This is a genomic window from Kribbella orskensis, assembly GCF_004342085.1.
Taxonomy (GTDB): Bacteria; Actinomycetota; Actinomycetes; order Propionibacteriales; family Kribbellaceae; genus Kribbella; species Kribbella orskensis.
On the sequence record NZ_SLWM01000038.1, the window covers coordinates 1 to 43,934 of the forward strand.

Below are 43,934 nucleotides of genomic sequence, written 5' to 3' on the forward strand. Positions count from 1 at the left end.
TGGTCGCTGCTGATCGTGAAGGCCCTGACCCCTTCCCCGCCTACGCCACGCCGACAGTGACGAACGGCTCACCCACGCTCAACTCCGAAGAGCCGCTAAAACCGGCAGCCGTTCCGATTCGCGTCTGGCTGATTCCCCTGGCGCCGGCACGCCGCAAGATCGTGCCCGAGGCCCTCGATCGCCGCGTCGTCGACGCCTTCGCGTCGAGACCAGAAGGCCCGGCACCGCTGTTTCGCAAGACATCGTGTGCCGTGTCCTTTGTGCACGGTCTGCCGGACTACAACGGCCACTACGGGATCCGCGAACTGTGCGACATCTGCCCGATGGCCCAGCTCAAGCTCTGCGCCAACTCCCACCGGGCGCCGACGACGCGCGCGTTCCTAGATGCAGCCGCTGAACTGCCGGAGGCGGCAGACTTGAAGGTGCTCGACATCACCGGCCGCGCGGTTCAGGTTGATGGGCTGGCTTCGGAGCAGCCCCGGTACTTCCTGCAGCACGCGTTCGCGTTCCAGGTCCACGACGCCGGGCACCCGCACCACCTCAACCGGCACGGCCGCGCAGATATCGGATGGGAGGCGACGACCAATGGCTGACCCCACACCCCTGTGGACCGCGTCCGACTACGCCGTGGTCGACGTCGAAGGCAACGGCCAACAACCACCCGACCTCGTCGAAATCTCCATCGTCCCGATCCAGAACGGCACCATCGGCCAACCGAAGAATTGGCTCGTCCGCCCACCACGACCGATCACCGCGATGGCGCGACATTTCCACAGAATCACCGACGACGAAGTCGCCGACGCGCCAACCGCCGTACGCTCCCCCATTGCTTCAAGGGAGCCGGACGACGGCCTGTACCTACAAGATCCTCAAATCACCCTCTGATCTGCAGGAACGTCAGCGGATGCGCATGCCCGAGATTGCGCGCGAGATCACCAGTCGCTGGATTTCTGAGGTGCCTTCGAAGATGGTGTAGATCTGCTCCGTGCTCGCGGGGACCTCGGTTGCGTAGGCTGCGAATCCGCCCTTACCTGCGGATTCGTGTCTCGACGCTTGTCGCCAATTGCCGCCACTTGCCAGCGTCTCACGGAACAGTGACGGAACAGCGATCCAGCGACCCCAGGAGCCAAAGTGTCGCACCTTCACCGCCCGACTAGACGGTATGGAGTGGTGCACGGTCTGTGGGTTTGGGGGAGGTTGACGTTTCCTCGGGCGGTGAATTGTGAAGCCGGCCGGTTGGTGGGGCGCCGGTCGAGGAGAACGGAGAGTGCGGTTCACCGGGGTGGGGGTCGGGGTGGTTGTGGGCCGGGGCCTCGCGCGCACAGATTCGTGGGTCACCGAGCAGATTTCGGCTGCTCGGTCTATCCGACAACGTGTGGGAGGCCCCGGTGTTTACCGAGCGTACGAGTGTTGGGCTGGACGTGCATGCCCGGTCGGTCGCGGCGGCGGCGATTGATGGCGTGACCGGCGAGTTGGTGCAGGCCAGGTTGACCCCGGCCGATGAGCACATCCGGTCCTGGCTGCGGCAGTTGCCGGGTCCGGTCGCGGTAGTTTATGAGGCCGGGCCGACCGGGTTCGGTCTGTACCGGGCGTTGACGTCTGCCGGGGTCCGGTGCAAGGTAGTGGCGCCGTCGAAGCTGCAGCGCCCGTCGGGGATCGGGTGAAGACCGATGCCCGCGACGCGGTACATCTGGCCCGGTTGCTGCGTCTGGATGAGATCACCCCGGTTGCGGTGCCGACCATCGAGCGGGAGACCGCGCGGGATCTGGTGCGGGCCAGGGAAGGCTGCCGTGGTGACCTGGTGCGGGCCCGGCACCGGCTGTCGAAACTGCTGTTGCGGCACGGGATCGTCTACTCCGGCGGCGATGCCTGGACCGGCAAGCATGATGCCTGGCTGCGCCAGCAACGCTTCGACGTGGCGGCGACCCGGTTGACGTTCGACTCCTACTACGACTGTGCCCTGGCCACGACCGCGCGCCGCGACGCCCTCGATGCCGCGATCACGGCGATGGCGGCCGACTCGGAGTTCACCGCCGTGAGGCGGCGGCTGGGTTGTCTGCGTGGTGTCTCCACGTTGACCGGGTTCGCGCTCGCGGTCGAGATCGGCGACTGGACCCGGTTCACCGGCAACGAGCGTGTCAGATGGTCTGTGTATAGGAGTTGCGGATGAGACTGAGGTGACGGATGTGATTCCGTGGGTTGGGAAGAAGTACCGCAATGTCTGCACAGATGTCGGAGTCGACTGGCGGCGGGTGCTGCTTGAGAGCTCAGCGCAGGAGGGCGTGGAGGTGTTCGGTTCGGGCCCGCTGGATGGGGCTGGCGGCCGGTCGGTGGACGCGCTGGTGGATGGTCCGTGGCTGGATGCGCTGCTGGAGCGGGTCGACGAGCAGGGGCTTGGGTTGACTGGTGAGGGCGGGTTCTTGCCGGCGCTGGTGAAGGCTGTCTTGGAGCGGGGTCTGGCCGCCGAGCTGAGCGATCATCTGGGCTATGACAGGGGCGACCCGGCCGGTCGGGGCGCGCCGAACTCGCGCTAGGGCAGCACGCCGAAGACGCTGCAGACCGAGGTCGGTCCGGTGGGTTTGGACACGCCGCGGGACCGGGCGGGCAGCTTCAGCCGCGGCTGGTGCCGAAGGGGACTCGGCGGCTGCCGGTGGCCTGGACGAGATGATCATCAGCCTCTACGCCGGCGGGATGACGGTCCGCGACATCGAGCATCACCTGGCCCGCACGCTGGGGGTCGAGCTGTCCCACGACACGATCTCCAAGATCACCGACGCCGTGCTGGAGGAGGTGAAGGCCTGGCAGTCGCGGCCGCTGGATCCGGCTTGAGTTCCATCGGTGGTTGCGAACACTCCAGGAGGAGCTGTTCGGATGCCACGTTACGCACCCAACAAGATGCCGGCCTCGGCGAAGCGGCGGTATTTCGAGCTGATCAGGCAGGGCCATAAGGGAGCTGCGGCTGCGCGGATGGTCGGCGTGTCGACCAGCTGTGGATCGTTGTGGTTCCTTGACGCTGGTGGTGTGCTGATCCCTGATCCCAGTCCGATTTCGCCGCGCTTTCTCACCCAGGACGATCGGATCGCAATCGCCGATGGCCTGCATGCTGATCAGGACTTGAAGCTGATCGCCGGCGTGATCGGTAAGAGCTTTCAGACGGTCTATCGCGAGGTGAAGCGCAATGGCAAACCGGATGGCCGGTATCAGCCGTGGTGGGCTCACAACGAGGCGCTGCGGCGTCGTCAGCGCCCGAAACCCGGCAAGATCGCAGCGCGGGTCGAGCTAGCCGCGGTCGTGCGCACGAAGCTGACGGGGAAGTGGTCCCCGCAGCAGATCGCTCGCTATCTCGTCCGGTCTCACCCTGACGATCCGACCATGCAAGTCTGCGCCGAGACGATCTACCTGGCCCTGTTCGCTGGTGCCCTGGGCAAGAAGGAAGGCAGGCTGCGCACCGGTCGCTGCAGACGGAAGCGACACCGTCGCGGTGTCGCCGAACCGAACAAGATCAAGAACATGAGGCCGATCGCTCGACGACCAATGACGGTGTTGAACCGACAAGAGCCCGGCCACTGGGAGGGCGATCGTGCGACACGAAGCTGCACGAGTTTGAGTGGAACGCGACCCTCGAGTCCACAATTCTGCACGAGACCTGCTTCCGGAAGACCAGGCTCCGCGGGGTCAACTTCACCGGCGCCAGCCTCGACCACGTGGTGCTGATCAATGTCGACCTGCACGGCATCCAGCTCAGCGGCAGCAGCCTGCAGTTCGCCAACCTCACCCGTTCCAGGCTCGAGCACGCCGACCTGTCCGGCGCGAACCTCGCCCACGCCACCTTGGCCGGAACACACCTGTCCGGAGCAACTCTGACCGGAGCCGGGCTTCAATACGCGTACTTGACAGAAGCCGACCTGTTCCGCACCGACCTGACCGCGGCGAACCTCCAGGGCGCCGTGCTCACCAACGCCTGCCTGACCGAAGCGAACTTCGAGACCGCCGACTGACCGGCGCAGACCTCCGCGGCGCGAACCTCCAGGCAGCAAACCTGCGCAACGCGAACCTCACCGGCGCGCGCTGGTCTTCGACAACCCGCTGGCCACTCGCGATCGCACAAGACCTACGCACCGCTTCAACCCGGACCGCAACAACCGACGCCGACGGAGAGTGGACAGTCCACAACTGGGCCCACCCCTGACCCACTGCGGTAGACGAGCGTGACCAGCACGGGCCTTCAGTGGCCGCAGCGCTCAAGCACGGCGGGCACCACGTGTCAACGGGAACCCTGACCGGCACACCGGTCACCTCCCCCTCGACCTCCGCCACGCGAGTCCCGTCCACATCCGCCGGGTGCCCGATCTTGGTCTGCGCCACCGCCAGCGTCGGACCGACGACCTCCGGGCCTCAGTGACCGCATCCTGGCGCGTCTCCCACCGCAGCTGCACGACCATGTCACCACCGGCGATTGGTCCAAGTCGACTAAGTCTGCTGGCCACTCGGCGCGGTGTCCGTCCTGATGACGGTGGATCTCGTGGCCCGGTAGACTCTGCGGCCACTATCTGTCGATCCGCTCCCGGCGAGCCGGTCGGCTCCTTGCACCAACAACGGTGCCCCCCGCGGGAGAGCGCAGGCAGGGCCGAAGGTCCCGGATCGGCGGACGACTGGCCGGTCCGCCACAGGTCCAGGGTCAGGACCTTCGACTCTGGGTCACCCGACGCAACCTCGCGAGAGTCGGATCATGAGACCGCTGCATGCATCCCCTGCGGCTCCACTGGGAGTGCCCGGGAGCCGCCGGACCTCGGTGATGATCGAAGCGCTGGCCTATCTGGGCGGCGCAGTAGTCCTGGTCGGAGCGATGCTGATCGGGGCGCAGTACTGGCCCGACCTCGGCACTGGCACCCGGCTCATCATCGTGGCGACGACCGCACTGGTTCTGCTCGCTGCCGGTTTCGCGGTTCCGGCTGGCACCGGCGCCGTCCCCCGGCGCCTGAGGGCGATCCTGTGGCTGCTCTCGACTGCCGCCGGCGCGGCGTTCTGGGCCTTGCTGGGCGATCAATCCCTGCTCTGGGGGGCCGAGGACACTGCGTTGCTGACCGGTCTGGCTACCACCATGTACGCTGCCGCGCTCTGGGCCGTCTCGCAGACCGCGCTGCAGCAGGTTGCAACCTTCGCGGGCACTCTGATCACGGCGGGCACGGCCGGCGCTCAGCTGGCCGGCGATTCGTGGCCAGGCATCGCGATCTGGGTCACCTCACTGGCCTGGCTGGTGGCCGGCCGCGCCGGAGTGCTCGCATCGAAGCGTCTGACCCAGGCGGCTGCCGCTGCGGGTCTGGTCCTCGGGGCGGACATGACGATGCCGGCGGATGGCGGGATCGTCTTCGCGCTGGCCACGACGATCGCATTGATCTGCGCCGGCGTGATCTGGCGCGAGATCGTCGTGGTGCTGATCGGGGCGATCGGCCTGGTGCAGGTCCTGCCGATGGCGGTGACCACCTGGTTCTCCGGCCGAGCGGCCGCCCCGATGGCGCTGGTGCTCGGTGGCGGTCTGCTGGTCGTCGCGGCCGTCGTACTGGCTCGCCGTACCGCGGACAACCACGCCCGTCCCGTGATCGACCCCGAACGATACGACGCGGTGCTGTTCGACCTCGACGTCGTCACCGACACAACGCCGGTGCTGGTCGAGCGGTTGCGCGCGGCGCAGGTGGACTGCGCAGTGATCTCGGCACGTCGTGAATGCGCCGAAGTACTTCGTGTCGCCGGACTGGCGGACACGTTCCAGGTACGGGTCGACGGGGTGACCGCGGACGAGCTGGCCCTGCCGGGCAAGCCGGATCCGGCGATGCACCTGCTCGCTGCACGCCGGCTCGGTGTCCAGCCGCGGCGGACCGTCTTGGTCGAGAACACCCCGGCCGGCGTCGCGGCTGGATCCGCGGGTGCATTCGGCCTGGTCGTCGGAGTCGACCACAGCGGCCAGCCCGACGACTTGCTGTCGGCCGGTGCGGACGTGGTGATCCGCGATCTCGACGAGCTCGCCGTACCCACCGAACAGGTTTCAGTCCGATGACCTACCACCAGGGAGGAGCCATGCGCGCCAACAGCCCCGAGTCGCGCACCATGCCCGAGCAGCCGACTGCCGTACTGCGGGCGACGCGCCACCACGGGGAGCTGGGCGACTGGACCGGCAAGGCGTTCGACCAGGTCGCCGACTACCTGCACCGGCATGGTGTCGCGCCGTGTGGCTTCCCGTTCGCCCGGTATCACCTGCGGACGGACGGTAGCTTCGAGGTGGAGGCCGGGCTGCCGATCCCGACTCCGATCGCCGGTGACACCCACGTCCAGCCCTCCAGGTTGCCGGCTGGTCACGTCGTCGCGGTCTGGCACATCGGCCTCTACGACCAACTCGGCGACGCGTACGAGGCACTGGACGACTGGCTGAGGGCTCACTACGGGATCCGCACCGGCGATCCGTGGGAGGTCTACCACGGTCCTCAGCGCAACGACCCGCAGCCCTGGCGCACCGAGGTGATCCAGCCGTTCGCTCTGCGCCGGGCGACGTCGATGCCGATCGGCCGTAGGACGCCGGTCACCACCCACGAGGAGCTCGGATGAGTGTTCAGCTGACGGTCCCGCGGCCTGACCGACGTCGAGGCCGTTGACGGAAGGAGAAGGGCGATGAGCGACTTGCGGGTGGACGCGCTGCGACGCTACGCGGACCGGTTCGGTCACGACCTCGGTGCCGTCCGGGCGCGCCTGCTGGCCGGTGACAAGACGCCGGCCGGGCAGATCGCGACGGACAACGGCCTGCCGGCCGCCGCGGGCAGTGGGCCGGCCACGTTCTATGCCGACTTCACCGCGCCGCACGGGCGACGGCACATCCGCGTCTGCGGCGCGGCCGCGTGCACGGCAGCCAGCGGTGGTACCCAGGTGGCCGACGTCGAGGCCGCACTGCACGTATCCGTGGACAAGTGTCGCGACGACGGCGAGGTCTCGCTGCAGGAGGTGCGCTGTCTGGGCTATTGCTATGCCGGTCCTGCCGCACTGGACGGCGACAAGCCCTGCGCCGGGCAGGACATCGCTGCGCAACTCACGGGCACGCGGCAACCTCAGGATCCACCGATCACTGTCCAGGCCGACTGTCCCGAGCCTGTGGTGACGGCCGGGCTCCTCTCCACGGAGTCCAGCTGGGCGGTCTGGCCCGAGGTGATCAGCAGGTCCGAACCGACCGACGTATTGGCCGAAGTGGCCGCGGCGCGATTGCGTGGCCGAGGCGGCGCGGGGTTCCCGGCAGCGCGCAAGTGGACTGCTGCCAGGACGTATCCGCAACCACGAGTCGTGGTCGCGAACGGCGACGAAGGCGACCCGGGCTCGTACGTCGACCGGCTGCTGATGGAACGTGATCCCGACCGCGTACTCGAAGGCCTTGCACTGGCCTCCTTCGCGGTGGAGGCCGAGCAGGCCATCGTCTTCATCCGCGGCGAGTATCCGAGAGCTCGCGAACGAGTCGAGGCTGCGATCCGGAAGGCGTACGACGACGGCCACTTCGGCCCGAACGTGCACGGCAGCGGCCGCACGCTCGACGTACGCGTCGAGTCCGGCGCCGGGTCGTACGTCTCCGGCGAGGAGACCGCACTGCTGAACGCCATCGAGGGCCTGCGTGGGGTTGTCCGGCCACGTCCGCCGTACCCGGTCGAGCACGGCCTCGACGGCAGGCCGACCGTGGTCAACAACGTCGAGACCCTCGCCACGGTGCCGTGGATCGTCCGGCACGGTGGTGCGGCCTATGCCAGGTTCGGCACCGCCGACGAGAACGGAACGGTGGTCGCGTGTCTGTCCGAGCGCTTCGCCCGGCCCGGGGCCTATGAGGTCGAGATCGGTACGCCGGTACGTCACCTGGTCGAGGACCTCGGCGGTGGTCTCCGCGACCGCGCCATCCTGCGATCGGTCCAGGTCGGCGGACCGTTGGGCGGATTCCTGAGCCCTGGTGACCTCGATCTACCGCTCAGTGAGGCCGCCCTGTCGTCCAGAGGCGCGGCTCTCGGTCACGCCGGCATCGTCGCCTTCGACGATCGGCTCACCGGTGCCGACGTACTGCGTCACATCTGGCGGTTCGCGGCGACCGAGAGTTGCGGCGAATGTTCACCGTGCCGCGTCGGCACCAGCCGCGGGCTCCGGCTGGCAGAGCTGGACGCAACCACCGACGTCGTGCGTGCGCGGACCGACGTGCTGCGGACCTTGGCAGCCGGAAGCCTGTGCGCGTTCGGCCGACGGGTCCCCGCCGCGATCCGCAGCGTGGCCGAGGTCTACGGCTTGGAGGGATGGACATGATCCAGGTATTCGTCGACGAGAGTTCGGTCGAGGTCGCGCCGGGCTCGACGCTGCTGGACGCGATCCAGGCCGCTGGACGATCGGTGCCGACACTCTGTCACGACGACCGGCTGACGCCGGCCGCATCCTGCCGGGTCTGCCTGGTCGATGCCGATGGTAATGGACCGGTCGCCGCCTGCAGTACGCCGGTCCGCGCCGGGCTCCGGATCGGGCTCGCCACCAGCGCATCCTGGCGCCGGGACGGGCTGCGTGCCGTCGTGGCCGGCCTGCCCGCACGAGCACTCGACGTGCCAGGCGATCGCAGTGAGCTCGTCCGCCTCTGTGAACAACTGGGCGTCGCGCCCGAGACTCTGCCGTTGGTGAGCGGCTCACGAGGGGTCGACCACTCCCACCCGTACGTCAAGCTGGATCGTGACCTGTGCATCGCCTGCGGCCGCTGCGTCCGGGCGTGCTCGGAGATCCAGGGCACCTTCGCACTGACACTGACCGGGCGCGGCCCGGACACCGTTGTCGCGCCAGGCACTGGTGGACTCTGGTCCGACTCGGACTGCGTCAGCTGCGGAGCCTGCGTCGACACCTGCCCAACCGGTGCGCTGTCCGAACCCGGCCTGCTCGATCCGCGGCCGATCGAGCAGTGGACCCGGACCACCTGCGGGTACTGCGGAGTCGGCTGCACCCTGGACGTCGCGACCCGCGACCACGAGATCGTCACCGTCCATCCGGCCTCGGACGGCTCGGTCAACCGCGGCCATGCGTGTGTGAAGGGCAGATTCGCGCACAGCTTCGTCAGCTCACCGGACCGGCTTCAGAGTCCGCTGGTACGACGAGGCGGCGAACTCGTCCCCGTGTCGTGGGACGAGGCCCTCGACGTCGTCGCCGACCACCTGCGCGCGATCCATCGACCGGACGCATTCGCGGTGATCTCGTCGGCGCGCGCGACGAACGAGGAGAACTATCTGATCCAGAAGTTCGCCCGGGTCGCGATCGGTACCAACAACGTCGACAACTGCGCCCGGTTGTGCCACGCACCGTCGGCGGCCGGACTGGCAACCACCTTCGGACTCGGCGGCGGGACCAACGCCTTCGACGATCTGGACCGCTGCGACGCCGTCCTGCTGGCAGGCTCCAACCCGACCGACGCCCACCCAGTGGTCGGCTCACGCATCCTGCAGCGGGTCATCGACGGTGCCCGGCTCGTCGTGATCGATCCGCGCCGCACCGAACTGGCCCGGCACGCCGACGTACACCTACGTCCCCGACCGGGCACGAATGTTGCCGTCTTCAACGGTCTCGCCCACCTGCTGATCCGGGACGGCATGATCGATGAGGCTTTCCTGCGCAACCGGGTCGCCGGGTACGACGAACTGCGCGACCTGGCCAGCGACTACTCACCCGATCGGGTGAGCGACATCAGCGGGGTATCCGTTGACGAGTTGGTCACCGCCGCGCACCTGTACGGCGACGCGGCGGCGCCGGCGATCTTCTACGGCCTCGGCGTCACCGAGCATCTGCACGGAACCGACGGCGTACGCACCCTGGCGAACCTGGCCATCCTCCGCGGCGCGGTCGGTACCGCCACCGGCGGTGGCGTCAACCCTCTGCGAGGGCAGAACAACGTGCAGGGCGCCTGCGACATGGGCGCACTGCCCGACCTGCTCCCGGGCTATCAGAAGGTTGCCGACGACACCGTTCGGCAGCGGTTCGAGGCAGGTTGGCGCACCTCGTTGCCGAGCACTCCCGGGTTGCGCATTCCGCAGATGTTCGACGCGGCGCGGCAGGGCCGGCTGGAGGCATTGTGGGTGGTCGGCGAGGACGTGCTGTCCACGGATCCCGACACCGCCTCCGTACGCGCGGCACTGGATGCCTGTCCCCTGGTGATCTGCAACGACCTGTTCCTGTCCGCGACGGCTCAGGCCGCGAACGTGGTGTTCCCAGTCGCCTCCTGGCTCGAGAAGGACGGCACGTTCGTCAACTTCGATCGGCGGTTCCAGCGGGTCCGCCGGGTCGTCGAGCCGCGGGACGGCGTACGCACTGATCTCGAGGTCTTCCGGCAGGTCGCAGCCCGCCTCGGCGTCGATCTCGGCTGCGCCACACCGGCAGCGACGCTCGACGAATGCGCCTCACTCGCGCCGCTCTTCGGTGGCATCTCGGAGCAGCGGCTCGACAGTGATAGCGCACTGCACTGGCCGTGTGGAACCCCGGACGACCCCGGTAGGCCGACGCTCTACCTCGACAGGTTCGCGACCGCGGACGGGCGGGCTCACCTCGCGGCCAGGCCGTATCTTCCACCAGGAGCCGAACCCGATCCCTCGTTCCCCTACATCCTGGTCACCGGACGACGGGCTGAGCACTACAACTCTGGAGAGATGACCCGCCGGACGCCCAACGTGCTGCTGCGCGCCGACGAGCCCCTGGACGTGGAGCCCTCCGACGCCGCCGCGCTCGGACTCCGCGACGGCGATCCGGTCGAGGTCACCAGCCGATTCGGCCGGGCCGTGCTCCCCGTCCGCTTCGCCGCCGAACTCGTTCCCGGGCAGGTGTTCTCCGGTTTCCACTTCCCCGCCGCGGGCGTCAACGAACTCACCTCACCACTCGGCGACGACGTGACCGGCTGCCCGGAGTACAAGGTCACCGCCGTACGACTGCGAGCCCTGCAGACAACTATCCACGGACCGACACGATGACCGCTCGGCACTGTGTGGACCTTCGTCCCTCGGGATGCGGCCTTCTGGCCTCTGGTCCAGGGCTCATCCGCGCCCGAACCTGAAAGTGAGGTCGAACGCTTCCGGAGGGCAGAACCGTGGGTGAGATCGACAAGGCCCGCATCCGGCGGGACGCACAACGGACCGCGGCCGGTCGGCAGACCGCTGCGCAGTCACGAACCGAGCAGGCACTCCTGCGGTATCTCGGCGTGGAAATGTACGAGGCAAGCCGCGCCGCGCAGAGCACACCGGACAAGCCGGAGACGGAACACTCCACCGGCAAGGAATGACGGCGCGGTCCGCAACAAGGTGCCCGGCCGGGGAGGTTCCTCCGGCCGGGCACGTGCGGATGGGTGAGCTCTACGGCGTGTACTCGATCTTGACCGTCCGCGCCTCGGTCGTTCTCGTGCTGATCGGCACCCTCACCTCGAGGATTCCGGCCGTGTACTTCGCCTCGACCGCGCCTTCGTCGGCGCCGTCGGGCAGCAGCACTCGGCGGATCAGCGAACCGTAGTGGAACTCCGAGCGAGCACCTTCGTGCTCCTCCTCCTGACGAGTCGCCGCGATGGTCAGCATGCCGTTTGCGACCTCGACCTTGATGTCCTTCTCCGGGTCGAGCCCGGCCAGCTCCGCGCGGACGACGTACGCGTTGTCCTCGGTGAACTCCTCGATCCGGACATCGCGCATCACCGCCGGCCAGCTGAACATGCTCGGCAGGCCCTCGGCCCAGTCGAACAGCTCGGCGAACTGACGCCGAGGATCCTTGCGCTGCAAGGTAGTCATGGTTTCCCCTTTCCGCCGTTTCTTCCCTCAACTCAAGACCACCGCGCCGCGTGAGTCCGCGAAAGAGGCCTACGGACCAGGGAGCGTGGACCTTCGGCCCTGATTGCGCGGCGCCGCCCTTTCTAGCGTCGAAAGTGAAAGCGCGACCTCTGACGCCGCGCCGAGGGGAGGGATCATGAACGAGTACCCGATCCGGCTCGAGGGGAAGCTCGATCCGTCGGTGAGCCGTGGACTGTGGCTGGTCAAGTGGCTGCTGGCAATTCCGCACTATGTCGTACTGGCGTTCCTGTGGCTCGCCTGTGCGGTGCTCACCGTGATCGCGTTCTTCACGATCCTGTTCACCGGTCGGTACCCCCGGTCGATCTTCGACTTCACGGTCGGGGTCCTTCGGTGGAGCTGGCGCGTCGGCTTCTACGCCTACAGCGTGCTCGGCACCGACCGCTATCCGCCGTTCACCCTGGCAGACGTGCCCGACTATCCAGCCCGTCTCTCGGTCGACCACCCGCCGCAGTTGTCGCGCGGGCTCGTTCTGGTGAAGTGGCTGCTGGCCTTTCCGCACCTGCTCATCCTGGGCATCCTGCTCGGCGGCGGCCCATACTTCTCCTACCAGGTCGCCGACTCGTCGTACTGGTTCGAAGGCAGCGGTCTGATCGGTCTGCTGGTCTTCATCACAGCTGTGGCGCTGCTCTTCACCGGCCGGTATCCACGCGACCTGTTCGACCTGATCATGGGCCTGAATCGCTGGGTCTACCGTGTCGGTGCCTACCTCCTGCTGCTGACCGACAAGTACCCGCCATTCCGATTCGACGGGGGCAGCGGAGCCATCGAAGACACACCACCCACACCCGTCACCGTGGAACCACGTGAGCCAGTGGCCGCCATGCAGTACGCCGGTCGACCAGCACAGTACGGCGGTCAGCCGCTGCACCGGTGGACGGCCGGCCGGGTGGTCAGCGTCGTCGCCGGATCCGTGCTGGTCCTGGCTGGGCTGGGTATGGTCCCGACCGGGGCCGCCGGGCTGTGGATCGATCAGACCGCCCGGGACTCGAATGGTTACATCGCCACCGACCTCAAGCGCTTCAACAGCCCCGGCTATGCCATCACCACCGAGCCGGGCGCACTGCGCTTCGACGGTCCCGACTGGGTGATGCACCGTGTCCTGGGCAAGATCCGGATCACCGGTGTCAGCGCCACTGACGCTCACTTGTTCATCGGGATCGCGCCCGAGCAGCAGACGACGAAGTACCTGGCGCCCATCGGGCACACCGTGGTACAGCGGCTGGACGACGCGAACTCGGCGGAGCCGAGCTCTGACGACCACGTTGGACAGCCTCCGGCCGCGCCGCCGCGCTCCGAGTGGTTCTGGGACGCGACTGCGTCCGGCGCCGAAGTGCAGACGCTCGACTGGCAACCACGCGCCGGCAAGTGGAGCGTCGTGGTGATGAACGCGGACGGCAGCCGCATCGTGCGGGCCGACCTGGCCGTCGGCGCGACCCTGCCCTGGCTCGACGACGTGTCCATCGCCCTGATCGGCACCGGCCTGCTCCTGCTGCTGGCCGGCGCGGTACTGATCGCCATTCCGGTCCGCCGCTCGCAACAGCCGATGACCGGTTGAGGACCGCCCTCAGCACGAGAAGCCGACGATGACACAACTCGCCCCGCGGCCGGTGCGGACAGGATCCCCTCTGTTCGCCTGGCTGCGGAGCGCGGCGGGACTGCTGGTGCTCATCGCGGTGGTGGACTACTTCGTCCTTCCCCAGCTCGCAGGCACGCAAGAGTCACTACACCTGCTCGGTCAGATCAGGCCGTGGTGGGTTGCCGTGGGCATCGTCTTGGAGGCCGCAAGCCTGGTCTGCTACTCCCTCTTCACACGCAGCGTGCTGCGCAGCAGCCCCCTGCAGTTCGGCTGGATTCTCCGCTCGGACCTGACCGGCTTCGGTGTGAGCCACGTCGTCCCGGGCGGAGGTGCCACCGCGACAGCGCTGCGCTTCCGGCTGTTGGTGTCCGGCGGTGCGAGTGTGGACGACGTGACTGCGGCGATCGCCGCCGAGGGTGTCGGCGCTTGGCTGGCACTCGCGGTGATCTTCTGGGTCGCATTGATCCCGGCAGTGCTCCTGTACGGGCCGACAGCTCTCTACGTGACCGTCCTGCTGATCGGCGTGCTGCTCGCGGTCTTTGCGGCGGTCGCGGTCCGAGAGCGGTCTCGGCTGGCCGGACCGGCGAAGCGGGTCTTGCGATTCGCCCTCCACCGACTGCCTCGGAGGCTGCAACCCCGGGTGCGGGCGATCGCCGACCAATTGCGGGACCTGCTCACGGAGCGGGACGTGCGTTCAGCCTTCGCCGTCTGGCCGACGGCGAACTGGCTGCTCGACGCGGCGGCTCTGTGGGTGTTCCTGGCCGCGTACGGACATGCGATGGATCCGGTCGCACTGCTGCTCGCCTACTGCATCGCCTGTCTGCTGGCCGTCCTTCCGATCACCCCGGGCGGGCTCGGCGTCATCGAAGGAGTCCTGATCCCCGGGCTGCTCGGCTTCGGGGTCCCGGCCGGAGTCGCCGTACTGGGTGTCGTGTCCTGGCGACTGTTCCAGTTCTGGGCGCCGGTCCTCGTCGCCGGCATCTGCTACCTGTCGTTGCGGACACCAGGCTGGCGGAACAGGATCCCCGGCCGGACCTCGCGTCCCAGCTGACCGAGACGAAAGCAGGGACCAATGTCCGCACTTCAGTGCCCAACGGACCTGCAGCACCTCGAACGCGCGTGCCAGCCTGCTGGTGAGGAGGGAGCGGACCATGACTGAGAACCGAATCGTCGTCGGGGTCAACGGCAGCGCCGAGGCGGAGAGCGCGATCGGGTGGGCAGCGGCCGAGGCCGCCGCCCGGGGCGCAGAGCTGCGGCTGGTACACGCGTTCGTCTGGCCGATGTTCCCGGTGCCGCTCGGCGCCAGTGACGTGGCGCCCGGGCTGCGGGCGATGGCGGACAAGATCGTCGCGGAGTCGCTCGAGCTGGCGCGGAAGATCGAGCCGGCGCTGCCGATCACCGCCGAACGTATCGACGGTTTCCCCTCCCCTGTGCTGCTGGCCGAGTCGCGAACCGCGGACCTCGTCGTGATCGGCTGCCGTGAGCTCGGCGCCGCGCTCGGGCTCCTGGCCGGCTCGACCGGACTCGATCTCGCGGCGCACGCACACTGCCCGGCCGTGATCGTCCGGCTGAACGAGGCCGAGCCGGCCGGCGTCAGGGTCGTCGTCGGGTACGACGGGTCACCCGCCGCCGACGCGGCGCTCGATGTCGGCCTGGCCTATGCCCGGACGCACGGGCTCGTCGTACGAGTGGTGTCGGTGGACTTGCCACATCACGACCGTCAGCGGCTGAGCCACCATGACCTGGCCGCCGCGGTGCAGCGGCACGGCGACGGTTCCGTCACCGAGCTGATCCATGTCACCGGACACCCAGCCGAGGAGCTGGTCCGCTGGTCCGCGGATGCGCAGCTGATCGTCGTCGGCTCTCGTGGACGCGGCGGCTTCACCGGCCTGCTGCTCGGATCGGTCAGCCAGGCCGTCCTCCACCACGCCGACTGCCCGGTCGCCGTCGTTCCCGCCACAGCTCTCGGCACGACTCAGCACCACATCACGGAGTGAGAGAACGGGCATGCCACCGGCCTGATCTCATCCGCGGTACCTGGCCCGGTGGCAGCTCGACGTCAGGTGTCTGACGGTCCCGAGGTTCCGGGACCTTCGCCCCTGTAGACGGGTCCGGAGGCGGCGCATCGTGGAGGGAGAGTGGAGGAGGCGGGGATGGGACGCAGACCGGTGGATGCGAGCCCTGACGGCTGGGCGACCCAGTTGTCCTCGGCATCGAACTTGACGGACTACGACGAGGCCCGGCGGGACTTCTCCTGGGCCGTCGCACAGCGGTTCCTCAGCGGGCTGCCCGACGCTCGGGGCATCAACATCGCCTACGAGGCCGTCGATCGGCATGTGGCCACCGGCCGCGGCGGACACGTCGCGATCCGGTCGATCGGGCGGCACGGGACACGCGAGCTGACCTATCGCGAGCTGATGACGCTGAGCAACCGGTTCGCGAATCTGCTGCGTTCGCTCGGCGTCGGTCCGCGAGCGCGTGTCTTCACCGTGCTCGGCCGCCAAGCCGAGTTGTACGTCACCGCACTCGGCTGCTGGAAGAACACCAGCGTGCTGTCACCGCTGTTCGCCGCGTTCGGCCCGGAGCCGATCCGCAACCGGCTCCTGCTCGGGGACGGCGAGGTGCTGGTGACCACGACCTCGCTGTACCGGCGCAAGATCGCACCGCAGCGCGACCAGCTGCCCGCGCTGCGCCACATCCTGCTGATCGACGCACCGGGCGAACCACCAGCGGGCACCATCGACCTGGGTACGGCGCTCGCCGCCCAGCCGGACGAATGGACGATCCCGGCCACCAGCCCCGAGGCGATGGCGCTGCTCCACTTCACCAGCGGAACGACCGGCACCCCCAAGGGCGCGATCCATGTGCACGAGGCCGTCGTCGCCCACCATGTCACCGCCGCCTTCGCCCTCGACCTTCGGCCCGACGACGTGTTCTGGTGTACGGCGGATCCGGGCTGGGTGACGGGCACGTCGTACGGGATCATCGCACCGCTCACCCACGGGGTCACGCTGCTGGCCGACGACGGTGACTTCGACGCGGCCCGGTGGTACCAGTTGCTGGCGGACAACCACGTCACCGTGTGGTACACAGCGCCGACGGCGTTGCGGATGCTGATGCGGGCCGGCACCGAGATGGCCGCGCGCTACGACTTGTCCGCGCTGCGGCACATCGCCAGCGTCGGTGAGCCCCTCAACCCCGAGGTCGTTGTGTGGGCGCAGGAGGCGTACGGGATGCCCGTCCACGACAACTGGTGGCAGACCGAGACCGGCGCGATCATGATCAGCAACTACCCCTCGATGCCGATCCGGCCGGGCTCGATGGGCCGGCCGATGCCTGGGGTCGAGGCCGGTGTGCTGCGCTGCGGCGACGAAGGCCGCGCCGCTGTGACGGATGGCCAGGTGGAGGTCCTCGGCGCGGATCAGGTCGGCGAGCTGGCGCTGCGGCCCGGCTGGCCGTCGATGTTCCGCGGCTACCTGCACGACGACGCCAGGTACCTCGCCGCCTTCGCCGGCGGCTGGTACCTCACCGGTGACCTGGCCCGGATCGATGCCGACGGCTATTTCTGGTTCGTCGGCCGGGCCGACGACGTGATCAAGTCGTCCGGCCATCTGGTCGGCCCGTTCGAAGTCGAGAGCACGCTGCTCGAGCATCCGGCAGTGACCGAGGCCGGCGTGATCGGCGTCCCCGACCCGATCGCGGGCGAGATCGTCAAGGCGTTCGTCACCCTGCGAGCCGGCTATCAGCCGGACGAGGCACTGCGCGGCGAGCTGCTCGCCTTCGGCCGCCGCCGGCTCGGCGCGGTCGCCCCGCGCGACATCGCCTTCGACCAGAACTTGCCGCACACCAGTAGCGGCAAGGTCATGCGCCGCCTGCTCAAGGCCCGCGAGCTGGGCCTGCCGGAAGGCGACCTGTCCACCCTGGAGCGGCCACGATGAAGTCCACCGAGTTGCCGGCGAGCAAGCACCACACCGACCTGCTCCGCCAAATGATCCGGATCCGGCGGTTCGAGGACGTGTGCGCCGAGCTCTACAGCACCACCAGGATCCGCGGTTTCCTGCATCTGTACGTCGGCGAGGAAGCCGTCGCGGTCGGAGCCATCAACTGCCTGGCCGCGACCGACGCACTCGTCACGACCTATCGCGAACACGGTCACGCGCTGGCCCGCGGCCTGTCCATGGAGGCCGTGCTGGCGGAGATGTTCGGCCGCACCACCGGCTGCAGCCGCGGCCGGGGCGGATCGATGCATCTGTTCGACAGCAAGCGACGGTTCTACGGCGGCAACGCGATCGTCGCCGGCGGTCTGCCGCTGGCCACCGGGGTCGCCCTGGCCGATCGGTTCCGGGCCGAGCCGCATGTCACCGCGTGCTTCTTCGGCGACGGCGCCGTCGCCGAAGGCGAGTTCCACGAGTGCATGAACCTCGCGGCACTGTGGAAGCTGCCGCTGCTGTTCTGCTGCGAGAACAACCTGTATGCCATGGGTACGGCGCTCGCCCGGGCCCAGGCACAGACCGACCTCGCGCTGCGTGCCTCGTCGTACGGGATGCCGGCCTGGGCAGTCGACGGAATGGACGTCCTCGCGGTGGAGGAGGCGACCCAACGGGCTGTCGAGACGATCCGGGGCGGCGGCGGACCGTGCTTCCTCGAACTGCGCACCTACCGGTTCCGGGCGCACTCGATGTACGACTCCGACCGCTACCGGGACAAGGCCGAGATCGCCCGCTGGAAGGAACGCGACCCGATCGAGGCGCTGACCCGGCGAATGATGGCCGACGGCGAGCTTTCCGACGACGCGCTAAAGGCGTTGCGCCACGAGGTCGACGACGAGATCCAGCGCGCGGCGGCCGGCGCCGAGTCCGGTCCACTGGAGCCGATCGAGGACCTCACCCGTTTCGTCTACGCGGAGCGATCATGACCACCGCCAGCCCCGCCGTGACGACCACAACGTACCGGGAAGCACTCCGGGACGCGATCCGCGACGCGCTACGGCGCGACGAGCGGGTCTTCCTGATGGGTGAGGACGTCGGCGCCTACGGCGGGTGTTTCGGCGTCAGCCTGGGCCTGCTCGAGGAGTTCGGCCCGGACCGGATCCGGGACACGCCGTTGTCCGAGTCCGCCTTCGTCGGCGCCGGGATCGGCGCGGCGGTCGCCGGGATGCGGCCGATCGTCGAGATCATGACTGTCAACTTCAGCCTGCTCGCCCTGGACCAGATCCTGAACAACGCCGCGACCCTGCGGCACATGTCCGGTGGTCAGCTCGGCGTCCCCCTGGTGATCAGGATGACCACCGGGGCCGGCCGGCAACTGGCTGCCCAGCACTCACACAGCCTCGAAGGCTGGTTCGCGCACATCCCCGGGCTGCGGGTGATCGCGCCGGCCACGCTCGAGGACGCCCGCGGCATGCTGTGGACCGCGCTGCTCGACCCCGACCCGGTGCTGCTCTTCGAGCACGGCACGCTCTACAACATGTCCGGTGAACTGCCCGCGGCCGCCGGTCCGGTCGACATCGACAAGGCCGCGATCCGCCGGGCCGGCACCGACGTGACGCTGGTGACGTACGGCGGCAGCCTCGGCAAGAGCCTGGACGCAGCCGAACAGCTCGCCGCCGACGGCATCTCGACCGAAGTGATCGACCTGCGCACCCTGCGGCCCCTGGACGACGCGACCTTCATCGGATCGGTACGGCGTACGCATCGCGCGGTCGTGGTCGACGAAGGATGGCGGAGCGGCAGCCTTTCGGCCGAGGTGAGTGCGCGGATCACCGAGCAGGCGTTCGAGGATCTTGACGCTCCGGTCGAGCGGGTCTGCAGTGCTGAGGTTCCGATGCCTTATGCGAAGCACCTGGAGGAGGTCGCGCTGCCGCAGCCCGCCGGCATCGTGGCAGCAGTCCGGAAGGTGGTGGGCGAGCGTGGCTGAGTTCAGGATGCCCTCGCTCGGCGCGGACATGGACGAGGGAACAGTGATCGAGTGGCTGGTGAAGCCCGGCGACACGGTCCACAAGGGCGATCCGGTCGCCGTCGTCGACACCGCGAAGGCAGCCGTCGAGGTGGAGACCTTCACCGGCGGCACGATCCAGCAGATCCTGGTCCCGATCGGTCAGCGCGTCCAGGTCGGCACACCCCTGGCGACCATCGACAGTGGCGTGTCGTCTGCGATGCACCTGACCGAACCCGCAGATGTCCAACTCGAAGGACAACAGTCCAGGTCCGAAGCCGCACAATCCGAACAATCACCCGCCGAGCCGGTCCGATCGCTACCCGAGCCACTGTTGGCCCAGGCCACGCGCGCCGCCGCACAAGCACAATCCGAACCGCCACGGGCTGAGCCCGCAGCCCAGGTGCTCGAGGCCGCCGACGGGCGGATGAAGGCCTCACCGTATGCGCGCAAGCTGGCCCGCTCTCTCGGGCTGGACCTGACTGCCGTGCCCGCCACCGGCCAGCATGGTCTCATTACCTCCGGCGACGTCCGCCGGTACGCCGACCGCCTCGGCACCGTGCCTGCCGGTGAACCCGCACCAGCCACCACACCACCGTCAATGGCACCACCCGCAGAGGCACCGCCGCCCGTCGCCGCCGAGCCGGCGCCGCGGCACGTCGTACAGCAGGCGGCGCAGCGGGAAGCGATCGCCCGGCTGATGACGCGGTCGAAGCAGGAGATCCCGCACTACTACCTGACCACGACGGTCGACCTCGGTGCGGCAATCGACTGGCTGGCCCAGCAGAACCGGTCGCTGCCGGTCGCGGACCGGCTGGTCCCGACCGCTCTGTTGCTCAAGGCAACGGCCCTGTCGGCCCAACAGCATCCGGAGCTGAACGGATACTGGACCGACGGCGCCTTCCAACCGGCCGCCCAGGTACATCTCGGAGTCGCCATCTCGTTGCGCGGCGGCGGTCTCGTCGCGCCGGCCATCCATGACGCCGCCGGACTGCCGGTCCGGGAGCTGATGGCCGGGCTGCGCGATCTGGTCGCCCGAGCGCGCGCCGGGCGGCTGCGCCGTACCGAATTGACGGACGCGACGATCACCGTCACCAATCTCGGCGACCAAGGCGTGGAAAGCGTCTACGGGGTGATCTATCCGCCTCAGGTCGCGCTGGTCGGCGTCGGGCGGGTCGTTCGGCGTCCGTGGGCAGTGGACGGCCTGCTCGGCGTACGGCCGTGCGCGACGCTCACGCTGGCCGCCGATCACCGGGCCACGGACGGTTTCACCGGAGGCCGCTTCCTGGCCACCATCGACCGGCTGCTGCAGAAACCGGAGGAGTTATGACCCTGACCATGCAGGACGCTCGCACGCTGGTCGGCGATTCGCTGTTGCGCATCGTTCCCGACGCAGACCTTGACACGCTTCCCGACGACGCGGCGTTCCGGGACGAACTCGAGCTGGACTCGCTCGACTTCCTCAGCTTCGTCGAACTGCTCAGCACCGGATCCGGCCGGCGGATCGACGAGGACGACTATCCCCAGCTGCGGACCATGGCCGACTGTGTCACCTTCCTCAGCAGCTGAGCCGGGAGACCCTCGGACTGATGACTTTCGGCATTGATTCCCGCCTGGTCCGCGCGCTGGACTGGAACTGGGCGAGCGAAGCCAGGCGAAAGGTACGGGGAAGCGGCCGCCAGCCGTGCACCGTAGAGCTTGGCCCAGGTGGGCTTCTCTCGCCCCGGACACTGCGGGACACCGGAGGCGGAGATGACGAGCACCGGCCCTGACCACCTTCCGGGCAGCGATCCGGGATCACCGCACCGGGCGACCCGGCGGATGCGGATTGCGATCGCGGTCGCCGCGGTCACGAGTATCGCGTTGATCTCCGTACTGGTTGTGGTGCTTCTCCGTGACTCGGGATCGGAGCCCGGCACCGCGCCGCCGCCGTCGTCGAGCGCCACGCCATCGGCCAGCACGTCGCCGACACCGACCGCTAGCGAGCCGTCGCCGACGCCCACCACAGCGACCCGGACACCGAGCCCACCGGTTCGGCCGTTCGCATACCAGCCGCTGTGGCCGTTCAGCTCGGACGCCGCGGCCGCTGAGTGGCAACGCAGCTATCGTGCGAGCGGACACCAGCCCTGGCACCTTGACGCCGAGCAGACCGCGCTGGCGTTCACGACCGGCTACCTGGGCTTCACCGAGATCGATCGCGTGGTGTCCCGCTCGATCGACGGTGACGAAGCGCGGATCGGCGTCGGCTACCAGGCCGAGAGCCGCGCCAGCCTCGCCGCGATGCTGCACCTGGTGAAGCTCGGTCGGGGACAGGACGCGCCGTGGGAGGTCGTCGGCACCATCGACACCACGTTCACTCTGGATCGTCCCCGGTACGGCGCGCAGGTCACCTCACCGTTGACGGTGGGCGGGCGGATCACCGGCGTCGACGAGTCCATCCGCGTCGACGTACGGCAGCCGTCGTCCACTCAGCCGATCGGTACGTCCTGCTGCGTTCCCGCGGGAGGTGAGCGGCAACCCTGGTCGGCCCGGGTCACCTTCACCGGCGCGACCGACCCAGCCCTCACGATCGCGGTCTCCACTGGCGGCCACCTGCAAGGCGTCGAGCGCTTCGCCATCACCGGCGTGCGCCCCGCCCCAGCCAGCTGATTGCACCTGTCCTGTCGTGGAAGGGAATGGGTCAGGTGCTCAGTCTGCGCTGTAGCAGGGTTGATGCGAGGACGAGCATCCCGAGGGCGAAACCGGCCAGCACCGCCAGCTCGGTCCCGATGTCGGCGATCCCACCCGCGCGGGACAGCAAGGTGATCCACGCGTCCACAGCCCAGGCATGCGGAGTCGCGTGCCCGACCGTTCGAACCGCATCCGGGACGATCTCGAGCGGCCACATGCAGCCACCGAGCATGGCGAAGGCGATGCCGATGACCGGTCCGATCGCCGACGCCTGGTCCGGCGTCTTGAACAGCGCGCCGCTGAGCATGCCGGCACCGGTGCCGACCAGGGCCCACGTGACGACCAGCGCGATCGCCGCCGGCAAGTTACCCCAGCCGACGCCGAACAGGAGTGACCCGGTGCCGATGATCAACGCGGACTGCAAGAGTGAGAACGTCAAGTAGCACAGGGTTTCACCGAGCACCAGCGTCCGCGCCCGGATCGGCGCAGCCAGCGCCCGATTGTAGATGCCGAGCTGGCGGGTCTGCACGATCGCGGCGCCTCCGGCCAGCGCGTTGATGAACACGAACAGCACCAGCATGGTCGGAGCGCTGTACCCGAACCCCAGTGGCAAGTAGTCGCTGCCGCTGGCCACGTTCTCGGTCGAGACCGTGATACGTGGAGTCACCTGCTGGACAGCAGCGGCCGTGGGCAACTGTTCGGCGACCGTGCTCCCGGTCGTCCGGGCCGCGAACGCAGCTGCCTGGATCCGCTCGGCATGCCGCGCCACCGCGGCGGCGATCGCGGACCGTACGGCGGCCTGCGTCGACTCCGCGCCGCCGGCCAGCACTGGTATCGCCAAGTCGTCGCCCCGTAGCAGCGTCGTGTCCAGCTCGGGGGGGATCAGGACCACTGCGTCCAGCTCGCCGCGTCGCAACGCCGTACGCGCGGCCTCCTCGTCCGTCAGCGTTTGAACCGGACCGGCCGCCGCCAGGTCGTCCGTCAGCGCAGCGGCAAGGGCCGGACTGGAGCTTTGCCCGTTGAGCACGCCGATGCGGAACCCGCCCGGGTTCTGGACCACGGTGCCGATGATCGCGATGATGAGGACGGGCAACAGCACGATGAAGAGCAGTGATGTCCGGTCCCGGAGCATCCGGCGCAGCGAGGCACCGGCCACGGCCAGGGCAGTCATGAGGCAGCCCTCCAGCGACCAACGGCCGCAGCCAGTACGCCGACCACCGCGGCCATGCCGAGGATGGCGAGAACAGGTTGGACAGCGCTGGTTGCGGCGGCGCCGGTGGCGAGGTCGGTGAAGCCACGCAGCGTCCAGCCGTTAGGCGTCAGCAGCGCCAGCCTGCGCAAGATCTCGGGCGCTTGGCTGATCAGCACGAAGTTCCCGCCAAGCAGCAACAGGGCGAAGGTGATGATCATCGCGATCCCGTCAGCCTGCCGCTCCGTCCGAGACACCGCGATCACCAGGGCGGTCAGTGCGACCAGAGCCGCCGACATCGCCATGATCAGGGCCAGGGCCGGGATCGGAGGACCCCACTGCGCATCGAACGCCAACGACGTCACCACGGCCAGGCTGGTCAGACTGACAACGCTGTAGGCAAAGGCGGCCAGCGATTTGCCGAGCAGTACGGCGCCCCGCCCGACCGGTGCGGCGCCGATCCGCTCGAGCGTGCTGGCGCGTTGCTCAGTGAAGAAACTGTGGGCCGTGAACCCGATCGCGAACAGGACGAACATGATGCCCATCGCGGGTGCGTAGTAGCTGGCCGTCGTCAGCTGACGGTAGCCCGTCGGCCGCTCCTCGACGGACTCAGGCAGTCTGAGGTCGGCGACCGCCCTGGCCAATTCCGCGGTGCGGGCCGGCGGCACGCCGGCGGCCAGCGCCGCATGCACGGAAAGCCTGTCCGCGTTGAGTTGTGCGACGTACGTGTCGGCAACCGCTCGGGCGACCTGGGCCTGCAACGGGTTGTCCGGACTGCCGAGCACGGTGATGCCGACCGGTTCGTCACCGATGGCCGCCGTACTGAATCCCTTCGGGATCACCAGACCGGCGCCCACTTCTCCTTCGTCGACCAGTTTGCGGGCCTGCGCCTCGTCCTCGACAGCTTTGACGGTCAGTACGTCGGACAGCTCCGGACCGGTGAGCGCCGTACGCAGCGCCACGGCGATCTGCCCGCGGTCGTTGTCCACCAGCGCGACATCGGCGTGGAACGCCTCCACCGAGGAGAAGGCGAAGCTCATCAGGGCCGCCACCAGAATGGGTGCGACGAAGCCGAGGACGAGGGCCGAGCGGTCCCGGAAGCGCTGGCGCAGGTCCTTGGCGGCGATCACGAAGGCAGCGTTCACGATCACTCCCGCAGGGCGGTGCCGGTCAGGTGCAGGAACACGGCTTCCAGATCGGGTTCGGCCACCTCGACCGACCGGACCGGCGTGCCGATTCGCTTAGCGGCCTCCAGCACGGAAGGGAGCACGCGGCGCCCATCGCGAGCCAGCAGCTGGACCTGGCCATCCTTCACATCCGCACTGTCGATCCCGTCGAGGTCCCGGCAGCGATCCGCCAGCACACCCAGGTCGCCGGTCGCCGACAGTCGGATGCGATCATGTTCGCCGAGCTTCGCGACCAGCTCACGACGGGTGCCCTCGGCAACCAAACGACCATGGTCGATGATGCCGACCCGATCGCACAGCCGCTCGGCCTCCTCCATGTAGTGGGTGGTGTAGAGCACCGCCATGCCCGCGGCGCCGAACGACCGCACGCTCTCCATCACGGCGTGCCGGCTCTGCGGATCCACACCCACGGTCGGCTCGTCGAGGACCAGCAGAGTCGGCTCATGCAGCAGCCCGGCACCGATGTTGAGCCGCCGCTTCATCCCGCCTGAGAACGACTCGACCCGGTCGCGACTCCGCTCCGACAGGCCGACCAGATCCAGTACCTTGCCGACCCGGTGGTTCAGAGCCTTGCCGTGCAGCCCGTAGAGACGACCGAAGAAACGCAGGTTCTCCCGCGCGGTCAGGTCGGGATAGAGCGCGATGTCCTGCGGCACATAGCCGACGTACCGCTTCGCGAGGGTCCCCGTCGTACTGACCTGTCGTCCGGCGATCAAGGTCTCACCTGCATCGGGTCGCAGCAGCCCGCAGACCAGGCGGATGGTGGTCGTCTTGCCGGCGCCGTTCGGGCCGAGCAGGCCGTACGTCTCGCCTGCCGCGACCTCGAAGCACACATCGTCGACGGCGACCCGGTCCCCGAATCGTTTCCCGAGGTGCGATGCCACCAGCACCTGCGCGGAGGTCGGGCGGGCTTCCGCGGGAACGGACTCGACTACTTCCATACCTCCAGCCTCATCGCCCAGCGAGCCGGGCATCAGGGCCGACAGTCCCCCTTTCCAGGGCCAAACGCTCTGGAACCACCTACCGACTCGCGGAGAACTCGAACGACCGATGGCCGTTGACTGAAATCCTCAGCAGCTTGCCGATCTCGGTGGCCTGCTCATCTGTCAGTTCGACGGTGCGGTTCTCCCGTTCCCGCTGGCAGCCGCCCCGGATGATTCAGCCGAAAACAAGCCCAAGGACGTACGACAGGATGTTGACGCCGACGAATCCGATACCGATGGTGGCCCCTACGGTGGCGGGTACCATCCCCGCTGTGCGGCCGAGCCTCGACGCTTTGCGGCCCTGTGTCACTGCGAGGATGCCGGGGATCACGAAGATCAGCAGTGCCGGTATCGCACCTACAAGAACCTGCCAGAAGGCCGCGTCGCGTGCGTTGCCGGTCAGCAAGGAGATCAGGCCCTCGCCTATGACGAAGGCGGCCGCGAAGGTCAGTGGATAGAGCGCAAGAGACCACCATGCACGTCGGTAGGCAACGTCGGCCGACCGCTTGTGCACAAGCTGCGCATCCGAATGGTCAGGCGCCTGGCCTGCATCGTTCTGAGCGGGCATCGCGCGCCTCCTCCGCTACTCATCCTGCGATTCGAGATTGCGGCGGGCATCGTCGACGGCCAAGAGTCCAAGGTCCCTACCAGCTGAGGACTCGAACCGGCGAGGCGAGTTCCACTCTTGGCGTGAGCGGTTCGCGGCAGTTGCGGACGTTGGAAGAGCAGTCAGGCTAACGATAGTCGGGGTGCTCAACGCGGTCATGTCCTCGCTCGTGGCCGAAAGACCCGGCCAGCACGAACAGGAAACCAACCACCAGGAGCGGCACCATCACAACCCCGGAGGAGCCACCGAGCATGGCGCTCGCGCCTGGCTCATCGCCGGCCGCTCGCATGGCGATGACGATCACGGTGGCCGCGAGTTGCGCCAGCCCGGCAGTCACCATCAGCAGGCCGGCGAGCATCGCCCGACGCAGCCCGAGGAACGCCAGCGCCACGCCGAGCGCAAACACGACGATCGCGGCGACCGGCCCCCAGTCGTCCCGGGGAATGATGCCGAAGGCGGAATCGGCCAGCGTGAACCCAACAGCCAACGCCGTGGCCGCGACGAACACAGGTCCAGCTGATTCCGGACGAAGAACGGCGAAGACGCTCAGCGCAACGAGCGGAACAAGCCACGAAGCCGTCATACCGACGGCGGACCATCCCCCGGGATCATCGAACGCCTCGCCGGCCACGAACATCACGCCGAGCAGGCCGAACAAGGCCATCACCGTGAACGCGCCGTAGCTCAGAACCTTTCCTGTGCCTGACATCGCCCTTCACCTCTCCCCTGGTCCCTGCGTCTCAACGCCGGCCGCCCGCGGGCAGGGGCGAAAGACCGCTTGTGGTCAAACAAGGTCCCAGAGCCGACCAGATGCTGCCGAGAGACCCTCGCGAACCAGGCGGCCTGTTCACTCCATCACCCGCAACCTCGACGGGATGTCCATCCGGCGCAGGCGTCGCAGCGTGAACAACGGAGCGACTGCCACGGTGAGGATGCCGAGTGCCAGCGCCTCGGCGATGGTGGCCGCCGACAGCGTCGCGGTCACGCCGATCTCCGGCAACACGGACGGGATCGTCGTCGCGGTCATCCAGCTGAGGGTCGCGTAGCCACCGGCGACACCGATGAGCGTGCCGACGGCTCCGACGAGCACGGTCTCCACCGTGGTCATGGTGAGCACTGTCCTGACGGGCAGACCGAAGGCGAGCATGGTGGCGTGCTCGCGGGAACGCTCGTCGACGGCGATGCTGGTGGTGTTGAACGCGATCAGCAGCGCGAGCAGCAGGGTGACGAGGGCGGCGACCTGAAGGATGCCGACATACTCGTCGAGGCTGCTGCGCATGCCGTCGGTGGTAGCCCTGGCGATCTGCGCAGAGGCCACGTGCGGTACGCCGAGCAGAGCTCGGCGTACGGCGTCCGAACCGGATCCGCCGGCGGGCTGGACGGTCAGGATGTTGGCGGTTCCGGTGAGGCCGAACACCCGTGCGGACGCCGGGTCCAGGTAGGCGAGCATGCGCATCGGGTTCGGGTGCAGGCCCGCCACGCGCATCGTCGTCTCGACGGTGCGCAGCCCGGTCGCCGTCGCTTGCGGATGCTCGATCGTCAGAGAATCACCGACGCGCAGTCCGAGGTCGTCGGCGGCCTTGCGAGCGAGCACGAGCCCGCCGGTGCCGGACCCGGCCACCACGGTGGGCGTCCAGCGCGCCCCCGCCGGCACGACCTCGAGTGCCAGTTCGACCGACTGTCCGGCGGTTCGCGCCGTGCTAGGCAGCAGCAGTCCGGCGTCGACGGCCGCTACCTCGGGCCGCGTCCGCACCGCCCGGATCACCTCGCCGTCCAGCGGCTGGAAGGAGTCCAGGGTCACGCTGACGCGGTCCGGTTCGGCGTGCAGCAGCTCGTCGTTGGCCCGGTCGAGGGTGCCGCGGAAGGTGTCCAGGAATCCGACCGTGGTCACCAGTGTGGTGATCGCCGCGGCGATGCCGATCGCGGTAAGGGCGCTGCGCCGCGGGGTGCGCAGCAGGTTGCGCAGCGGGATCTGCCGGTAGCCCGGGCCTGGCACCGGCAACCGGCGGAGCAACGGGGCGAACCCGCCTCCGCGGGCGGCGAGGTGGCCGACCCGGATCGCTTCGACGGGCTGCACCCGCAACGCGCGCCAAACCGGCCAGGCGACCGCCGCGAACGGCAAGACGAACCCCAGCGCCGCAGCCTGGGCGAACACGCCTACTTGTAGCGGCGTGCGCCAGATCGGCAAGGGCAGCATGTCCACGAACACGGCACGCAGTGGGATCCCGACCGCCCACCCGACCAGCAGACCGAGGCCGACACCGAGCATGGCGACCTGGACGCCGAACAGCAGCGGCCGCACCGCCAGCATGCGCGTCGGTACGCCGAGGGCCATGCCGATGCCGATCTCGCGGCGCTGGGCCTCCACGATCCGAGTCGTGAGGTTCAAGGCTGCCAGCGCCGCGCCGAACAGCACGAGCAGCGCGATGACTCGCCACAGCCTGGCATCGCCGTGGATGTCCTCGTAGAGCACCCGGTACGAGTCGATGTCGTTGCGGGTGGTCAGAGTCGCGGCCAGGGACGGCCGCGCGGTGTCAAGCGCCTCGCGTAACTCCCGCGCCACCGCGTCCCGATCCGTGCCGGGCCGCAACGTGATCACCAGGTCGTTCACCTGACCAGGAGCGCCGATCGCCCGCTGGACGGTCAGCAGCGACCCGAACAGCACGCCGTACGACTTCTGGCTGAGGAACGGCAGACCGCCCTGGCCACCGGTCACCAGGAAGTACTCCGGCGACTGGCCGTGGCCCACGACCTCCAGCCGCCTGCCACCGGAGATCGTCAGCTCAGCACCAGCCGGCAACTCGTTCTTCGTCGCGAACGCCTGGTCGGCAATCACCCGCGGCTTGCCCTCATCTGCAGCAGCCAGGGCTCGGCCGACGCTGACCGACACGCCGTCGACGGCCGGCCCGGGACCGGTCTCGGTGCCGACGAGCTCGCCGGGCACCAGGAGCCCGCGCGGCCCGGCGATCTGAGTGGGTACGACGAGCCGCTCGCGCACGCCGGTGAGGTCGGAGGCATGCGGGATCCCGGCGATGGCTCCGGCCAGGCGGCCCTCGGCCGTCCTTCCACCCTGGGGTAGCGTGACCCGCAGGTCGTGGGTGTTCAGCAGCGCGAAGCTGGCATCGTTGGACTGCTGTCGCCAGGCCGACGTGCCGAGCAGGCCGGCGTACGTGCCGGTGCCCAGGGCGATGACCAGTGCGATCGCGCCAACCAGCACCCACCGCTGCCGCAGGTCGCGCCACGACCACCGAAGCCACAGCCGGATCTGTGTCATGGCGATCAGCTACCAATGCAGGTCGGCGATCGCTGCACGGCCCCCAGCCGGCGGCCCGTCCGCCACGATGCGCCCACTGGACAGCTCGATCACCCGGTCGGCGACCCGCGAGATCTCCCGGTTGTGGGTCACCACGACGACCGTCTTGCCCGACTCCGCCTGAGCCCTGAGCAGCTCGAGGATCTGTACACCAGTACGGAAGTCCAGCTCGCCGGTCGGCTCGTCCGCCAGCAGGATCGGGTTCCCGGTGGCCAGGGCCCGGGCGATGGCCACGCGCTGCTGCTCGCCGCCGGACAGCTGGTGCGCGAAGTGGCCGGACCGTCTGCCCAGGCCCACCCGCTCCAGCACGTCGGCCGCCACCACTTCGGGGTCCGTCCGCTCGGCCACGTCGGCACCGAACTGCACGTTCTCGAACGCGGTCAGACCCGGGAACAGGTTGAAGCTCTGGAAGATGAAGCTCACCGTGTGACGGCGGATCCGGGCGCGCTCAGAGCGGGACGCCGCGGTCAAGTCGGTCCCGGCCAGCCGTACCGTCCCCGATGTCGGCGCGTCCAGCGCACCGATCAGGTTGAGCAGTGTGGTCTTCCCCGAGCCCGAAGGACCGAGCACCACCACGAAGGCCGTGTCGTCGACATGCAGGTTGACACCGTCCAGCGCCTTGACGACCGTGTCGCCGACTCCGAAGTGCCGGCAGACGTCGTCGAGGTCGATCCGAGTCCCCTGCGCACCGGCGCGGGCATCAACCGGCGGCCGCGGCTCCAACGTCCTACTCATGGATCCATTGACCCCCCGCCGCGGCCGGCGTGGACAGGGCAGTACGCCACCCGACGGCAGGACCAAAGCCTCGTGCGGCGGACCACACCCGTTCGGCCGAACCGCGACGGTGAGGCCCTTCCGCTGCCGCACAGGCGCGCGGTTGACCCAGTTGATCAGCCTGGCCAGCGACGCGCATGGGGGTCGACAGCAGCAAGGAGGTACGACGATGCCCCCGCATTGCGATTCACTCCTGTTCAGCCGGCCCCAGTACGCCGGCAACCGCGAACGAGCCACGCAGGATCGGATGACCGATCGGCTGCCGCGTCTCGCTGAGGACTGGCTCACCGGGCGCAACGCTTCCCCCTCGCACAGGTGAGGCTGTCGGGCTGATGATCGAAGGGCACGGGAAGGGAGCGGCAGTGGCACGTGGCACGTTGCGGATCTACCTGGGCATGGCGCCCGGGGTCGGCAAGACCTACGCCATGCTCGCTGAAGGGCAACGCCGGCGCGGCCGGGGAACCGATGTCGTCGTCGGCTACGTCGAGACGTACAACCGTCCCAGGACCGCCGCGCTGCTGGAGGGACTCGAGGTCGTACCCCGCCGGCCGCTGACGTATCGCGGCGCGGCCTTCGAGGAGATGGACCTCGACGCCGTGCTCAGACGCCGTCCCCAGGTCGCACTCGTCGACGAGCTCGCGCACACCAACATCCCCGGCTCGAAGAACGAGAAGCGCTGGGAGGACGTCGAGGAACTTCTCGAAGCCGGCATCGACGTCGTCACCACCGTCAACATCCAGCACCTGGAGTCCCTCAGCGACGTGGTGCAGCGAATTACCGGTATACAACAGCGAGAGACCATCCCGGACGAGATCGTGCGCCGTGCCGACCAGCTCGAAATCGTCGACATCTCGCCGGAGGCTCTGCGACGGCGAATGGTGCACGGCAACATCTATCCGCCGGAGAGGGTCGACGCAGCCCTGTCCAACTACTTCCGGACCGGCAACCTTTCAGCACTGCGCGAACTCGCCTTGCTGTGGATCGCGGAACGTGTCGACGAAGGTCTGCAACGCTACCGGTCGGCACATGGGATCGAGCAGCCCTGGGAGGCGCGCGAGCGCATCGTCGTCGCCATCACCGGTGGCCGCGAAGGGGAGACACTCATCCGCCGCGCCGCCCGGATCGCCGCCCGCACCGCCGGCGCAGACCTGCTCGCCGTGCACGTGGTGCGCAGCGACGGACTCACCGGCGCCGACCCCGCCGAGCTTGCCCACCAGCGAACCCTGTTGGAGTCCATGGGTGGAACCTGGCACCAGACGATGGGCGACGATGTCGCCACGGCGATCCTGGCGTTCGCTCGCTCCGAGAACGCCACCCAGGTGGTGCTCGGCGCCAGCCGCCGCGGACGTCTCGAGAGTTTCCTCGTCGGTGAGGGAATCGGCCAGCGAGTCACCCGCCTGTCCGGCCACATCGACGTGCATCTGGTCACTCACGAGGAGGTCGGCGGCTTCCGCGGCCCCGCCCTCCCCGTGCCGGGCAAGGGGCTGAGCTCCAGGCGCGGGTTCGAGGGTCTGGCCCTCGCCATGGTGGCGCTACCGCTGCTGACCGTTCTGCTCACCCGAGCACGGGACCAGCTGAATCTGGCGAGTGACATCTTGATCTACCTCTTGGTGGTGATCGCGGTCGCTGTCGTGGGCGGCATCTGGCCCGCCCTCGTCGCTGCCCTGGCGGCGAGCCTGCTGCTCAACTACTTCTTCTTCCCACCACTGCACGCCTTCAACATCGCCGACACGAACAACAGCTTGACGCTCGTCGTGTTCGTCGCCGTCGCCGCTCTGGTCGCAGTTCTCGTCGAACGGGTGGTACGACGGACGCGGGAGGCCGCTCATGCCACCGCGGAGGCGTCCACCCTGGCAACGCTGGCCGGCAGCGTGCTGCGCGGCGAGACTGCCCTGCCCGCGCTTCTCGAGCGGGCCCGGGAGACGTTCGGGTTCTCCTCCGTCGGTCTGCTCGAGCGGGCCGCAGATCACCCGGACGAACCATGGGAGGTGGTGGCCTTCGGCGGCGACACGCCACCGGCCGCCGATGCGGACGTGCAGATCGCGCTGAGCGGGACGCGGATGCTCGCCGCCTCCGGGCGCGCGCCACGGGCCGAGGACCGACGCGTGCTCGCGGCATTCGCGGCGCACGCGGTCGTCCGGGAGCAGGAGCTGCTGTCAGAGCACGCGGCCGAGGCCGAGGAGATCGCCGACGCCGACCGCATGCGCACGGGTCTGCTCACAACAGTCGGCCACGAGCTGAGCGGGCCGCTCTCGTCGGCCAAGGAAGCCGTCACGAACCTGCGCAAGCGGTCGGTGAGCTGGACCGATGCCGAGCGCAACGAGTTGCTCACGACCGAAGAGTCCCTCGACCGACTCACCGCTCTGATCGAGAACCTACTCGACATGAGCCGGCTCCAGGCAGGCGCCCTGATGGTTGCCCTCCGTCCGGTCGCCCTCGACGAACTGGTCCCGCGTATCCTGGACGACCTGGGGCCCAGCGGGCATGCCGTGGCTGTCGACGTACCCGAAGGTCTCCCGGATGTGCTGGTCGATGCTGCCCTGCTGGAACGGGTCCTGGCCAACCTCGTCGCCATCGCCCTCCGGTTCAGCCCCCAGGGTGCGCCCCCACTGGTCGCCGCGAGCTATCACGCCGACCATGTCGAGGTTCGGGTCGTCGACCGGGGTCCTGGTGTGCATCGGCAGGACCGAGACCGCATGTTCCAGCCGTTCCAGACGCTCGGTGACCGCGACACCGCGGCCGGCGTAGGCCTCGGCCCGGCCTTGTGCCGCGGCCTCACCGAGGCGATGGGCGGGACCCTGGAGGCCGACGACACCCCCGGAGGTGGCCTCACCATGACCATCGCGCTCCCCGTGGCCGGCGAGCCCGTTCAGGCCGCTCCCGAGGAGGAGCATCTCAGCCACCAGGCAGAAATAACGTGATGGGGGGACAACTCGAGCAGCTCCAGCACGCGAGGTCGCGCGTTCACCTGACGTCATCGCTGCGGCACAGGTGGGACGACGAGAACCGGGATGTCGGCGAACTCCAGCAGATGTTCGACGTTCACACCGCTTCCCGCCGGCAGCCGGGGCTCGCGAGCGACCACGATAAGTTCGGCACCGCATCGACCGGCCGCCGCCAGCACCTGCTCGGCGCCGTGTCCGGACAGCACCTCGTTCTCGGCCGGAACGCCCTGTTGAGCGGCTCTGGCAGCCACCCGCGTCACCATCGCCAGTGCGCCGCGAGCCCGTCGCGCGGGCGCGTCCTGGATCGACGCGGCGTGCAACTTGGCGTCCAGCAGATGATCCTCGACGACCGTGACGAGCGTCAGTCCCGCGCCAGTCACCGCCGCCAGCTCGACCGCCACCTGCGCTGCGTGGAAGGCCGCCGCGGAGTCGTCCACCACGACCAGGAACCGGCCCGTCATCGATCCTCCCGCGCTCCGTGCGCCGCCGCCCAGCGCAGGCGCAGATTCTCCTCGCGTTCGGTCTCGTCGAGGCGCTGCTCCACCTCGGCCAGGCGGCGCTCGAGTCTCGGGATCCAGCGCGTCTCGAGTGCGCGCTGCTGCTGGCGGGTGAGGGCCAGCTCGGCGACCACCAGGGCGACTGCCCGCTGGGCTGCGGCGAGCCGTACCGCGGCAAGTAGGGCTGTGCGGTGGGCTTGGACGGAATAGGCCAGGGCGGAGCTTCCTGCCGGGTCCGGCCGCGGCGCGAAGACGACGTCGGCACGGACGGGGTGACGCACGCCCATCGTCACGTCGTAACCGATCGTGACGTCAGCCGCGGTTGGCGGGATCGCGGCGAGCAGACCGCGATGACCGTCCAGAGCGATGCTTCGCCGCAGCCATCCCGAGGCCTCCGCCGCCACCCGTTCGAACGTCTCGGCAGCTCGTACGGCGGCCAGTTCGAGCCGCTCGCATTCGGCCGCGAGTGCCCGCTGCTTGCGATCCAGCAACTCGACCGCTCGGCGTGCGGTCGCCAGCCGGGACGTCAGCGCGAGCCGGCCGGCGCGACCAGTGGCCGCCGCGCCGCTCATCGTCCGCCGCCCGGCAGGTGCTCGGCCAGCGAGGCTCGCGATACCATGGTCAGCTCGCGCCGGGGCAACACAGACACCGCGTGCCAGAGCCGGTCCAGCGTGTCGTCGAAGCCACGGGCCTCGTCGACCTGTTGCCGAAGAAGCGAGTCCTCCAGAGCGGTGGCGTAGGCCAGGTAGCCGCGGTCGGTGTCGCTCAGCGCGCCGGCTCCGATCAGGTCCGCCAGCTCGGCCGCCTGCCGCGCCCGGGCGAGCGCGGCGATCGCCTGTGCGGCCAGCTCCAGGTGGTCGGCTCTGGTCCGGCCCGGACCGGCTCCGTTGCGCATCAGCCGGGACAGCGAGCCGAGGACGTCGAGCGGTGGATAGAGCCCGCGGGCGTGCAGGTCCTCCGCCAGCACGATCTGCCCCTCGGTGATGTAGCCGGTCAGGTCAGGCACCGGATGGGTGATGTCACCGGCCGGCATGGTGAGCACCGGCATGATCGTGACCGATCCAGGCCGTCCCCGGACCCGACCGCACCGCTCGTACAAGGAGGCCAGATCGCTGTACAGGTAGCCCGGATAGGCACGCCGAGCGGGGATCTCCTGACGCGCCGCCGCCACCTCCCGCACCGCTTCGCAGTAGCTGGTCATGTCGGCCATGACCACCAGAACGTGGTTGCCCGCGTCGAAGGCGAGGTGCTCCGCGACAGTGAGCGCGATACGCGGCGTCAGGAGTCGTTCGATCACTGGGTCGTCCGCGCTGTTCAGCAACATCACCAACTCCCCCGTCGCGGCCCGTTCGTCCAGCGCGGTGCGAACGAAGTCGATGTCGGCATGCGGCAGCCCCATCGCCGCGAAGACCACCATGAACGGATCGCCGACCGCGGTCGCCTGGGCCGCGATCTGGGTCGCGAGCTGCAGGTGCGGCAGGCCCGGTACAGAGAAGATCGGCAGCTTCTGGCCGCGGACCAAGGTGGTCAGTGCGTCGATACCGGACACACCGGTCAGCACCGGCTGCCGCGGTGGCTCTCGCTCGACCGGGTTGAGCGGCCAGCCGTTCACCGCCGCGGTGATCGAGCCCAGCACCGGCGGTCCACCGTCGAGCGGCTCGCCTCGCCCGTCGCAGATCCGGCCGAGCCAGCCGCTCCCCAACGGAATCCGGAACGGACTGCCGCTGAACGCGACGCGGACCCCGCCGGGACGCATCCCGTCTGTGCCTTCCAGTACGTGCAGTACGGCGAGATCGTCGGCGACCTCCAGCACGACGCCGTGGCGCTCGGTGCCGTCGTCGAGATGGACGACTGCGGACTCGTCCCAGCCGACGTCACGCACTCCACTCACCACCAGGAGCGAGCCCCGCAACGATTCGACAGCGCCGTACTCGAGATCCGGACCCGTACTCATGGCAGTGCCTCCAACGCGGTCAGGACCGCGGCCCGGCAGCGGACCAGGTCCGCCTGCTCAGGAGCTTCCTCGCGTGCCCGGACCAGCTCGCCGAAGTCGAACTCCTCCAGTTCAGCCGCCGCCACCCCTCGATCGACCAGACTCATGCAGCGGTCGACGACGTCGAGCACGAGTTGGAGCAACTCGGCGCCCCGATCGATGGTGCAACTGGCGTCCACCGGACTCAGCGCGTTCTGCGCCAGGACCGTGTCGCGCAGCAGCCGGCCGCCGAGGATCGTCATCCGCTCCCGGCCCGGCAACGTCCGGGTGCCGACGATCTCGGCGAGGTCGGTCAGCCGCGCCGCCTCCGCCAGCAACGTCATCGCGCGGGCTCGACGCGCCGCCCAACCCTGGTTGCCGTGTCCGGCGTGCCAGGCGCCGGCGGCGGCCACGTCGTGGGAGTACGACGCCGCCCAGCTGACCGCCGGGTAGTGCCTGGCGTACGCGAGGGCGCGATCCAGGGACCAGACGCCGCGGACGAATCGTTCGGTCGCCGTCGTGACCGGCTCCGTCAGATCCCCGCCGGGCGGGGACACGGCACCGACCACGGTGACGGCGGCGACCTGGCCGCCTTGCGTACAGACCCGGCCGGCTCGTTCGTAGAACGCGGCGAGCGCCGACGACAGGTCGGCCGGGTACCCCTCCTCCGCGGGCAGCGCACCGGTCCGGGAGGCGAACTCCCGTAACGCCTCGGCCCACCGCGACGTCGAATCCGCCACAACGACCGCGTGATACCCCATGTCCCGGAAGTACTCCGCCACGGTGACCGCGGTGAACACACTGGCCTCGCGCGCCATCATCGGCATGTTCGAAGTGTTGGCGAGGATCACCGTGCGGTCGATCATCCGGCCGCCGGTGCGCGGATCGGCGAGCTCGGCCAGTTCGCCGAGCACGTCCGCCATCTCGTTACCGCGTTCGCCACACCCGACGTACACGATCACGTCGGCATCGCACCATTTCGCCAGCTGCTGCAGGAGCACGGTCTTGCCGGTGCCGAAGCCGCCGGGCACCGCGGTCGTCGAACCGGCGCCGATCGGGAAGAGCAGGTCCAGCACCCGCTGTCCGGTGTGCAGCGGGACGAAGGTCTCCTCGCGGTGCTGGAACGGCCGTGGCCGGCGGATGGGCCATTGCTCGAACAAGCCGACGTCGACATCGCCGACTCGAGCCACCGGCTCGTCGGCGGTCATCTTGCCGCCACCGGCCAGGAATCGCAGCTCCCCGCTCACCCCCGGCGGGACCAACACCCGATGCTCGATCGCTCCGGCACCGGTGACCACTCCGAGCACGGTGCCCGGGCCTACCTGGTGCCGCTCGTCCGCGCTGGGCACGAAGTGCCAGCGAGCGGAAGCGGATTCCTCCGGAACCAGCGGCTGCGGTGACAACCAGGTCGGCGCAGACGACAACGGACGCAGCAGTCCGTCGAAGACCTGCCCCAGCAGGCCCGGCCCGAGCCGAGCGGACAATGGGCGCCCCGTGCGGTGGACAGGATCGCCGACGATCAGGCCGCCGGTGTACTCGAATGCTTGCGCGGTGCAGGTACCGGCACTGATCGCGACCACCTCGGCCGGGATCCGGAGGTCACCGAGTTCCAGCACCTCGTACATCGCGGTGTCCGGCACATCCCGGACCTCGATCAGCGGACCGTTGATACGGCGAATCCGGCCCTGCGGCGTCATGGCGTCCACAGCCGTGCCACCTCCGCACCCGACCAGTCGAGCGCACGCTCGGCCAGAGTCGGAAGGCTCAGGTCCAGCTGCCGGCTACCTGCCGAAGCGAGTACGCCGCCGCCCCGGCTCTCCGTCACCGTCGCGTCCGGCCCCAGCTGGGCCAGAGCCCGCTCGGTCAGGCGGCGTCGAAGCTCCTCATAGCCAGGGCTTTCGGCCAAGGCCGTCGCTGCCGCACGGCACCGTCGACGCAGTTCGTCGAACAGCTCTCGCTGCGTCCTCAAAACGGTTCGGCGCGCATCTCGGCGGCTCTGCGCCAGCCGAGCCGTCACGGCAGCCGTCGCATCGGCTGCCCCTTCCGCGCGTGCGGTGACCTCGATCTCGTCAGCGGTACGTCGCGCGTCGGCGAGCAGATCGCTCTTCTCTTGCTGGGCTTTCCGCAGCACCGCAGCGGCATCGGCGCGGGCAGCGGCGCGCAGGGCCATCCGCACCGGGGCCAAGGCCTCATCGGCGACTGCGGGAAGCGATCGGCTCATGGTGGCAGCACCACCGTCAGCACCACTGCGGACTCCAGTGCCTGCGGTCCGAGCACCTCAGCGGCCGCCGGCGTCAGGAGCACCACCCCGACATCCGCCGGAAGCTCGCGCCACTGCCGCCGTACCTCCGCGGCTGTAGTTGCCGGGAGCAACCGCGCGCCCGCGAGCCGGTAGCCGGACGTCCGGACCGGATCTCCCAGGACGGCGACGCCGGTCATTGTGCCTCACCCACCAAGATGATGGCGACGATGAGTCCGTAGATCGCGATGCCCTCGGCGAGTCCGACCACCACCATCGCCCGGCCGAACAGTTCCGGCCGCTCGCTCATCGCGGCCAGTGCCGCGGCGCCGGTGTAGGCGACCGCGACCCCCGCCCCGATCGCTGAGCCGGCGACTGCGATGGCCGCGCCGAGCAGCGCGGACCCGCTGGCCGCGGCGTCGGCTTGGCCTGCGGCGGCCACCTCCGGCCGGCCGGCGGCGAACCCCCAGTCAGCGGTCACGATGCTGATCAGCAAGGCGACGGTAACGGTCAGCAGCAGGACGTTCAGCACGGCCAGCAGGACCGCCGCCCAGGGATGCCGGCGAAGGAAGGTTTTCACGGTGTCACCTCCAGGTCCTCCGCGGGCAGCCGCCACGGACGGAACGGCCGCCCGTCCGACTCGAAGACCCGGGAGAACAGTTCGTAGTACTCCAGGCGGAGAGCCTGGATGCCCGCCACCAGCGCTTCCAGGCTGAACGCGACCGCGGTGCCGACGACCATCAGGAAGACGGCACCCAGCCGGCCCAGCAGCGAACCACCGTTCCACAACGCGACCGCGCCCAGCCAGACGATCGCCCCCAGGGCTGCGTGGGTGAGACCGAAGGCGGCCAGGCGGGCGAACGACACGACGTTCGACCCCAGCCGGACCACCACGTCGAACAGCTCCACAGCGGCCTGCAGCACTCCGGCGGCGCCGCCACCGGACACCGCGAGCAACCCGACGAAAGTCAGGACCAGCCCGGCGATCGCGAGCAGGACGGCAGCGATCAGCAAACCGTCGCTGCCGAAGTAGACGCCTGCGGCAACTCCACCGAGCGCGAGGAACAGCAGGCTCCCGGCGATGCCGGTCCGGGCGTACAGGACGTATCCCCAGCCGCCCTCGCGGAAGCGGTTGACGATGCCGAGCGCGTACGCACCGCCGAGCAGCACCGTCCCGACGCCGATCGCGGTCAGCAGCAGGGTGATGACGTCGTCGACCGGAGACAGCCAGAGCACGGGCACCAAACCGGTCGGACCGAACATCTCGCCGTACAACAGACCGAAGACGACAGCCGTCGCCCCGGCCCCGGCCAGGAACGGCCAGGCCCGGCGGATCTTCGCGAGCCGGGCGAACCGGCCGCTGTAGAGCAGCGCCGCGCCGGCCAGCAGGAGCAGCCCGTGACCGACGTCGCCGAACATCATCCCGAACATCGCCACATACGCGAGCCCAGCGACCAGCGACGGATCCACATCGGCGTACGGCACCGTCGTATAGGTCTGCACGAGCAGCTCGAAGGACTGGCCGCGGCCCTTCTGCCGCAACAAGGTCGGCGGCTGGATGCCTGGCGGTGGAGGCAGCGGTACAGCGGCGCCGCCGATCGCCGCCAACGCGTCGGTCAGGTCGGGCAAGGCTCCTGCCGGTGTCCAGCCCAGCAGGGCTGTGACAGGACCGTGGCCGGTCGCCTGGGCAGTTCGCCGCCGGAATTCCAGTTCGCGGGCCGACCAGTCCGGCTGCCGGTCCGCGACGACGGCCAGTTCGACGTCGGGCTGGACCGGATCGAGATCGACGACACCCGACGAGCTCAACCGCGTCAGCAGGTCACGCAGATGCTCGGTCGGGACGACCAGACCGACGCGCTGCATCCGGACCGGCCGTACGGCGTCACGCCAGGACATCGAGCACCTCCCCCGGCCCGGCGCCGATCGCCGCGTCGCCGAGCGCCACCCGCACCCGCCAGCCATCGACCGCCAAGACAGCTACTGCCCCGAGGAACGGCTCCACGCCAGGCGTTCCGTGCCGTAGCAGCCTGAACCCGTCCGACTCGATCCGCCCGGCCAGCCCTGCCTCGGCCCGCCAGAGGCCAGACGGCGAGTCGACACCGTCCAGAGCCCAGCGGCCGGCCGCCGGAATCGTCTCGCGCAACGCGGACGCCGAGCCTGCCGTCACCCAGTCGGTCCCGACCAGCGGGGCCGCGGATCGCACCATCGATTCGGTCGGCGCACTCGTTGCCACCAGCAACTCCTTGGCGACGATCAGGGCCGCCGCGCCGGTCACCCACTCGATCGCCGGTGCTGCCTCGGCGCCGACCATCCGCAGCCAGCGCAACACCAGTACGTCATGCAGTGCCTCCGGCACACTGTCGCCGGGATCGCCCCAGGGCGAGGCCGCGAGCGCTTCCCGGAGAGCCTCCGGCGAGGTTGTCACCGCGATCCTCGGCCACGACAGCGCCAGGCTGCCCAGGTTGTAGTACTGCCGGGGACGACCGGGCTCGGCGAGGTTCCGCGCGTGCTCCTCGATGTTCGCGCGTTCGTAACCGGCCCCGAGTGCCCGGGCCAGCCCGACCGCGGATCTGGGCAACCAGCCGGACAGGACACGCAACTGCCATAACTCCGCTGCCGAGACCAACCGCTCCGCCTCTGACAAGGACGTACCCGGCACCGATGCCGTCGTGTACGCAGTGCCAGCGAGCAGACCGAGCGCATCGGTGAAGCCCGCGGCAAGCGCGATCCTTCGGGCCGCACCGGCTCCGATGCGCCGGCGCGCCATCGCCTTGGCCCGGACGCTCGCAGCCACCCAGCCCGCACTCATCACACCACCCCGGCTCGCCCGGCGCCGGCGTTGTCACGGACCCGCTCCAGGATCAGCGCGACCAGCTCGTCCATCCGCTCCCGGCCGCGCCGGGTCAGCAGGTCCACCTCAGCTGACGCAGCGGTCCGGGTCTGTTCGGCCGCGACCTCACCGCCGGCCTGGATCGCAGCCGCGGTCTCGGCGCGCTCGGCCGTGGCCCTGGCGCCGGCCTCGGCGACCAGGCCGGCCGCCTCGCGTTGCGCCGCATCGACCAGCTCGGCAGCGTCCCGCCCGGCCTGCTCGCGAATCTCCCGGCATTCCGCGATCACCTCGTCCAGGGCTCCGAAGATCCCGACCAGCTCGGCCGGCACACCGGTCCGGGTGTCCTCGGGTACGCCGACCGGCCCCGCGCCTCCCGGCGTACCGACCGGGCGGAAGCGGCGCAACCGGTCCAGCATCACGCTCATCCTGCGCTCCCGTTCGGTCGTCTCGAGTGACAGGGCACATCACGATCGTCACCGCACGGCACCAGGTCCCCCAGGGCACAAGGTCCCGTCCACCCCGGCAACGGACCTTCGTCGCGCGAGGGGTCTTTCGGTCCTTCCTCCGGGGAACTTGGCCTCTGCTCCTCGCCCGGATCCGGTGCTGTGCTGAGTTCGGGCCCGCCGGCGGGCCCGCAAACCGGAAGGAGCGGGATCATGAAGGCAGTAGCGGGCGATTGGCTGATGATCGAAGGCACCCACCTCGACGACCGCAAACGGCACGGCCTGATCGTGGAGGTTCACGGCCCGGATGGCTCCCCGCCGTATCTCGTCCGCTGGGACGACACCGGTGCCGAGACCGTGGTCATCCCGAGCACAGGAGCCCACATCCTCACCGCCGATCAGATGAGGCAGGCCCAGAGCCACTGAGCCACACATCACCCAGGGATGAATCGTGTCCAGGGAATCCAGCCTGGCGTTCTTCCTCGCGCCGATCGACGTCCACATCCCGGCATCCCGCCGACAGACGCCGCCGAGCTGATCCGCACACGCGTCGCACCGCTTCCCCCAGCTGAACCTGGTCTGATCGACTCCAGTCGCAGGGCCGATAGCCCCTTCCTCTGGTGGCCTCCGGCCCTGCCCGGTACCGGCCGACGAGCGTTCCCTGGAGACACAGGTCGTCCGACTGGAGGCACCGGTGATGACTACGAACGATCAGGCGAACGGCGGCGGGGATCTGGGCCGGCGGGTCCGCCGGCGCAGGGGCGCACTCGGACTGACCCGCGAAGAGCTCGCCGCGCGAGCCCGGATGGACCCCGGCTACCTCGCCCGGGTCGAGCACGCGCCGGTCGCCATGACCGCAGGGGCGCTGATCCGGCTGGCCGACGCACTCGACACCACTGTGTCCGACCTACTCGGCGCCATTCCCGAACGCCCCCCGGGCCACGGGCGCGCCGGCCTGCGCCCAGTCCTGACCGACATGGGCGAGCAGGAATGTCTGGCGTTGATCGAGCCCGGCGGCATCGGCCGGCTCGCCTTCGAGGTTTCCGGCCGGCTGACCGTCGTACCCGTGAACTTCACCGTCCACCACGGTGACATCGTCTTCCGGACCGCGGCGACGACCGCGATCGGACGGTACGGCGAGGGGCCGGTTGCCTTCGAGGTGGACCGGATCGACGAGGGCATGCACGAGGGCTGGAGCGTCCTGATCTCCGGCACCGCACGCCAGGCCGATCAGGACGAGACCGCGGCACTGGGTACGACGGTCGACGTCGACCCCTGGGCCGGCGGCAACCGGGAGCTCTACGTGCTGATCACACCGGCCCGAATCACCGGCCGTCGGGTCCGCGCCTGGTGACGGGTGACAAGTAGAGGAGTACCACCATGACCACAGTCATCACCGCCGCACCACGGCCGATCGAAGCCGAGGCCGAGATGCGGGACCTGGCTCGCTTCCACCGCGACGTCACCTGGACCGGGACGATCCAACCGGGCGGCATGGGACCGGGCAGTCCACGGATGACGGCTGTCGGCGAGGGCCGGCACGAGCTGATCCAGGACGGCCTGTGGATCGTCGGGAACTACCAGCAGGACCAGTTCCTCACCGACGGCACCTTCGTGCTCCACTGGCAGCTGCACTGGGTGGCCGGCTGGGACCCGAGCGCGCAGGAGTATCGAGCCACGGTCGCCGACAACTACGGGCACGCCGAGATCCTGCGCGGCTGGATCGACGGCGACCTGCTCACCTTCCAGAGCATGGTCAACTCACCCGTCCGCATCCGGTTGCTGTGGCACATCGCCGACGCGCACACCATGACCTGGCGCAACGAGGCATCCATCCACGGTGGCCCCTTCAACCTCGTCGAACGCTACGAATGCCACACCGTCGAGCGATGAGGCCTGCGGCAGAGCGATGAGGACGGAGACGTTCCACACTGCCTTTCTGGTCCTTCCCGATGGCTCGGGACCGTATCCGGGTGTGGTTGTCATCCATGAGGCATTCGGTCTCAACGACAACATCCGCGACATCTGCCGGCGGTTCGCCGCGGAGGGGTATGCCGCGCTCGGCGTCGACCTGTTCGAGGGACGCAACCGCGCCGTGTGCATGGCGCGGATGTTCGTGGGCGCGATGGCCGGGAATCTCGACCACTACGGTGTTCCGGCGCTGAAGGCCGCGCTCGGGCGCCTGGGCAACCATCCCGAGGTAGATGCCGCCCGGATCGGCGCCATCGGTTTCTGCCTGGGCGGTTCCATTGTCTTGACCTGGGCATGTACTGATCACCGGCTGAGTGCGATAGCGCCGTTCTACGGTGCCGCACCGAAGCCGCGCGAGGCGATCCGCCGCCTGTGCCCGGTCGTTGGATCATGGCCGGGAAAGGACTTCACCACCAAGGCTGCCGGGGTGCTGGAGACCGAGCTGACGGCGGCCGGTATCCCACACGACTTGAAGGTCTATCCGGGGGCCAAGCACTCCTTCTTCAATGACCAGTGGCGCAACTACCATCCCGCTGCGGCATCGGATTCTTGGCAGCGAGTCCTGGCGTTCTTCGCCGAGCATGTCAGCGGCGCGCAAGGAGCGGGCTGAAGCGCTGGCCCACCGCGTCGCTGGGCAACTGTGGAGCCCCGTGGCGCATTTCCGCCGGCACGCAGACGACATCCGTGGTCATCCCATCCGCGACGGTCAGCAGGTGCCTGATCACTCCTCCTTCGTCGACCGTACGACGGCGACCGGGCAGCTCGCGTGGTGCAGCAACCGTTGGCTGACCGAGCCGAGCAACAGACCGGTGACGCCGCCGCGGCCGCGGGAGCCGACCACGACCAGTGAACTGGCGCTACTGCGTTCCGCCAGTACCGCGGCCGGCCGGCCTGCCACGACCTCGGCCCGGACCCGCACCCCCGGGAACTTGTCCCGGTACGG

45 protein-coding genes and 1 pseudogene are annotated in these 43,934 nt (G+C 69.2%); 27 read left to right on the forward strand and 19 right to left on the reverse strand.

Going from position 1 to position 43,934, the window contains the following annotated elements:
* The 13 genes and pseudogenes from EV644_RS44975 to EV644_RS41860 form a co-directional block, all read left to right on the forward strand.
* On the forward strand, nucleotides 1-593 hold a 593-nt coding region (locus EV644_RS44975; RefSeq protein ID WP_199240336.1), incomplete at its 5' end, for a hypothetical protein.
* 34 nt (nucleotides 594-627) lie between these two features.
* Nucleotides 628-885, forward strand: coding sequence for a 3'-5' exonuclease (locus tag EV644_RS41810; protein WP_158293090.1), 258 nt, complete (start codon nucleotides 628-630; stop codon nucleotides 883-885).
* A 503-nt stretch (nucleotides 886-1,388) separates the two neighbouring features.
* Nucleotides 1,389-1,664, forward strand: coding sequence for a hypothetical protein (locus EV644_RS45820; RefSeq protein ID WP_199240337.1), 276 nt, complete (start codon nucleotides 1,389-1,391; stop codon nucleotides 1,662-1,664).
* Nucleotides 1,661-2,170, forward strand: a complete 510-nt coding sequence (locus tag EV644_RS41820) for an IS110 family transposase (protein ID WP_199240338.1) — start codon at nucleotides 1,661-1,663, stop codon at nucleotides 2,168-2,170. Before EV644_RS45820 ends, EV644_RS41820 begins: the two co-directional genes overlap by 4 nt.
* A gap of 172 nt (nucleotides 2,171-2,342) precedes the next feature.
* Nucleotides 2,343-2,820: pseudogene (locus EV644_RS41825) on the forward strand (transposase); the annotation flags it as partial.
* Between the two features lie 51 nt (nucleotides 2,821-2,871).
* Complete coding sequence (locus EV644_RS41830; protein WP_132196974.1) at nucleotides 2,872-3,714, forward strand: IS30 family transposase; 843 nt, start codon at nucleotides 2,872-2,874, stop codon at nucleotides 3,712-3,714.
* Nucleotides 3,636-3,998, forward strand: a complete 363-nt coding sequence (locus EV644_RS44980) for a pentapeptide repeat-containing protein (protein ID WP_241999408.1) — start codon at nucleotides 3,636-3,638, stop codon at nucleotides 3,996-3,998. Before EV644_RS41830 ends, EV644_RS44980 begins: the two co-directional genes overlap by 79 nt.
* Nucleotides 3,995-4,189 carry a pentapeptide repeat-containing protein gene (locus EV644_RS48035; RefSeq protein ID WP_369410620.1) on the forward strand — a complete coding sequence of 65 codons (195 nt, stop codon included), beginning with the start codon at nucleotides 3,995-3,997 and terminating at the stop codon, nucleotides 4,187-4,189. The genes EV644_RS44980 and EV644_RS48035 overlap by 4 nt, the downstream gene beginning before the upstream one ends.
* Before the next feature lie 540 nt (nucleotides 4,190-4,729).
* Nucleotides 4,730-6,055, forward strand: coding sequence for an HAD family hydrolase (locus EV644_RS45825; protein WP_132196970.1), 1,326 nt, complete (start codon nucleotides 4,730-4,732; stop codon nucleotides 6,053-6,055).
* Nucleotides 6,056-6,075: 20 nt separating this feature from the next.
* On the forward strand, nucleotides 6,076-6,600 hold the full coding sequence (locus EV644_RS41845) for a GyrI-like domain-containing protein (RefSeq protein ID WP_158293092.1): 525 nt from the start codon (nucleotides 6,076-6,078) through the stop codon (nucleotides 6,598-6,600).
* Between the two features lie 63 nt (nucleotides 6,601-6,663).
* Nucleotides 6,664-8,316 (forward strand): NAD(P)H-dependent oxidoreductase subunit E, encoded by a 1,653-nt coding sequence (locus tag EV644_RS41850; RefSeq protein WP_132196966.1) that lies wholly within the window; start codon nucleotides 6,664-6,666, stop codon nucleotides 8,314-8,316.
* Nucleotides 8,313-11,000, forward strand: a complete 2,688-nt coding sequence (gene fdhF / locus EV644_RS41855) for a formate dehydrogenase subunit alpha (RefSeq protein WP_199240339.1) — start codon at nucleotides 8,313-8,315, stop codon at nucleotides 10,998-11,000. The genes EV644_RS41850 and fdhF overlap by 4 nt, the downstream gene beginning before the upstream one ends.
* A gap of 116 nt (nucleotides 11,001-11,116) precedes the next feature.
* A complete protein-coding gene (locus EV644_RS41860; RefSeq protein ID WP_132196964.1) occupies nucleotides 11,117-11,308 on the forward strand; it encodes a hypothetical protein in 192 nt (63 codons plus the stop codon).
* Nucleotides 11,309-11,378: 70 nt separating this feature from the next.
* Here EV644_RS41860 and EV644_RS41865 read toward each other — a convergent pair whose 3' ends face one another.
* Complete coding sequence (locus EV644_RS41865) at nucleotides 11,379-11,801, reverse strand: Hsp20/alpha crystallin family protein (protein ID WP_132196962.1); 423 nt, start codon at nucleotides 11,799-11,801, stop codon at nucleotides 11,379-11,381.
* Nucleotides 11,802-11,976: 175 nt separating this feature from the next.
* Between EV644_RS41865 and EV644_RS41870 the strand changes: the two genes are divergently transcribed.
* The 9 genes from EV644_RS41870 to EV644_RS41910 all read left to right on the forward strand — a co-directional run bounded on the left by EV644_RS41870 (nucleotide 11,977) and on the right by EV644_RS41910 (nucleotide 22,020).
* A complete protein-coding gene (locus EV644_RS41870; protein WP_132196960.1) occupies nucleotides 11,977-13,416 on the forward strand; it encodes a DUF4389 domain-containing protein in 1,440 nt (479 codons plus the stop codon).
* A gap of 28 nt (nucleotides 13,417-13,444) precedes the next feature.
* Complete coding sequence (locus EV644_RS41875) at nucleotides 13,445-14,488, forward strand: lysylphosphatidylglycerol synthase transmembrane domain-containing protein (RefSeq protein ID WP_132196958.1); 1,044 nt, start codon at nucleotides 13,445-13,447, stop codon at nucleotides 14,486-14,488.
* Nucleotides 14,489-14,588: 100 nt separating this feature from the next.
* Nucleotides 14,589-15,434 (forward strand): universal stress protein, encoded by an 846-nt coding sequence (locus tag EV644_RS41880; RefSeq protein WP_132196956.1) that lies wholly within the window; start codon nucleotides 14,589-14,591, stop codon nucleotides 15,432-15,434.
* A 156-nt stretch (nucleotides 15,435-15,590) separates the two neighbouring features.
* Complete coding sequence (acsA, locus tag EV644_RS41885; RefSeq protein WP_132196954.1) at nucleotides 15,591-17,375, forward strand: acetate--CoA ligase; 1,785 nt, start codon at nucleotides 15,591-15,593, stop codon at nucleotides 17,373-17,375.
* On the forward strand, nucleotides 17,372-18,352 hold the full coding sequence (gene pdhA / locus EV644_RS41890) for a pyruvate dehydrogenase (acetyl-transferring) E1 component subunit alpha (RefSeq protein ID WP_199240340.1): 981 nt from the start codon (nucleotides 17,372-17,374) through the stop codon (nucleotides 18,350-18,352). Before acsA ends, pdhA begins: the two co-directional genes overlap by 4 nt.
* Nucleotides 18,349-19,353 carry an alpha-ketoacid dehydrogenase subunit beta gene (locus EV644_RS41895; RefSeq protein WP_132196952.1) on the forward strand — a complete coding sequence of 335 codons (1,005 nt, stop codon included), beginning with the start codon at nucleotides 18,349-18,351 and terminating at the stop codon, nucleotides 19,351-19,353. The genes pdhA and EV644_RS41895 overlap by 4 nt, the downstream gene beginning before the upstream one ends.
* Nucleotides 19,346-20,701 carry a dihydrolipoamide acetyltransferase family protein gene (locus EV644_RS41900; protein ID WP_132196950.1) on the forward strand — a complete coding sequence of 452 codons (1,356 nt, stop codon included), beginning with the start codon at nucleotides 19,346-19,348 and terminating at the stop codon, nucleotides 20,699-20,701. The genes EV644_RS41895 and EV644_RS41900 overlap by 8 nt, the downstream gene beginning before the upstream one ends.
* Nucleotides 20,698-20,940, forward strand: a complete 243-nt coding sequence (locus EV644_RS41905; RefSeq protein WP_132196948.1) for an acyl carrier protein — start codon at nucleotides 20,698-20,700, stop codon at nucleotides 20,938-20,940. Before EV644_RS41900 ends, EV644_RS41905 begins: the two co-directional genes overlap by 4 nt.
* Before the next feature lie 183 nt (nucleotides 20,941-21,123).
* Complete coding sequence (locus EV644_RS41910; RefSeq protein ID WP_199240341.1) at nucleotides 21,124-22,020, forward strand: hypothetical protein; 897 nt, start codon at nucleotides 21,124-21,126, stop codon at nucleotides 22,018-22,020.
* Nucleotides 22,021-22,051: 31 nt separating this feature from the next.
* Here the strand turns inward: EV644_RS41910 and EV644_RS41915 are convergent, their stop codons facing one another.
* The 7 genes from EV644_RS41915 to EV644_RS41945 all read right to left on the reverse strand — a co-directional run bounded on the left by EV644_RS41915 (nucleotide 22,052) and on the right by EV644_RS41945 (nucleotide 30,055).
* Entirely contained in the window at nucleotides 22,052-23,212 is a 1,161-nt protein-coding gene (locus tag EV644_RS41915) for an ABC transporter permease (RefSeq protein ID WP_132196946.1), read from the reverse strand.
* Nucleotides 23,209-24,375: an ABC transporter permease gene (locus EV644_RS41920; RefSeq protein ID WP_132196944.1), complete on the reverse strand. Its 1,167-nt coding sequence runs from the start codon at nucleotides 24,373-24,375 to the stop codon at nucleotides 23,209-23,211. The genes EV644_RS41915 and EV644_RS41920 overlap by 4 nt, the downstream gene beginning before the upstream one ends.
* Before the next feature lie 2 nt (nucleotides 24,376-24,377).
* Nucleotides 24,378-25,358 (reverse strand): ABC transporter ATP-binding protein, encoded by a 981-nt coding sequence (locus EV644_RS41925; RefSeq protein ID WP_132196942.1) that lies wholly within the window; start codon nucleotides 25,356-25,358, stop codon nucleotides 24,378-24,380.
* Nucleotides 25,359-25,575: 217 nt separating this feature from the next.
* The gene (locus EV644_RS41930; RefSeq protein ID WP_132196940.1) at nucleotides 25,576-25,968 is read right to left on the reverse strand and encodes a hypothetical protein; all 393 of its coding nucleotides are present in this window, start codon (nucleotides 25,966-25,968) and stop codon (nucleotides 25,576-25,578) included.
* 166 nt (nucleotides 25,969-26,134) lie between these two features.
* The gene (locus EV644_RS41935; protein WP_132196938.1) at nucleotides 26,135-26,665 is read right to left on the reverse strand and encodes a hypothetical protein; all 531 of its coding nucleotides are present in this window, start codon (nucleotides 26,663-26,665) and stop codon (nucleotides 26,135-26,137) included.
* Nucleotides 26,666-26,854: 189 nt separating this feature from the next.
* Entirely contained in the window at nucleotides 26,855-29,281 is a 2,427-nt protein-coding gene (locus EV644_RS41940; protein WP_132196936.1) for an ABC transporter permease, read from the reverse strand.
* Between the two features lie 9 nt (nucleotides 29,282-29,290).
* On the reverse strand, nucleotides 29,291-30,055 hold the full coding sequence (locus EV644_RS41945) for an ABC transporter ATP-binding protein (protein ID WP_132196934.1): 765 nt from the start codon (nucleotides 30,053-30,055) through the stop codon (nucleotides 29,291-29,293).
* A gap of 401 nt (nucleotides 30,056-30,456) precedes the next feature.
* Between EV644_RS41945 and EV644_RS41950 the strand changes: the two genes are divergently transcribed.
* Nucleotides 30,457-33,015, forward strand: coding sequence for a sensor histidine kinase (locus EV644_RS41950; protein WP_439649196.1), 2,559 nt, complete (start codon nucleotides 30,457-30,459; stop codon nucleotides 33,013-33,015).
* A 53-nt stretch (nucleotides 33,016-33,068) separates the two neighbouring features.
* Here the strand turns inward: EV644_RS41950 and EV644_RS41955 are convergent, their stop codons facing one another.
* From EV644_RS41955 to EV644_RS42000, 10 genes are read right to left on the reverse strand one after another with little or no spacing between them, the layout of a single operon-like run.
* Nucleotides 33,069-33,500: a universal stress protein gene (locus tag EV644_RS41955; protein WP_132196930.1), complete on the reverse strand. Its 432-nt coding sequence runs from the start codon at nucleotides 33,498-33,500 to the stop codon at nucleotides 33,069-33,071.
* Nucleotides 33,497-34,108 carry a V-type ATP synthase subunit D gene (locus EV644_RS41960; RefSeq protein WP_132196928.1) on the reverse strand — a complete coding sequence of 204 codons (612 nt, stop codon included), beginning with the start codon at nucleotides 34,106-34,108 and terminating at the stop codon, nucleotides 33,497-33,499. The genes EV644_RS41955 and EV644_RS41960 overlap by 4 nt, the downstream gene beginning before the upstream one ends.
* A complete protein-coding gene (locus EV644_RS41965; protein WP_132196926.1) occupies nucleotides 34,105-35,490 on the reverse strand; it encodes a V-type ATP synthase subunit B in 1,386 nt (461 codons plus the stop codon). Before EV644_RS41965 ends, EV644_RS41960 begins: the two co-directional genes overlap by 4 nt.
* Complete coding sequence (locus tag EV644_RS41970) at nucleotides 35,487-37,205, reverse strand: V-type ATP synthase subunit A (RefSeq protein ID WP_132196982.1); 1,719 nt, start codon at nucleotides 37,203-37,205, stop codon at nucleotides 35,487-35,489. The genes EV644_RS41965 and EV644_RS41970 overlap by 4 nt, the downstream gene beginning before the upstream one ends.
* Nucleotides 37,202-37,729: a V-type ATP synthase subunit E family protein gene (locus EV644_RS41975; protein WP_199240343.1), complete on the reverse strand. Its 528-nt coding sequence runs from the start codon at nucleotides 37,727-37,729 to the stop codon at nucleotides 37,202-37,204. The genes EV644_RS41970 and EV644_RS41975 overlap by 4 nt, the downstream gene beginning before the upstream one ends.
* Complete coding sequence (locus tag EV644_RS41980) at nucleotides 37,726-37,947, reverse strand: V-type ATP synthase subunit F (protein ID WP_132196924.1); 222 nt, start codon at nucleotides 37,945-37,947, stop codon at nucleotides 37,726-37,728. The genes EV644_RS41975 and EV644_RS41980 overlap by 4 nt, the downstream gene beginning before the upstream one ends.
* Nucleotides 37,944-38,327 (reverse strand): ATP synthase subunit C, encoded by a 384-nt coding sequence (locus tag EV644_RS41985; RefSeq protein WP_199240344.1) that lies wholly within the window; start codon nucleotides 38,325-38,327, stop codon nucleotides 37,944-37,946. Before EV644_RS41985 ends, EV644_RS41980 begins: the two co-directional genes overlap by 4 nt.
* Complete coding sequence (locus EV644_RS41990; protein WP_199240345.1) at nucleotides 38,324-39,643, reverse strand: V-type ATPase 116kDa subunit family protein; 1,320 nt, start codon at nucleotides 39,641-39,643, stop codon at nucleotides 38,324-38,326. Before EV644_RS41990 ends, EV644_RS41985 begins: the two co-directional genes overlap by 4 nt.
* The gene (locus EV644_RS41995) at nucleotides 39,630-40,556 is read right to left on the reverse strand and encodes a hypothetical protein (RefSeq protein ID WP_132196920.1); all 927 of its coding nucleotides are present in this window, start codon (nucleotides 40,554-40,556) and stop codon (nucleotides 39,630-39,632) included. Before EV644_RS41995 ends, EV644_RS41990 begins: the two co-directional genes overlap by 14 nt.
* The gene (locus EV644_RS42000) at nucleotides 40,556-41,002 is read right to left on the reverse strand and encodes an ATP synthase subunit B family protein (RefSeq protein ID WP_132196918.1); all 447 of its coding nucleotides are present in this window, start codon (nucleotides 41,000-41,002) and stop codon (nucleotides 40,556-40,558) included. The genes EV644_RS41995 and EV644_RS42000 overlap by 1 nt, the downstream gene beginning before the upstream one ends.
* Nucleotides 41,003-41,233: 231 nt before the next feature.
* Between EV644_RS42000 and EV644_RS42005 the strand changes: the two genes are divergently transcribed.
* From EV644_RS42005 to EV644_RS42020, 4 genes are all read left to right on the forward strand, one after another.
* Nucleotides 41,234-41,446: a DUF1918 domain-containing protein gene (locus tag EV644_RS42005; RefSeq protein ID WP_132196916.1), complete on the forward strand. Its 213-nt coding sequence runs from the start codon at nucleotides 41,234-41,236 to the stop codon at nucleotides 41,444-41,446.
* A 271-nt stretch (nucleotides 41,447-41,717) separates the two neighbouring features.
* Entirely contained in the window at nucleotides 41,718-42,374 is a 657-nt protein-coding gene (locus EV644_RS42010; protein ID WP_132196914.1) for a helix-turn-helix domain-containing protein, read from the forward strand.
* A gap of 26 nt (nucleotides 42,375-42,400) precedes the next feature.
* Nucleotides 42,401-42,913: a DUF1579 family protein gene (locus EV644_RS42015; protein WP_132196912.1), complete on the forward strand. Its 513-nt coding sequence runs from the start codon at nucleotides 42,401-42,403 to the stop codon at nucleotides 42,911-42,913.
* Between the two features lie 16 nt (nucleotides 42,914-42,929).
* The gene (locus tag EV644_RS42020; RefSeq protein ID WP_132196910.1) at nucleotides 42,930-43,601 is read left to right on the forward strand and encodes a dienelactone hydrolase family protein; all 672 of its coding nucleotides are present in this window, start codon (nucleotides 42,930-42,932) and stop codon (nucleotides 43,599-43,601) included.
* A 111-nt stretch (nucleotides 43,602-43,712) separates the two neighbouring features.
* Here the strand turns inward: EV644_RS42020 and EV644_RS42025 are convergent.
* On the reverse strand, nucleotides 43,713-43,934 hold a 222-nt coding region (locus EV644_RS42025; protein WP_132196908.1), incomplete at its 5' end, for a universal stress protein.

Coding starts and splice junctions, on each gene's coding strand:
- EV644_RS41830 (WP_132196974.1), top strand. CDS start 2,872: ATGCCACGTTACGCACCCAACAAGATGCCGGCCTCGGCGAAGCGGCGG.
- EV644_RS45825 (WP_132196970.1), top strand. CDS start 4,730: ATGAGACCGCTGCATGCATCCCCTGCGGCTCCACTGGGAGTGCCCGGG.
- EV644_RS41845 (WP_158293092.1), top strand. CDS start 6,076: ATGCGCGCCAACAGCCCCGAGTCGCGCACCATGCCCGAGCAGCCGACT.
- EV644_RS41850 (WP_132196966.1), top strand. CDS start 6,664: ATGAGCGACTTGCGGGTGGACGCGCTGCGACGCTACGCGGACCGGTTC.
- fdhF (WP_199240339.1), top strand. CDS start 8,313: ATGATCCAGGTATTCGTCGACGAGAGTTCGGTCGAGGTCGCGCCGGGC.
- EV644_RS41865 (WP_132196962.1), bottom strand. CDS start 11,801: ATGACTACCTTGCAGCGCAAGGATCCTCGGCGTCAGTTCGCCGAGCTG.
- EV644_RS41870 (WP_132196960.1), top strand. CDS start 11,977: ATGAACGAGTACCCGATCCGGCTCGAGGGGAAGCTCGATCCGTCGGTG.
- EV644_RS41875 (WP_132196958.1), top strand. CDS start 13,445: ATGACACAACTCGCCCCGCGGCCGGTGCGGACAGGATCCCCTCTGTTC.
- EV644_RS41880 (WP_132196956.1), top strand. CDS start 14,589: ATGACTGAGAACCGAATCGTCGTCGGGGTCAACGGCAGCGCCGAGGCG.
- acsA (WP_132196954.1), top strand. CDS start 15,591: ATGGGACGCAGACCGGTGGATGCGAGCCCTGACGGCTGGGCGACCCAG.
- pdhA (WP_199240340.1), top strand. CDS start 17,372: ATGAAGTCCACCGAGTTGCCGGCGAGCAAGCACCACACCGACCTGCTC.
- EV644_RS41895 (WP_132196952.1), top strand. CDS start 18,349: ATGACCACCGCCAGCCCCGCCGTGACGACCACAACGTACCGGGAAGCA.
- EV644_RS41905 (WP_132196948.1), top strand. CDS start 20,698: ATGACCCTGACCATGCAGGACGCTCGCACGCTGGTCGGCGATTCGCTG.
- EV644_RS41910 (WP_199240341.1), top strand. CDS start 21,124: ATGACGAGCACCGGCCCTGACCACCTTCCGGGCAGCGATCCGGGATCA.
- EV644_RS41915 (WP_132196946.1), bottom strand. CDS start 23,212: ATGACTGCCCTGGCCGTGGCCGGTGCCTCGCTGCGCCGGATGCTCCGG.
- EV644_RS41925 (WP_132196942.1), bottom strand. CDS start 25,358: ATGGAAGTAGTCGAGTCCGTTCCCGCGGAAGCCCGCCCGACCTCCGCG.
- EV644_RS41930 (WP_132196940.1), bottom strand. CDS start 25,968: ATGCCCGCTCAGAACGATGCAGGCCAGGCGCCTGACCATTCGGATGCG.
- EV644_RS41940 (WP_132196936.1), bottom strand. CDS start 29,281: ATGACACAGATCCGGCTGTGGCTTCGGTGGTCGTGGCGCGACCTGCGG.
- EV644_RS41945 (WP_132196934.1), bottom strand. CDS start 30,055: ATGAGTAGGACGTTGGAGCCGCGGCCGCCGGTTGATGCCCGCGCCGGT.
- EV644_RS41955 (WP_132196930.1), bottom strand. CDS start 33,500: ATGACGGGCCGGTTCCTGGTCGTGGTGGACGACTCCGCGGCGGCCTTC.
- EV644_RS41960 (WP_132196928.1), bottom strand. CDS start 34,108: ATGAGCGGCGCGGCGGCCACTGGTCGCGCCGGCCGGCTCGCGCTGACG.
- EV644_RS41965 (WP_132196926.1), bottom strand. CDS start 35,490: ATGAGTACGGGTCCGGATCTCGAGTACGGCGCTGTCGAATCGTTGCGG.
- EV644_RS41970 (WP_132196982.1), bottom strand. CDS start 37,205: ATGACGCCGCAGGGCCGGATTCGCCGTATCAACGGTCCGCTGATCGAG.
- EV644_RS41975 (WP_199240343.1), bottom strand. CDS start 37,729: ATGAGCCGATCGCTTCCCGCAGTCGCCGATGAGGCCTTGGCCCCGGTG.
- EV644_RS41980 (WP_132196924.1), bottom strand. CDS start 37,947: ATGACCGGCGTCGCCGTCCTGGGAGATCCGGTCCGGACGTCCGGCTAC.
- EV644_RS41990 (WP_199240345.1), bottom strand. CDS start 39,643: ATGTCCTGGCGTGACGCCGTACGGCCGGTCCGGATGCAGCGCGTCGGT.
- EV644_RS41995 (WP_132196920.1), bottom strand. CDS start 40,556: ATGAGTGCGGGCTGGGTGGCTGCGAGCGTCCGGGCCAAGGCGATGGCG.
- EV644_RS42000 (WP_132196918.1), bottom strand. CDS start 41,002: ATGAGCGTGATGCTGGACCGGTTGCGCCGCTTCCGCCCGGTCGGTACG.
- EV644_RS42005 (WP_132196916.1), top strand. CDS start 41,234: ATGAAGGCAGTAGCGGGCGATTGGCTGATGATCGAAGGCACCCACCTC.
- EV644_RS42010 (WP_132196914.1), top strand. CDS start 41,718: ATGACTACGAACGATCAGGCGAACGGCGGCGGGGATCTGGGCCGGCGG.
- EV644_RS42015 (WP_132196912.1), top strand. CDS start 42,401: ATGACCACAGTCATCACCGCCGCACCACGGCCGATCGAAGCCGAGGCC.
- EV644_RS42020 (WP_132196910.1), top strand. CDS start 42,930: ATGAGGACGGAGACGTTCCACACTGCCTTTCTGGTCCTTCCCGATGGC.